The sequence below is a fragment of the Cellulosimicrobium cellulans genome (assembly GCF_006539945.1).
Classification (GTDB): Bacteria; Actinomycetota; Actinomycetes; order Actinomycetales; family Cellulomonadaceae; genus Cellulosimicrobium; species Cellulosimicrobium cellulans.
On record NZ_BJNZ01000020.1, the window covers coordinates 1 to 57277 of the forward strand.

A 57277-nucleotide genomic window follows, 5' to 3' on the forward strand; every position below is an offset into this window, starting at 1 on the left:
GGAGCCTGGGGGCCCTTCGCGGGCTCGGCCTTCGCCGGGGCGGGTGCCGCCGGCTGGGGCGCGGGCGCCTCCGCCTGGGGCGCGGCCGGAGCGGCCTTCACCTCGGGCTTCGGGGCCGGCTTGGGCGCGGCCGGACGCGCGGGGGCGGGTGCCGCCGCGGGCTTGCTCGCGCCGCCGCCCCCGGCGGGGAAGGCGTCGCGCAGCTTACGGACCACCGGTGGCTCGATGGTCGAGGATGCCGAGCGGACGAACTCACCGAGCTCCGTCAGCTTGCTCATGATGGTCTTGCTCTCCACCCCGAGCTCCTTCGCGAGCTCGTAGACGCGGACCTTTGCCACAACTCTCCTGTCTCGGCCCGCCCCGGACAGGGAGGACCGTCGTTAGTGCTGGGTGCTCATCGCTGGGTACTCATCGGGTGCCCATCGGCTTCTAACCCGCTTCCTTGTCGACGTGTCGTGCAGTGCGGCCCCCGGGAGGGGCCGTGAAGCATGGCTCAGACCTGCTCTCCCGGTGGCGCCTCGATCGCGGTGCGGACCGCGGCGAGGTCGAGAGGCCCGGCGACGCGCAGGGCCCGCGGGACGGCCCGCCGGCGTTCCGCCGTCTCGAGGCACCGGGTCGACGCGTGGAGCCACGCACCGCGACCCGGCAGCGACCGCCCGGCGTCCACCACGAGCCGGGGCTCGTCGGTGCTCGCACCGGACCGGTCGAGGACCAGACGGAGGAGAGCTGACCGCAGGTCGCGCTCCCGGCATCCGACGCACGTGCGGACAGGACCCGAGCCCGTGTCGACGGGGCGGGTCGTGGTGTCCGGGGGCATGGTCGAGGTGCGGGCGCGCGGCCCGGTCGAGGACAGTCTACCGCGCCGTCCCGTCATCCGTGACCGTCCCACTCCCGACGACTACCGGTCCCCGGTGCGGGGACCTGCGGCGGCGTCACGGTCGGAGCCCTCCGCGGGGGCGCCGCCCTCGTCGGAGCGGATGTCGATCCGCCACCCCGTGAGCTTCGCGGCCAGGCGGGCGTTCTGCCCCTCCTTGCCGATCGCGAGGGAGAGCTGGAAGTCCGGGACCACGACGCGCGCGGCCCGAGCCACCTCGTCGACGACCGTGACCGACGACACACGAGCCGGCGACAGCGCGTTGGCCACGAACTGCGCCGGGTCGTCGCTGTGGTCGACGATGTCGATCTTCTCGCCGTGCAGCTCCGCCATGACGGCGCGCACGCGCGAGCCCATCGGGCCGATGCACGCGCCCTTGGCCCCGAGGCCAGGGACCCGGGACCGCACCGCGACCTTGGTCCGGTGCCCGGCCTCGCGCGCGATGGCGGTGATCTCGACCGAGCCGTCCGCGACCTCAGGGACCTCGAGCTCGAACAGCTTGCGCACGAGGTTCGGGTGCGTCCGGCTCAACGTGATCTGCGCGCCCTTCATTCCCCGGGCGACCTCGAGCACGTACGCGCGCAGGCGCTCGCCGTGCACGTACTCCTCCGTCGGGACCTGCTCGTGCGGCGGGAGGACCGCCTCCGTGCCACCGACGTCGACCAGGACGACGCGCGGGTCGCGCCCCTGCTGGATGACGCCAGCGAGGACCTCGCCCTCCTTGCCGCGGAACGTGCCGAGGATCTGGTCGTCCTCCGCGTCGCGCAGGCGCTGGACGATGACCTGCCGCGCGGTCGACGTCGCGATCCGGCCGAAGTCGGCGGGTGTGTGGTCGAACTCCGGGCCGTACTCGACCGGGCCGCGCGGGGCGTCCTCGTCGTCGGTCTCCGGAGCCGGCAGCTCCTCGCGCGCCCACACCGTGACGTGCCCGGTCTTGCGGTCGAGCTCGACCCGAGCGCGTGTGTACGCGTCCGGGGTGCGGTGGTACGCCGAGAGCAGGGCCTGCTCGATCGCGGCGACCAGGACGTCGAGGCTGATGTCCCTCTCGCGCTCCAGCAGGCGCAGCGCGCTCATGTCCACGTCCATCGTCAGGCCTCCTCGTCGCGGGCGGTCGTGTCGTCGGTCGAGCCGTCGGTCTCCTCGAGCTCGGGCAGGTCCGCCTCGAGGGCGCGCTTGAGCTCCACCTGCACCTGCCCGCGGACCACGTCGGCCAGCGGCACGACGCGCTCCGTCACAGCACCGCGCGCGCCGGTCACGTCCAGGACGAGGTCGGGGTCGACCTCGGACCCGGCCCGGAGGCGCCCCTCGACCGTGCCGCCGTCGGCGAGCACGAGGCGCACCAGGCGACCACGGGCGCGCCGGAAGTGGCGCGGCTCGGTGAGCGGACGGTCGGTCCCGGGCGTCGAGACCTCGAGCGTGTACGCACCGTGGAGCGGGTCTACCGCGTCGAGGGCCGTGGAGATCGGGCGCGTCGCCTCCGCCACCGTGTCGAGGTCGAGGTTCCCCTCGACGTCGTCGGGAAGGTCCAGCACGACGCGCACCACGGACCGGGCGCCGGCGCGCGACACCGTGACGTCCTCGAGGTGGAGACCCGCGTCCACGACCACCGGCTCGATGGCCTCGCGCACGCTCTCGCGGAGCGCGTGCGTGGCCGCGTCGCCTCCGGGTGCCTTGCCGGGCTGACCGCCCGCCTGCCCTGCCATGACTCAGCTCCTGTCCGTGTCCCACGCCGGGTACGGATGACGACCGGTGTGTTGTTGTCTCGGGATCTCCCGACGATCCGCTCGTCGGGACGTTCGACCGGGGACCAGCCTAACGACTCACCGGCCCCGGACGTGACATCATCGCCCCCGATGAGTCCCCACGCGACCGCGGTGCCCGCCGCGACCCGTTCCCGCCCGCGCCGGACGCCCCGGCCCGGCGGGCGGCTGCTGGCGGCCGTGGCGGTGCTCGCGACCGGCGTCCTGGCGGCCGGGTGCGGCGTCCGGCTGGAGAACCCGCCCCCCGCCGAGCCCTCGCCCGACGCCGTCGAGGAGCTGCGCGCCGGCGCGGTGGACGACGCCCTCGCGGTCGCCGACCTCGTGGCGGACGTCACGCCGGGCGTGACCGACCCGGCCACGCTCGCGGCGCTCGAGGAGGCCGCCGCGTTCGCCGAGCAGCACGCGGACGCCCTCGGCGGCGTCTACGACTCCGGCCTGGACGACCTCGACCTCCCGGCCGGCGACCCCACGTCGACGGCCCCGGCGGGCGACACCGGCGAGCCCGCCGACGACGCAGCGGGCACCGAGGAGGGCGGCAGCGCAGCGGACCGCGCGGAGGAGGACGGCACGACGGACGGGCCCGGTGACGGCGCCGCCACGACCGACGACGTCGTCGTCGCGCTCGCCGAGGCGGCGCAGCGCACGGGCGCCTCGGCCGACGCGGCGACGGACGCCCCGCTCGCCCGGCTCCTCGCGTCCGTCGCCGCCTCGGAGCACGTCTCGGCGCAGCGCCTCGCCGCGCTCACCGGGTCGGCTGCGGCCGACGAGCTCGTGACGACGGCCCCGCCCGTCGAGGAGGCTCCGGCCGGGATCGGCGCCGCCGACCTCGCGACGCTCGTCGAGACGGAGGACGCCGCGGGTTACGCGTACGAGGTCCGCGCGGCGCAGTCCGAGGGCGACGCGCGGACCGCCGCGGTCGCGCGTGCGGCGGAGCACCGGGCCCGCGGCCAGGCCTGGGCGCTCGCGGCCGGGACGGACGGCACCGCCCAGGACCCCCGCCGCGTCGCCTACGTGCTGCCGGACGACGCGGACGTCGCCGCCCTCGCGCGCCAGGTCGAGTCGGGCCTCGCGCAGACGTACGCGAGCCTCGTCGCCGCCGCCGCGCCCACGTCCCGGGCGGAGGCGGTCGCCCTCCTCGTCGACTCGTGGGCGAGCGCGGTCGCGTGGGGCGAGGCCCCCGTCGCCTTCCCCGGCCTCCCCGAGCAGTCGGCCGGCTGAGCCGCCCCGATCCCCTGCCGGACGGGCTCGGCCCGCGGCCCCTGCTCCGGCCCGCGCGCGACCGCCGCTCTCCCTCCGAAGACCCCCGACGACGAGGCGCCCCCGGCCCATGATCCCGGACCGGGGGCGCCCCGACGCTGCGAGGTGTCAGCCGAGGAGCTCGGCCACCTGCGCGGCGACGTGCTCGACGGCGTCCGTGACCGCGACCGGGACCGCCTCGCCCGCACGCGGGCGGACCTCGACCACGCCGTCGGCGAGGCCGCGGCCCACGATGAGGAGCAGCGGGACCCCGAGGAGCTCGGCGTCCTTGAACTTCACACCGGGCGAGACCTTGGGGCGGTCGTCGTAGACCACCTCGACGCCCCGGGCCGCGAGCTCGGTCGCGAGGCGCTCGGCCTCGTCGAACACGCTCGCGTCCTTGCCCGTCGCGAGGACGTGGACGTGCGCGGGCGCGACGTGCGCGGGCCACGCGAGCCCGGCGTCGTCGTGGTTGGCCTCCGCGAGCGCGGCGAGGACGCGCGTCACGCCGATGCCGTACGACCCCATGGTCACCACGACCTGCTTGCCGTTCTCGTCGAGCACGGTGAGGCCGAGGGCCTGCGCGTACTTGCGGCCGAGCGCGAAGATGTGGCCGATCTCGATGCCGCGGGCCAGCTCGAGCGGGCCCGAGCCGTCGGGCGCGGGGTCGCCCGCGCGCACCTCGGCGGCCTCGACCGTGCCGTCGGCGGCGAAGTCCCGCTCGGCGACGAGGTCGAACACGTGCCGGCCCGGCTCGTTCGCCCCGGTGATCCAGCGCGTGCCCGCGACGACGCGCGGGTCGAGCAGGTAGCGCACGGAGTGCCGCTCGGGCACCTCGCCCTCGGCGACGTCCGCGGGCACGTCGCGGCGGACGTTCGGGCCGAGCGCCTGCGGGCCGATGTAGCCCTTGACGAGCTCGGGGTGCGCGGCGAAGTCCGCGTCCGTCGCCGGCTCGACCTCGGCCGGCTCGAACGCCGCGCCGACGCGCTTGAGGTCGACCTCGCGGTCGCCGGGCAGCCCGACGACGACGACCTCGCGGCGGCCGTCGGGGTGCGTGAGGGCGAGCACGACGTTCTTCAGCGTGTCCGCCGCCGTCCACGCGCGGTCCGGACGCGGGAAGCGCGCGTTGGAGAGGGCGACGAGCGAGTCGATCGTCGGGGTGTCCGGGGTGTCCTCGACGTGCGCCGCGGGCGCGTCGGCGTAGTCGACGTCGTCCGGGACGGGCGTGACGACCGCCTCGACGTTCGCCGCGTAGCCGCCGGGCGAGCGCACGAACGTGTCCTCGCCGATCGGCGTCGGGGTGAGGAACTCCTCGGAGCGGGAACCGCCCATCGCGCCCGAGGTCGCGGCCACGATGACGTACTCGAGCCCGAGCCGGTCGAAGATGCGCCGGTACGCTGCGCGCTGCGCCTCGTACGAGCGCTCGAGGCCCTCGTCCGTGGTGTCGAACGAGTAGGCGTCCTTCATGACGAACTCGCGCCCGCGGATGAGACCCGCACGCGGACGCGCCTCGTCGCGGTACTTGGTCTGGATCTGGTAGATCGTCAGCGGCAGGTCCTTGTACGACGAGTACAGGTCCTTGACGAGGAGCGTGAACATCTCCTCGTGGGTGGGCGCGAGGAGGTAGTCGCCGTCCTTGCGGTCCTTGAGGCGGAAGATGTTCGGCCCGTACTCCGTCCAGCGGCCCGTCGCCTCGTACGGCTCCTTGGGCAGCAGCGCCGGGAAGTGCACCTCCTGCGCGCCCGCGGCCGCCATCTCCTCGCGGACCACGTCCTCGACCTTGCGCAGCACGCGCAGCCCGAGCGGGAGCCAGGTGTAGATGCCGGGGGCGGCACGACGGATGTAGCCCGCTCGCACGAGGAGCTTGTGGCTCGCGACCTCGGCGTCGGCCGGGTCCTCGCGCAGCGTCCGGACGAAGAGGGTGGACAGGCGCAGGAGGTCGGCGCCCCGGACGCGGGTGGAGACCGCGGCGGGCGCGCCGGACGTGACGGAAGACATGCGGCCCACCCTACCGGCGGGGAGGATGTCCCCATGCCCGAGCTGCCCGAGGTCGAGGCGCTGGTCCGGTTCCTCGACGACCGCGCGACCGGCCGCACCGTCGTCGCCGCCGACGTCGCCCAGATTGCCGCGCTCAAGACGTTCGACCCGCCGGTCGGCGCCCTCGTCGGACGCGTCGTGACCGGCGCGCGACGGCACGGCAAGTGGCTCGACCTCGTCCTCGCGCAGCCCGTCGGCGGACCGCCCGCGCCCGGGCCCGACGACGAGGTCCACCTCGTCTTCCATCTCGCCCGGGCGGGGTGGCTGCGGTGGTCGGAGAAGGCGCCGACGACGCCCGTGCGGCCTCGGCTCGGCGGCAGCGGCGGCGGGAAGGCGGCGGTGCTCGCGCTCCGCGTGCGCCTGGACGACGGATCGGGGTTCGACGTCACCGAGGCCGGGACGCGCAAGCGGCTCGCGGTCCACGTCGTCCGGCACCCCGACGAGGTGCGCGCGATCGAGACGCTCGGGATCGAGCCGCTGGACCCGGCGTTCACTCCCGAAGCGCTCGCCGCCCTGATGGCCGCCCGCAACCAGCAGGTGAAAGGGCTCCTGCGCGACCAGTCGTCCATCGCCGGGATCGGCAACGCCTACTCCGACGACATCCTCCACGCTGCCCGCACGAGCCCGTTCAAGCTCACGCGCTCGTTCACGCCGGACGAGGTCGCCCGGGTGCACGCCGCCGTGGGCGAGGTCCTCGCCGAGGCCGTGGCGGCGTCGTCGGGCAAGCCCGCTGCGGAGCTCAAGGACGCCAAGCGCGCGGGGATGCGCGTGCACGGGCGCACCGGGCTGCCCTGCCCCGTGTGCGGGGACACCGTGCGCGAGGTGAGCTTCGCCGACCGCAGCCTGCAGTACTGCGCGACCTGCCAGACGGGCGGGCAGGTGCTCGCCGACCGCCGGATGTCGCGCCTGCTCAAGTAGCGCGCCGGTCGCGGGTCGTCAGAAGAGGACGGTCGCGTACGTGCCGACCTGCTCGAACCCGACGCGGCGGTACGTCGCGAGCGCGCGCGTGTTGTAGTCGTTGACGTACAGCGAGACCACGGGCGGCGTGGCGCGGCGGGCGGCCTCGGCCGGGGTGCCCTGGCGGGCGAGGTGCACGACGGCGGCCATCCCCGGCGCAGCCAGGCCCTGACCGCGGTACCGCGGGTCGACCCACACGCCCTGCACCTGCGCGACGAGCGGCGTCACGGCCCCGAGCTCGGCCTTGAAGACGACGTGCGGCCCGCCGTCGCCTCCCGCGAGCCGGACGAACGACCGTCCGGCGAGCACGAGCGACCGCACGCGCTCCTCGTACGCGCGCCCGCCGCCCTCGACCGGGGAGTAGCCCACCTCCTCGGTGAACATGCGCACGCACGCCGGCAGGACGACCGGCACCTCGGCCGGGACGGAGCGCCGGACCCCGGGGTCGGGCTCGACGTCGGGCTCGCGGTCGATCGCGAGCGAGGGCTGGTTCGCCCGGATCTCGCGCGGCGACGGCCAGTGCGGTGCGAGCAGCTCCCACAGCGCGAGGACCGCGTCGCGCTCGCCCACGACCGACGACGACCGTCGCCCCGCGTGCCGCGCGAGCTCGCCGAACGCCGTGACCGCCGCCCGCGCGCGCGACGCGTCGAGCGACGCGGGCACCACCGGGACGAGGTTCGCCCCCGCCCAGCACACCGCCTCGAGCGGGCCGACGGCCGGGAAGCCCCACGCCTGGCCGCCCGCCCTGTGCAGGCCGGCGTGCTGCGCGACCGCGAGCCGCGCGGCCGCGAGCGTCGACGCGACCGGGTCGCCCGCGCACACCGCCAGCGCCTCCGGGACGTCCGCGTCGACGAGCACGCGCGCCCGGGGCCGCCCGCCGTCGCCGGCCCCGCCCCGCGCCCGAGGCCGCAGGGCCGGGACGGACGGGCGCCAGCGGCTCACGAGGGCGTCAGCCGACCGTGACGACCGGCGGGCCGGCCTGCGCGTCGTTCTCCGGCGTCATGGTCTCCGCGATGCGCAGCGCCTCCTCGATGAGCGTCTCCACGATCAGCGACTCCGGCACCGTCTTGACGACCTCGCCCTTGACGAAGATCTGTCCCTTGCCGTTGCCCGACGCGACGCCGAGGTCCGCCTCGCGCGCCTCGCCCGGGCCGTTGACGACGCAGCCCATGACGGCGACGCGCAGCGGCACCTCCATGCCCTCCAGGCCGGCGGTGACCTTCTCCGCGAGCGTGTACACGTCGACCTGCGCACGACCGCACGACGGGCACGAGACGATCTCGAGCTTGCGCGGGCGCAGGTTGAGCGCCTGGAGGATCTGGTTGCCGACCTTGACCTCCTCGACGGGCGGCGCGGACAGCGAGACGCGGATCGTGTCGCCGATGCCCTTGCTCAGCAGCGCGCCGAACGCCGTCGCCGACTTGATCGTGCCCTGGAACGCGGGGCCGGCCTCGGTCACGCCGAGGTGCAGCGGCCAGTCCCCCGCCTCCGCGAGCAGCTCGTACGCCCGGACCATGACGACCGGGTCGTTGTGCTTCACGGAGATCTTGAAGTCGTGGAACCCGTGCTCCTCGAACAGCGACGCCTCCCACACGGCCGACTCGACCAGCGCCTCGGGCGTCGCCTTGCCGTACTTCGCGAGCAGGCGCGGGTCGAGCGATCCGGCGTTCACGCCGATGCGCAGCGACACGCCCGCGTCCGACGCCGCCTTCGCGATCTCCTTGACCTGGTCGTCGAACTTGCGGATGTTGCCCGGGTTCACGCGCACGGCGGCGCATCCCGCGTCGATCGCGGCGAACACGTACTTGGGCTGGAAGTGGATGTCCGCGATCACCGGGATCTGCGACTTCTTGGCGATCGCCGGTAGCGCGAGCGCATCGTCCGCGCTCGGCACCGCGACGCGCACGATGTCGCAGCCCGACGCCGTGAGCTCCGCGATCTGCTGGAGCGTCGCGTTGATGTCCGTCGTCGGCGTCGTCGTCATCGACTGGACGCTGATCGGGGCGTCGCCGCCGACGTCCACCTTGCCGACCTTGATCTTGCGGCTCTTGCGTCGCGGCGCGAGGACCGGCGGCGGGGCGGCAGGCATTCCGAGACTGATGGGTACGCTCACGCCCCTAGTATCCCCCGCCCGCCGTCCGACGCTGCACGTCGGACCTGTCCGGGTCGTCACCTTCCCGGCGGCTCCGGCACATCTTCGCGGCCCCTCCACGCGCCCCGGCCTCTTCCCCTTCGCGACGAGGCACGCCGGTCGCGTCCCGCCCGTCGGGCACCGTATCGCCGCCGAGAAGTGGGCTTCCGCCCCGGATCCGACCGCTTCCGGGGCGGAAGCCCACTTCTCGGCCCGCTCGGTCGCCGGACGAGCGCCGCGCACGCTGGTCCAGGCCGAGGACGGGCGCGCGACCGGGGCTACGTGAGGCGGACCGGGTCGATGATGTCGGCGAGGATGAGGAGAGCGCCGACACCGACGAGGACGACGAACATGACGTACGCGACGGGCATCATGCGGGCGAGGTCCGCCGGGCCAGGGCGCGGGAGGCCGCGGACGCGCGCGACCGTGCGCTTGGCCCCCTCGTAGAGCGCGTTGACCACGTGCCCGCCGTCGAGCGGCAGGAGCGGGATGAGGTTGAAGACGAACAGCGCGACGTTGAGCGCCGCGAGCAGCATGAGCATCGTGACGACCCGGTCGAGGACCGGGCTCTCGGCCCCGGCGACGTCCACGGCGACGCGGCCGACCCCGACGACGCTCATCACGGAGTCCTGACCGCGCGGCGCGTCGGTGAACGCGGCCTGGGCGGCCTCGTAGACCTTGACGGGCAGGGTGACGATGATCCCCGCGGTCCCGGACACCTGCTGCCACGTGGCCTCGGCAGCGACCCCTATCCCGGCGGGCTCCCGCTCGACCGTCGGGGTGAAGCCGACGAACCCGGCGGGCTCCGTCACCGGGTCTCCGGAGTCGTCCACGACGGGCGTCCCGTCCTCGGCGACGACCTGACGCTCCACGTCGACCGGCGTGATGGTGAGGTCGACCTGCTCGCCGTCGCGGTCGACGACGACGGGCGTCGCCTGCCCGGCCGAGCCGCGGATCATGCCGGAGAGCTGGTCCCAGGACGTGACCTCCTCGCCGTCGAACGACACGACCGTGTCGCCCGGCTCCAGGCCCGCGGCGGCCGCGGGCGACGGGTCGGCGGTGGCGGCGCACTCCTCCTGCTCCGACGCGACGACCGACGGGACGCACGCCGAGACGGAGCCCACGGTCGTCGTGATCGCGGGCAGGCCGATGCCGACGCACACGATCGCCATGAGCACGAACGCGATGAGGAGGTTCATGAAGGGGCCGCCGAGCATGACGACGACCTTCTTGGGGGCCGAGAGGTTGTAGAAGGCCCGGTGCTCCTCGCCGGGGCGGATCTCCTCCGTGCTGGCGTCGCGCGCGTCGGCGACGACCTGCGAGAAGAAGCCGTTGCCCCGCGGGCGCGCGCCGGCGGGAGCGGGCGGGTACATGCCGACGAGGCGGACGTAGCCACCGAGCGGGATCGCCTTGAACCCGTACTCGGTCTCGCCCTTGGTACGCGACCACAGGGTCGGGCCGAACCCGACCATGTACTGGCTCACCCGGACGCCGAACCTCTTCGCGGGCACCATGTGCCCGACCTCGTGCAGCGCGATCGAGACGACGATCCCGACCACGATCACGAGGATGCCGATCAGCGTCGCCATCGTTCCCTCTGCTCCTTCTCGGCCCGGGCGCTCGACGCACCCGGGCGGTTGCTCGTCACCGGCGGTCCAGGATCTCGTGCGCGCGGGCGCGGGCCCAGGCCTCTGCGTCCGCCACGTGGTCCAACGTCACGGCGTCCGCGGGGGTTCCGTCGTGCGCCGCGAGGACGCGCTCGACCGTCGTCACGATGTCACCGAAACCTGCGCGTCCGCTGAGGAACGCCGCGACGGCCTCCTCGTTGGCCGCGTTGTACACGGCCGGGTGGGTCGCGCTCGCCGCGACGGCCGCGCGCGCGAGGTTCACGGCCGGGAACGCGGCGTCGTCGAGCGGCTCGAACGTCCACGACGTCGCGGCCGTCCAGTCGCACGGCGGGGTCACCGGGTCGAGCCGGTCAGGCCATGACAGGCCCAGCGCGATGGGCAGGCGCATGTCCGGGGGCGACGCCTGCGCGATCGTCGAGCCGTCGACGAACTCGACCATCGAGTGCACCACCGACTGCGGGTGCACGACGACGGTGATGTCGTCGGCGGGGACGTCGAACAGCAGGTGCGCCTCGATGAGCTCGAGGCCCTTGTTCATGAGGCTCGCGGAGTTCACGGTCACGACCGGCCCCATGGCCCAGGTGGGGTGCGCGAGCGCCTGCTCGACCGTCGCGGCCTTGACCGCGTCGGCCTCCCAGCCGCGGAACGGCCCGCCCGACGCGGTGAGGATCAGGCGCCGCACCTCGGCGCGCGTCCCCGAGCGCAGGCACTGCGCGATCGCCGAGTGCTCGGAGTCCACGGGGACGATCTGGTCGGCGTGCTGCTGCGCCGCGCGCACCAGGGCGCCTCCGGCGACGAGCGACTCCTTGTTCGCGAGCGCGAGCGTGGACCCCGCGCGCAGCGCGGCGAGCGTCGGGCCGAGGCCGACCGAGCCGGTGACGCCGTTGAGGACGACGTCGCTCCCCCGCCCGGCGAGCTCGGCCGCCGCGTCGGGTCCGGCGAGCACCTCGGGGAGGTCCCCACGTCCGGCGAAGGCCTGCGCCAGCGCCTCGCCCAGGGCCGTCGCGCGCGACGCGTCGGCGACGCCGACCGCATGCACGCTCAGCGCCGCAGCCTGCCGCGCGAGCAGCTCCACGTCTCCCCCGCCCGCCGACAGCGCCTCGACCCGGAACCTCTCGGGGTGGGCCAGGACGACGTCGATCGCCTGCGTGCCGATCGACCCGGTCGAGCCGAGGATCGTCACGGTGCGGGGGGCGCGTGCGGGACTGTCGACCATGGCTCCCATCCTTCCAGGCCGCGGACGGTGCGCGGGCACCGAGGCGGTCGTGGCCCGGTCAGCGCGGAGCGGTCCACTCGAGCGTGTACCGGAAGAAGAGCCGACGGCGGACGCGCGCGCCGGGCAGGAGAATCCGGGCCGCGCGCACGACCTCGTCGACCGAGTGCCCCGGGTCCCGCACGGGCATGCCGGGAGCGTCCGGCCCGGGGTCGCCGGGCCGGGCTCGGCGGGGGTGCTTCACGAGGCCCACGAGCGGGTTGAGCAACGCGGACGCTCCGTCGACGGCGAGGTCGCGTGCCGACGCTGTGCGCGCGAGGCCGACGACGAGCAGCCGGCCACCCGGGGCGAGGAGATCCCGAGCGTGCCGGAGGGCCTCGTCGAGGTCCAGGTGGTGCAGCACCGCGACCATCGTCACCGCGTCGTAGCCCCCGCGTGCGGGCGCGCCGAGGCCCCCCGGGTGTCCCGGTGGGCGACCGGGCTCGGCGGGCGAGCGGACGTCGGCAGGAGAGCGGACGTCGTCGAACGTCAGCCGCCGCACGGTCACGGCGGGATCTGCGACGCGGCGCGCGACGGCTTGGGCGACCATGCCGGCGTCGGCGTCGATGCCATGGACCTCGGCGACCCGCCGGCGCAGCCGGCCGAGCAGCACGCCGGCCCCGCAGCCCACGTCGAGCACGACCCGGGCGCCGCGCGGCACCCGGCGCACGACCCAGCCGTGGAAGTGCTCGTTGTGGTTCCAGGGATGACGGCTGTTGACCGCCTCCAGCCACGACGTCGCACGCCCGACCAGCGGGTTGGCCGACGTCCGAGGGTCGAGGCTCACGCGCGCGAGGACGAGCGGGGCGTGATCACTCGACGCCGAGCAGGACCTCGATGGCGCGGGCGAAGAACGCGTCGACCGGCCCCTCCGCGTAGCCGTCGCGACCGCGTGCGCGGCCGAACGTCGCGGAGCGGATCTCCGCCGCGGTGATCGGCACCTGCCGGTCGAAGTAGGCGACGAGCCGGTCGCACAGGTCGTCCACGTCGTCGACGTCGTACGCGGGCTTGCCGCGCTCCGCGAGCGCGAACTTCTCGCCGTCCGGACGGCCCAGGCGGCCGTAGAGCGACCGGGCGCGCTCCGCGAGCGCGTTCATCCAGGCCTGCTGGCCGTGCGCGGCCACGTACTCCGCCCGCTGGCGCGCGATGAACGCACCCTCGAGACGGTCCAGCGCCGCGTCCACCTCGTGCGTGTCGTACCCACCGCGGACAAGGTCGAAGACCGACGCCTGGATCTCGGTGCTGGTCAGCCGGTCCGACACCCGGCCCTCGTACACGTCGCGCGCGTGCTCGAAGAAGTCGTCGACCTCCTCGGGGTCGTACCCGTTCCGGGTCTTGCCGACCGTGGTGAACAGCGAACTCACTCGTCCTCCTCTGCAGCGAGCTGCCCGCAGGCGCCGTCGATGTCGCTGCCGCGGGTGTCACGGATCGTCGTCGGGATCCCGTGCCCGCGCAATCGTGCCACGAACTCCGCCTCGACGGCAGGGTCGCTGGCCGTCCAGATCGAGCCCGGCGTCGGGTTGAGCGGGATCGGGTTGACGTGCACCCAGCCGCGGCCGCGGGCGTTGAGCTTCTCGCCGAGCAGGTCCGCGCGCCACGCGTGGTCGTTCATGTCCTTGATGAGCGCGTACTCGATGCTCACGCGGCGACCCGTGACCTCGAAGTAGTGCCGCGCCGCGTCGAGCGTCTCGTCGACGCTCCACCGCGTGTTGATCGGCACGAGCTCGCTGCGCAGGTCGTCGTCCGGAGCGTGCAGCGACAGCGCGAGCGTCACCGGGATCCCCTCGTCGGCGAGCTTGCGCATCGCCGGGACCAGCCCGACCGTCGAGACCGTGATGTTGCGCGCCGACATGCCGAGACCGTCCGGGGCCGGCGCGACGAGGCGGCGCACGGTGCCCATGACGGCCTTGTAGTTGGCGAGCGGCTCGCCCATGCCCATGAACACGAGGTTGTTGAGCCGGGTCGCGCCGCCGGGGATCTCCCCGTCCGCGAGCGAGCGGGCCGCGGAGCGCACCTGCTCGACGATCTCCGCGACAGAGAGGTTGCGCGTGAGGCCGAGCTGCCCGGTCGCGCAGAACGGGCACGCCATGCCGCAGCCCGCCTGGCTCGACACGCACAGCGTCGAACGCTGCGGGTAGCGCATGAGGACCGACTCCACCTTGGCGCCGTCGAAGAGGTGCCACAGCGTCTTGACGGTCGTGCCGCCGTCCGCCTCCATACGACGTGCGGCGGTGAGCAGCGGCGGGAAGAGCGCCTCGGTGAGGACGTCGCGGGTCGCCTTCGGCAGGTCCGTCATCGCCTCGGGGTCGCGCGTGAGGTGCGCGTAGTAGTGCGTCGCGAGCTGCTTGGCCCGGAACGGCTTCTCCCCCAGCTCGACGACGACGTCGCGCACCTCCTCGGGGGCGAGGTCGGCGAAGTGACGCGGCGGCTTGCCGCGCCTGGGCGCGGTCATGACGAGCGGGAGCGGCTTCGACTCCGCGGAGGGGCGGACGGAACGGACGGTCATGAGGAGGTCCAAGCGTGGGGGGTCGTGCGGACGGGTCGCACCGCGGTGCGGGCGGGTCGTCGGACGGCTGTCAGACGGCGAGCGCGAGGAGCACGTACACGAACGGGGCGGTGAGGAGCATGGAGTCGAGCCGGTCCAGGATGCCTCCGTGACCGGGCAGGAGCGACCCCATGTCCTTCAATTCTAGGTCGCGCTTGATCATCGACTCGGCGAGGTCGCCGATCGTGGCGGTGAGCGGGGCGAGGACGCCGAGCGCGACACCCAGGAGAGGGCTCGCACCGAGGCCCACCACGGCCCCGACCACGCCGACCGCCGTCGCGAGCACGAACGAGCCCGCCAGTCCCTCCCAGGACTTCTTGGGGCTCACCGAGGGAGCCAGCGGATGGCGCCCGAACAGGACGCCGGCGACGTACCCGCCGACGTCGTTCGCGACGGCGAGCAGGATGAAGATCAGGACCCGGACGCGCCCGTCGGGCGCCGCGAGCATGAGCATGACGAACCCCGCCATGAACGGCAGGTACGCCGCCGCGAACGTCGCCGCCGCGGCGTCGCGCACCGCCGCGGTCCCCGACCCGTCGATGACCCGCCACACGACGGCGCCCGCGACCGTGAGCATGAAGGAGACGAGCAGCGCCTCCGGGCCCGAGTAGAACGAGGACACGAGGATGCCCACCGTGCCCACGAGGAGCGGGAGGAGCGGGAGGTGCAGCTCGCGGCGCTTGAACGCCTGGGCGAGCTCCCACAGCGCGGCGCCGACCGCCACGGTCGCGAGCAGCACGAAGAACTCGGGCCGGAAGGCGAGGCTCGCCGCGACGAGCGCGAGCAGGCCGAGGCCCACCGCGATCGCCACGGGGAGGTTGCGGCCCGCCTTGGGGGCGCGCGCCGCGGAGGTGCTGTCGCCGGCGGCCGTCGAGGGAGTGTCGGTCATCGGTGCGTGGAGGAGCTCGCCGGACGAGGTGCTCAGACCTCGAGCAGCTCGCTCTCCTTGCCCGCGAGCAGCACGTCGACCTGGTCCACGTGCGCCTTGGTGAGGGACTCGAGCTCCTTCTCGGCGCGCCCGACCTCGTCCTCGCCGGCCTCGCCGTCACGCGCGATACGGTCCAGCTCCTCCTTGGCGCGACGGCGCACGTTGCGGATCGAGACGCGCGAGTCCTCGGCCTTCGACTTCGCGAGCTTCACGAAGTCACGGCGACGCTCCTCCGTGAGGGCGGGCAGCACGACGCGGATGACGTTGCCGTCGTTCGAGGGGTTCACGCCGAGGTCGGAGTCGCGCAGCGCCTTCTCCACCGCGGTCATCGAGCTCTTGTCGAACGGCGAGACGAGGATCGTGCGCGCCTCGGTCACCGTGAACGACGCGAGCTGCTGCAACGGCGTCGGGGCGCCGTAGTAGTCGATCGTGATCTTGTTGAACATCGCGGCGTTCGCACGGCCCGTGCGGATCGCGGCGAAGTCCTCCTTGGCCACCTCGACGGCCTTGTCCATCTTCTCCTCGGCCTCGAGGAGGGTCTCGTCGATCACCAGTGCTCCTTCGTCGTTCGTCGTGGGTCGGTCCGTGCGGTCGCGGCCGGGGTCACCGGCCTCGGTGCACCGATGTCAGTCGGTCGTGACCAGTGTGCCAATATTCTCGCCGACCAGGGCACGCGTGACGTTCCCCGGCTCGCCCATGCCGAAGACGCGCATGCGCACGTCGTTGTCGCGGCACAGGCTCAGCGCCGTCGCGTCCATGACACCGAGGTCGTTGACGAGCGCGTCGGTGTACGTGAGGTGGTCGAGCTTCGTCGCCGACGGGTCCTTGCGCGGGTCGGCGGTGTAGACGCCGTCCACGCCGTTCTTGCCCATGAGGACCTCCTGGCAGTGCGTCTCGAGGGCGCGCTGCACGGAGACCGTGTCGGTGGAGAAGTAGGGCATGCCGGCGCCGGCGCCGAAGATGACGACGCGGCCCTTCTCGAGGTGGCGGATGGCCCGCAGCGGGATGTACGGCTCGGCGACCTGGCCCATGGTGATGGCGGTCTGCACGCGCGTCTTCACCCCCGCCTGCTCGAGGAAGTCCTGGAGGGCGAGGCAGTTCATCACGGTGCCGAGCATGCCCATGTAGTCGGCGCGCGCGCGGTCCAGACCGCGCTGCGAGAGCTCGGCGCCGCGGAAGAAGTTCCCGCCGCCGACGACGATGGCGACCTGCACGCCCTGCGCGACCGCGTCCGCGATCTCCTGGGCGACGCGCTGGACGACGTCGGGCGCCAGACCGATCTGCCCGCCGCCGAACGTCTCGCCCGACAGCTTGAGGAGCACCCGCCGGTGCTCGGTCCCCTCGCGGGGCGCGGTCTGCTCGCCTGCCGTCACTGTCGACACCTGTCCTTCGTCCTGGCCCGGTGGGGGCGGGGTGGTCCTGCTCCGCCGTCGTCCCACCCGATGGTGCGGCACGACGCCGGTCGTCGCGCGCCCGGGGCCGGGTGCGCGGTCGGCCCGGTCCCACCGCCTCGCGGGCGACGGGACCGGGCCGACGGGGGCGTCAGGCGCCGACGCGGTACCGCACGAACTCGGTGATGGAGCCACCGGCCTCGGAGACGACCTGGCCGACCGTCTTCTTGGGGTCCTTCGCGAGCGGCTGGTCGACGAGGACGACGTCCTTGAAGAAGCCGTTCAGGCGACCCTCGATGATCTTCGGCAGCGCGGCCTCGGGCTTGCCCTCGTTGCGCGAGGTCTCCTCGGCGATGCGGCGCTCGTTCTCGACCGTCTCGGCCGGGACCTCGTCGCGCGACAGGTACGTCGGGGACATCGCGGCGACGTGCTGCGCGACGTCCTTCGCGACGGCCTCGCCCGCGGCGTCCGTGGCGACGACGACGCCGATCGACGGCGGCAGGTCGCGCGCGGTGCGGTGCAGGTACGCCGTGACGCGCTCGCCCGCGACGCGGGTCACGCGGCGCAGGACGATCTTCTCGCCGAGCGTCGCGGCCTGGTTGTCGATGACCTGCTGGACGGTCTCGCCGTCCGCGTCGGCCGCGAGCGCCGCGTCGGCGTCACGCGCGCCGGACTCGGCGGCAGCCTTGAGGACGCGGTCCGCGAGGGAGATGAACGTGTCGTTCTTGGCGACGAAGTCCGTCTCGGAGTTGAGCTCGATGAGCGTCGCGACCTGGCCACCCTCGGTGTCGCGGATGTCGACGGCGATGAGGCCCTCGGAGGTCGAGCGGCCCTCGCGCTTGGCGACGCCCTTCAGACCCTTGACGCGGATGATCTCGAGCGCCTTCTCCGCGTCGCCGTCCGCCTCGTCGAGAGCCTTCTTGACGTCGAGCATGCCGGCGCCGGTGCGCTCGCGCAGGGCCTTGATGTCAGCGGCGGTGTAGTTCGCCATGATGGTTCCTCACTCGTGGTTCGTCACGGGTTCTTCGTCACGTGGACGTGCTGGTGGCACCTCGTGCGGTGCCTGTGCGACGGTGGCACGGCTCGGGGTGCGCGGCGGTCGCCCGCCGCGCACCCCGGGTCGTCACTTGGTCTCGTCGGCCTCGGCGTCCGCGACCACGGCCTCCGCGTCGGCGACGACGGCAGCCTCGGCGGCGGCCTCCTCGACGACCTCGGCGGTGGCGTCGCCCGGCTCCTCGGCGGCGACCTCGGCAGCAGCCTCGGCCACACCCTCGGCCGCAGCGGCCTCGACGTTCGCCTCGGCGGCCTTCTCGTCGGCCTCGAGCTGCTTCTCGGCACCGGCGAGGAGCTCACGCTCCCACTCGGCGAGCGGCTCGGCCTCGGCGCCCGCCTCGGCCTCGGCACCCGAGCGGCCGGAGTGGCGCTGGAGCAGACCCTCCGCGGCAGCGTCCGCGATCACGCGGGTGAGCAGCGTCACCGAGCGGATGGCGTCGTCGTTGCCCGGGATCTTGTAGTCCACGACGTCGGGGTCGCAGTTGGTGTCGAGGATCGCGACGATCGGGATGTTGAGCTTGCGCGCCTCGTCGACCGCGAGGTGCTCCTTGTTCGTGTCGACGATCCACACGGCGGAGGGGACCTTCGCCATGTCGCGGATGCCGCCGAGCGTGCGGGCGAGCTTGTCCTTCTCGCGACGCAGGACGAGGAGCTCCTTCTTGGTCAGGCCGGAGCCCGCGACGTCGTCGAAGTCGATCTCCTCGAGCTCCTTGAGGCGCTGGAGACGCTTGTGCACCGTGGTGAAGTTGGTGAGCATGCCGCCGAGCCAGCGGTGGTTCACGTAGGGCATGCCGACGCGCGCGGCCTGCTCGGCCACGGGCTCCTGGGCCTGCTTCTTGGTGCCGACGAACAGGATGGAGCCGCCGTGCGCGACGGTCTCCTTGACGAACTCGTACGCGCGGTCGATGTACGACAGCGACTGCTGGAGGTCGACGATGTAGATGCCGTTGCGCTCGGTGAAGATGAAACGCTTCATCTTCGGGTTCCAACGGCGGGTCTGGTGCCCGAAGTGGACACCGCTCTCGAGGAGCTGGCGCATGGTCACGACGGCCATGACACGTCCTTTCGCCGTGCGGCCCGGGATCCACCCGGTGCGCGCACGCTTCTGGCGGCCCCTCCCGGAGGACGGACCGCGGTGCGGTTGTCGGTGACGACCCTGGTGGTCGCACCCCTGGCGCCACCCGTGCCGACGCCTGCGACGCACCGTTCGAGCAGGTGCGGGCAGGACCGACGTCGGACGCGGCCCCGCCCGGACCGGCAGAGCCGGGAGGACGGGCGAGGACGTGACGCGCGAAGTCGACCGGCTCCGTCCTCGGCCGAGGTGGTCACCTCGGGCCGGGCACGGCGAACGCGCCGGTCGCAGCGGCAAGTCTACCCGACCGCAGGGCCGACCACAGTCGCCGGTCCGGGTCGCCGCCAGGGCCCGTCGTCCACAGGCCGCAAGCCCCGGCTGCCCGACGCAGGCCCGCGTCGGGCACGCTGGCGCGATGGCTCACGACCGTGCCCCTGCGACGACCCGACCGCGTGCGGTCGCCCTCGTGCTGTCCGCGCTCCTGCTCGTCCTCCCCCCTGCCGCGTCCGCCACGACGGACGGGAGTGGTGAGGTCACCTCGGCCGCGTCCCCCGGCTGGGTGCCGCCGCTCGACCGCACGCTCGAGGCGCTCGGCGTGCTCGCGCCGTTCGACCCGCCGCTGCAGGACTGGCTGCCCGGTCATCGGGGCGTCGACCTCGCCGCTGCCGCCGGGGAGCCCGTCCTGGCCCCGGCGCCGGGGGTCGTCACGTTCACCGGTCCCGTCGCGGGGCGCGACGTGGTCGTCGTCACGCACGACGACGGCCTGCGCACGTCGCTCGAGCCGGTCACCGGCTCGGCACCTCGAGGAACGCGCGTCGCCGCGGGCGACGTCGTCGGGACCGTGCAGGGCTCCGACGGCGAGCCCGTCGCGAGCCACTGCGCGGCCACCTGCGTGCACTGGGGCGTGCGGCGGGGCCAGCGTTACGTCGACCCGCTCGCGCTGCTCGGCGAGCGTCCCCCGATCGTGCTGCTCCCGCTCGGGGAGCCGTGACCGGACGACGGCGGCCCGGGGCTCAGGCGCGCGGGAAGGCCTGCTCGAACGAGCTGCGCAGCCGCTCGGCCGTCACGTGGGTGTAGCGCTGCGTCGTCGCGAGCGACGAGTGCCCGAGGATCTCCTGCACGCTGCGCAGGTCGGACCCGCCGGCGAGGAGGTGCGTCGCGGCGCTGTGCCGCAGGTCGTGCGGGGCGACGTCGTCGACCCCGGCGGCGAGCGCGAGGCGGTGCACGACGTCGCGCACCTGCCGCTGCCCCCACCGACCGCCGCGGTCCCCGACGAGGAGGGCCGCGCCCGACCGCTCCGTGACGAGCGCCGGCCGCCCCGTGTCCAGCCAGCGGGTCACGGCCCGGGCCGCCGGGACGCCGAACGGCACGACCCGCTCCTTGTCCCCCTTGCCGAGCACCCGGACGACCCGCTGCGACAGGTCCACGTCGTCCACGTCGATCCCCGCGAGCTCCCCCACCCGGATCCCGGCCCCGTACAACAGCTCGGCGGCGGCCCACTCGCGCAGCCGGGCCGGCTCGCCCTCGCCCGCCGCCTCCCGGGCGGCGTCGAGGAGCCGTCCCGCGGCGTCGGCCGTGAGCACGGTCGGCAGGGTGCGCGGGACGCGCGGGCTCGCGAGGCGTGCGGCGGGGTCCGCCGTGACGCGTCCGGTCCGGCGCGCCCAGTCGAAGAACGCCCGTGCGGCGGCGCCGCGCCGCGCGAGCGTCGCCCGGGCGAGCCCGCGCTCCGACTGCTCCGTCAGCCAAGCACGCAGGGCCGCGAGGTCGACGTCCTGCGGCGACGTCGCGCCGTGCCGGGCGGCATGGCCCAGCAGCGCCTCGACGTCGCCCGTGTACGCGCGCACCGTGTGCGCGGACGAGCCCTGCGCGACCTCGAGATAGGTCCCGAAGTCCGCGAGCGCCGCGTCGAGCGCCGGCGGCAGGGCGTCGGGCCGGCCTTCGTCCGGTGCGTCGGCGGCTGCGTCAGGACGGGTCGGGCGGGTCATCCCCTCAGTCTCGCGCGCGGTACCGCAGGACTGCCGGAGGCGCTCCGGCCCGTCCCCCCTGCCCGCCGCCGTGACGCACCTGGCCGGCCTCCTCACCCCGCGCGCACGCGCCGCCACCCCCCGGGCGTCCGCTCGGCCAGGCCGCGGATCTCGAGACGCCCGAGGGCACCGACGACCTCCGAGACGGCAAGCCCGGCCGACCGGGCGACCGCGTCCGTCGGTGCGCCCGAGCGCAGCGGCAGGGCGTCCCACGTCCGGGTCTCGACGGCGTCGAGCCCGTCGTACGCGGCGTCGCGCGGCGCCCTGCGCGTCCCCGCGGCCGGGGCCGCCGGCGCCGCGTCCCGCGCCAGCGCCCCGGCCAGCTCCGCGACCTCGTCGGCGTCGGTGACGCACACGGCGGCACCGTCGCGCAGGAGCCGGTGGCAGCCGGTCGACGCCATGGAGGTCACGGGTCCGGGGACCGCGCCGACCGGTCGGGAGAGCTCGGCGGCGCGCACCGCCGTGCTCAGCGACCCGGAGCGCCAGGCCGCCTCCACGACCACGGTCGCACCCGCGAACGCCGCGATGAGCCGGTTGCGCAGGAGGAAGCGGACCCGGCTGGGCACGGAGCCCGGCGGGACCTCCGACACCACGGCGCCGCCGGTGCCCACGACGGCCCGGAGGAGCTCGGTGTTGCCGGCCGGGTAGAGCCGGTCCACCCCGCCCGCGAGGAACGCGACCGTCGGCGCGGACGACACCAGCGCGGCGCGGTGCGCCGCGGCGTCGATGCCGTACGCCCCTCCGGAGACGACCGTGAACCCGCGCGCCGCGAGTCCCGAGGCGATCTCCCCCGTCACGTGGCGCCCGTAGTCCGTGCAGGCGCGTGCCCCCACCACCGCCACGGACCGCGCCGCGAGCTCCGCCAGGCGGTCCGACCCACGGACCCACAGCGCGAGCGGACGGACCGCCCCGAGGTCGTCGATCGCCGTGGGCCACCCCGGGTCGCCCGGGACGACGAGCGAGCCGTCGAGCCGTTCCAGCACGTGGAGCTCGCGGCGCGGGTCGAGGCCGTCGAGCCGCGGCGCCCAGCGCGCGACGGCGCGCAGGAGCCGCGCGACGGGTCCGGCCCGTGCGCCGCGGACGGGGGCGCGCGGGTCGTCGGTCGGCACCGCACCGATCCCGGTCACCCCGAGCAGCCCGTCCAGCCCCTCTCGGTCGCCGTCGGCGCCGTCCGCGAGCCCGACGAGCTCCCGGCGGGCCCGGGCCGGGTCGTTCACCGCCCCGACGAGCCAGGCGAGCGCTGCCGAGGCCCCGAGCTGCTCGACGAGCGCGACCGCGACCTCGTCCCCCGGCTCCGCCAGGCGCGACCACGCCGCCCGGGCGAGCCGGTCGTCGGTGACGTCGAACGCCGGGCGCACGGGTGTCGTCGGACCCGCGTGGCGCTCAGCCACGGTAGCCCCGCGTCCGGAGGGCGAGCCCGGCACCGACGTCGGCGCGCGTGGGCGCGGCGTGCCCGGCGAGGTCGGCGACGGTCCAGGCGAGGCGCAGCACGCGGTCCGCTCCTCGCAGGCTCAGGGTGCCGCGGTCGAGCGCGGTGTCGACGTCCGTGAGCAGGCCCGGGTCGGGACCGAGCCGGTCGCGAAGCCAGGTGCCGGGCACCTCGGCGTTCGTCCGCCACGGGGTACCGACGAGTCGGGAGGCCGCCGTCTCCCTGGCGCCGGCGACGCGCCGCGCGACCGCGGCGCTCGGCTCCGGCCGCGCGGCGCCGGCCCGCTCGACCCGGGTGACGGGCCGGACCTCGACCTGGACGTCGACCCGGTCGAGGAGCGGGCCGGACAGCCGGCCGAAGTAGCGGCGCTGCGCGACGGGCGAGCACGTGCACTCGAGACCCTTGCCGACGCCCTTGCCGCACGGGCAGGGGTTCGCCGCGAGGACGAGCTGGAAGCGCGCGGGGTACCGCGCCGTCCCACCGGCCCGGTGGATGACGAGCTCGCCGTGCTCGAGCGGCTGGCGCAGGGTCTGGAGCACGCGCGCCCCGAACTCCGGCGCCTCGTCCAGGAAGAGGACCCCACGATGGGCGCGCGACGCGGCGCCAGGACGGGGCAGGCCGCTGCCGCCCCCGACGATCGCCGCCGGTGTGGCCGTGTGGTGCGGGTCCTCGTACGGCGGACGGCGTACGAGGCCGGTGCCGGGATCGAACACCCCGGCGACCGAGTGGACGGCCGTCACCTCGACGGCCTCGCCCTCCGTGAGGTCGGGCAGGATCCCGGGCAGCCGCGACGCGAGCATCGTCTTGCCCGCGCCCGGCGCCCCGACGAGCAGGAGGTGATGACCTCCCGCGGCCGCGACCTCGAGCGCGTGCCGTGCCTCGTCCTGACCCACGACGTCCGCGAGGTCCCCCGGCAGCGGGCGCACCGCGGCAGGTCGCGGCACCACGACCGGGGACGTGGCACCGCCCGGGTCGTCGAGCGACGCCCCGTGGAGCCGAGCGACGTCCGCCAGGGTCGTCGCCCCCACGACGCGCGCACCGGGGACCAGCCGGGCCTCCTCGACGTCGGCCGCAGGCACGACGACCTCCTGGAACCCGGCCGCGACGGCCGCCGCCACCGCGGGCAGGACGCCGCGCACGGGCTGGAGGCGGCCGTCGAGGCCCAGCTCGCCGAGGTGCACCACGTCCTCCACGGCGCGTACCGGGACGACCTGGGCGCCGGCGAGGAGCGCGACCGCGATCGCGAGGTCGAAGCCCGTGCCGGACTTGGGGAGCGCGGCGGGCGAGAGGTTGATCGTGATCTTCCGCTGCGGCCACGGGATGCCCGACGACGTGACGGCCGCACGCACGCGGTCCCTCGACTCGCTGAGCGCCGCGTCCGGGAGCCCGACGAGCACGAACCCGGGCACCGAGGCCGCGAGGTGCGCCTGCACCTCGACGACATGGCCCGAGAGCCCGATGAGCGCGACGGCCCGGGTCGTGCCGAGGCCCATCAGGCGCTCACCCCGACGAGGTGCTCCACCTGCGCGGCACCCGCCCGCGCCACGAGCACGGCGACGACGTCGATGCGGACCGACCGCGCGCGCACGTCGTGGGTCGCGAGCCACTCCCCCGTGAGCCGACGCAGGCGACCGAGCTTCGCGGGCGTCACGGCCTGGGCGGGGTGCCCGAAGCCGGTGCCACGACGCGTCTTCACCTCGACGGCGACCAGCACGTCCCCGTCGAGCGCGACGACGTCGAGCTCGCCGCGCGTCCCGCGCCAGTTGCGGTCGAGCAGGGTCCACCCCGCCTCGACCAGGTGGGCCGCGGCCACCCTCTCCCCGTACCGCCCGACGGCGTCCTTCGCTCCCATGGGCTCACCTCCGCCGCCCACCATGGGCGACGGGGAGGACGCGGCGCCAGGGACCGGCGACCGCCTGTGGACGGGGCCGTCAGGAAGCCGTCCTGTGGACGGCCAGGACCGTGGTCAGAGCTGGAGCTCTGCCTTCGCGAGCTCCTCGACGTTGACGTCCTTGAAGGTCACGACGCGCACCGACTTCACGAAACGTGCGGACCGGTACACGTCCCACACCCACGCGTCGGCGAGCCGCAGCTCGAAGTACACCTCGCCCGCGGCGGAACGCACCTGGAGGTCCACCTGGTTCGCCAGGTAGAAGCGACGTTCGGTCTCCACCACGTAGGAGAACAGGCCCACCACGTCGCGGTACTCGCGGTACAGCGCGAGCTCCATCTCGGTCTCGTAGTTCTCGAGGTCTTCGGCGCTCACGCCTCCATCATGGACCATCGAGCGCTCGGCGCCCGCCTCAGCTCGTGGGCAGGGCGGCGTCCGGGTCGAGCTCGAGGACGTCGACCGGCTCCCCGTACGCGGGGGTGTCGAGACCCTCGTCGCCCCGCTCGGGCAGCCGCCAGGAGCGGCGGTGCTGCGGCGTCGGGCCGTGCTCGCGCAGGGCCTCGACGTGCGCCGCTGCGCCGTAGCCCTTGTTCTGGTCCCACCCGAAGGCGGGGTACTGCCGTGCGAGGCTGGTCATGAGACCGTCGCGCTCCGTCTTCGCGAGGACGCTCGCCGCGGCGACCGAGGCGCACTGGAGGTCGGCCTTGACCAGCGTGCGCACCCGCGGGTCGACGAGCCGCTCGTCGTCGTGCGGGTCGAGGTCGAACGCCTCGAAGAGGTCCACCGCCGAGGGACGGCTCAACCAGTCGTGCTTGCCGTCCAGGAGGACGGCGTCGACGTCGCCGACCGTGCGGCGCACCTGGGCGAGCGCCCGGCGGCCCGCGAGGCGCAGCGCACCGACGATGCCGTGCGCGTCGATCTCGGCGGGACCGGCGTGGCCCACGGCCCAGGCGACGGACCATGCGCGCGCGAGCGGCACGAGGGCCTCCCGCGCGGCCGCGGTGAGCAGCTTGGAGTCGGTGAGGCCGGGCGGGCAGGGCTTCGTCGCGAGGTCGACGACAACGACGCCCACCGAGACCGGCCCGGCGAGCGCTCCGCGACCGACCTCGTCCATGCCGGCGACGAGCCGGGCGCCGTCGCGCAGCATCGCGCGCTCCTGCCGGAGGTCCGGGCGGCGCCGTGCAGGGGCACGACGCACGCGCGCCGGGGCGGCGGAGGGCGCGGCGGGCGCCGAGGCCGGCACCGGACCGGCGGGAGGAGCGACCGCGTCCAGCGTCACGGCTCCACCTCGGGCACGTCGGCGAACACGTCGCCGGGGTTGCGCAGCAGGCCCAGGTGGGACAGCGGCCAGACCTTGACGAACGCCGTCCCCACGACGTTGCCCATCGGCACGAACCCGCCCCCGGGCTTGCCCGTGTTGTACCGGGAGTCCGCCGAGTTCTGCCGGTTGTCACCCATGACGAACAGCATGTCCTCCGGCACCGTCCGATCGAACGGGTCCTGGCTGGGGATCGAGCCGGGCTTGATGTACGTCTCGTCGATCGACACCCCGTTGACGCTCACCCGACCCTCCGCGTCGCAGCACACCACGTGATCACCCGGCGTGCCGACCACCCGCTTGATGAGGTGCTCACCGGTGTCCTGCGGCAGCAGACCGACGAAGGTCAGCGCCGCGCGCACCGCCTCCGACACCGGGCTCTCCTCCTGCGGCACCGGCGGCGGCAACCACCCGCCCGGGTCCTTGAACACCACGACGTCACCCCGGTGCACGTCGAACGCACCCGGCACGAGCCGGGACACCATCACCCGGTCGCCCTCGACCAGCGTGTCCTCCATCGACGCGCTCGGGATGAAGAACGCCTGCACCAGGAACGTCTTGATGAGCAGCGAGAGCACCAGCGCGCTGACCACGATGATCGCCGTCTCGCGCAGCAGCGACGACTTCCGCGCCGGGCGCTCCGTCCGGGACGTGGCGAGGTGCTGCCCGTGCGGGGGCTCCCCGTCGTCCCGAGGGCCGAGCGCCTCACGCTCGGTGCCGGCGTCGGGATGCGGGCCGCGGGGCGGGGCGCTGTCGGTCACGCGTTCACAATGCCACCTCCTGCCGACTTCCGAGAAACGGACCGGCCGTCGGACCGTGCGCCCGGGGACGACGACGGCGGCCGCCCCGAGGGGACGGCCGCCGTCGTTCGAGCGGAGCGGCAGTGCCTGCCGACAGCCGATCAGCGAGCGGGCGCGGTGTCGCGCTTCTCCTTGATCTTCGCCTTCTTGCCGCGCAGCGCGCGGAGGTAGTACAGCTTGGCGCGACGCACGTCACCGCGCGTCACGACCTCGACCGAGTCGATGGACGGCGAGTGCACGGGGAACGTGCGCTCGACACCCACGCCGAAGCTGATCTTGCGGACCGTGAACGTCTCGCGGACGCCGCTGCCCTGACGAGCGATGACGACGCCCTGGAACGCCTGGACGCGGGAGCGGTTGCCCTCGACGACCTTGACGTTGACCTTGAGCGTGTCGCCGGGGCGGAACTCCGGGACGTCGCTGCGCAGCGATGCTGCGTCGACGCTGTCCAGCGTGTGCATGGTGCTTCTCCTCGTCCGCCACAGGTCGGACGCGTGCTCGTGGCCCGGGCACGCCGGGCCGTCGTCGTCTGTCGGTGGGGTGTGCCGTGCTGCGCGCGTACGGTCGACCACCTCGCGGTCGTCGACCCGTCGTGCCAGTCCGCCCGAGGATCCGGGCGCGGGCTCCCCTGTGGCAGAGGTTCCGGGGCGGCACACACCGATCGACCATTCTGCCACATGCCGGTGACCGGCGGCAGCCTCGACCCGGCGCCCGACCCGCGCGCACCGTCGAGGGTCAGGAGACGTCGTGCCCGGCGCGGTCGAGGCGGCCGTCGACGACGGACCACCCGGCCTCGGCGAGGACCTCCAGGTCGTGCCGGTCGAGCGTGCTGGCGTCGAGCGCTCGGACCATGTCCGGCCGCCGAGCGGCCGTCCGGCGCAGGGCCTGGTCGCGGCGCCAGCGGTGGACGCGCGCGTGGTGGCCCGAGAGCAGCACGTCCGGCACCTCGAGGTCGTCCCAGGCCGGCGGCTTCGTGTACACGGGGTACTCGAGCAGGCCCGCGGCGCCGTGCGACTCCTCGACGAGCGACTCGGGGTTGCCCACGACGCCCGGCAGCAGCCTCCCGACCGCCTCGACCATGACGAGCGCGGCGACCTCTCCCCCGTTGAGGACGTAGTCCCCGATCGACAGCTCGCTGACCCGCATCCCGGCCGAGCGGTAGTGCTCGGCGACGCGCGCGTCGATCCCCTCGTAGCGCCCGCAGGCGACGACGAGGTGCTCCTCGGTCGCGAGCGCCTCCGCCGTGCGCTGCGTGAAGGTCTCGCCCGACGGCGTCGGCACGACCAGGTGCACCGCGCTCGCCCCGTCCGGCGTCCCGGCCGAGAGGCCTGCCACGTCGTCGATCGCGCGGCCCCACACGTCGGGGCGCATGACCATGCCCGCCCCGCCGCCGAACGGCGTGTCGTCGACGGTGCGGTGCCGGTCCGTCGTCCAGTCCCGCAGGTCGTGGACGCGCAGGTCGAGGATCCCCGCGGTGCGCGCCTTGCCCACGAGCGACAGGTCCAGCGCGGCGAGGTAGTCGGGAAAGATCGTGACGACGTCGATGCGCACGGTCAGGCCTCGCCGTCGCGCGGCTCGCCCGGCTCGCTCGCGGCGGAGCCCGACGTGTCGCCGCCGTCCGGGGTCGCCACCTCGAGCCGGTCCGCGTCGGACGCGAGCAGCCCGCCCGGCGGGTCGAGCACGACCCGGCCGCCGGCCACGTCCACGAGCGGGACGATCTGCCGGACGAACGGGACGAGCGTGCGGGCGCCCCCGGTCTCGCGCAGCACGAGGACGTCGTGCGCGGGCAGGTGCTCGAGGCCGTCGATGCGTCCGAGCGTCCGGCCGTCCGTGTCCTCCGCGCGGAGCCCGACGAGCTCGTGCGGGTACCACGCGTCCTCCTCGTCGGACGCGTCGACCTCGACCACGAGCTCGACGCCGCGCAGGGCCTCCGCGGCGGTGCGGTCGCGGACGCCCTCGAAGCCGACGAGCCACCGCCCCTGGTGCACGCGCACCGTCCCGACCGTGAGCGGTCCCGCCGTCGCGGGGCGCGTCTCCAGGCGCTCGCCCACGGCCAGGCGCTCCTCGGGATCGTCGGTGCGCAGGTCGAGCGCGACCTCGCCACGCAGTCCGTGCGCCTTGCCGACGCGCGCGACGGTCAGCTCCATGGTCGTCACTCCTCCGGTGGTCCTGCTCGGGTGGTGCCGGATCGACACCTGGTCGGGCGGCGGGAACAGGAAGGCCCGGCCCGCCGGTCGGCGGGCCGGGCCTTGCCCGTGGCCCCTCGCGGGGCACGATGTGCGGGCCTCAGCGGCGGTCGACGTCCACGACGTCGACGCGGACCGGCCCGTCGGTCGCGAGCGCGCCGATCACCGTGCGCAGGGCACGGGCGGTGCGTCCGCCACGACCGATCACGCGGCCGAGGTCGTCCGGGTGCACCCGGACCTCGAGCAGGTCACCGCGACGCAGCGTCTTCGCGTTCACCCGGACGTCGTCCGGGTTGTCCACGATGCCGCGCACGAGGTGCTCGAGCGCCTCGGCGATCATCAGGCCTGCTCGTCGGCAGCGGCCTCGTCGGCCGTGTCGGCGGGCTCCTCGGCCGGAGCCTCGGTCTTCTTCTCGGCAGCCTTGGCCTTGACCTTCTCCGCGTCCGCGGCGGCGGCCTCGATCGCGGCGGTCGGGTCGACCTTCTCGCCCTTGACCTTGAGCGTGCCCTCGGCCCCGGGCAGGCCCTTGAACTTCTGCCAGTCGCCCGTGATCTTGAGGAGCGCGAGCACCTGCTCGGTCGGCTGCGCGCCGACGCCGAGCCAGTACTGGGCGCGGTCCGAGGTGATCTCGATGAACGAGGGCTCCTCGGTCGGGTGGTACTTGCCGATCTCCTCGATCACGCGACCGTCGCGCTTGGTGCGCGAGTCCGCGACGACGACACGGTAGTACGGCGCACGGATCTTGCCGAGACGCTTCAGACGAATCTTGACGGCCACAGTGGTGGTCTCTCCTGGTTCTGGTTCGGGCGAACCCGGACCCGTCCCGTGGGGACAGGACGAGGAAGGGGTTCAGGACACGGCACGCGCCGGAGAGAGGGGCCGGGGCACGCCGAGTACCGGGACATTGTGCCAGACCGGACCGGCCGGGACCAACCTGCGCGCGACCCCTCAGCCCGCGTGCGGGGCGACGATCTCGCCGCGGAGCACGATCGCCGTCGGCGCGCGCAGGACGCCGACGTCCTGGCGCGGGTCCTGCGGGTAGACGACGAAGTCGGCCGACGCGCCCTCGACGAGCGACGTGTAGCCGAGGTACTCCCGCCCCTGCCAGCTCGCCGCCGCCACGACCGCCGCGTCGGGGATGCCGGCGGCCACGAGCTCCGCGCACTCGTCCGCGAGGCGGCCGTGCCCGATCGTCCCGCCCGCGTCCGTCCCCACGAGGATCTGGATGCCCGCCTCGTACAGCGCCCGGGCCTGGTCGTACCGTCGCTCGTGGAGCCGTCGCATGCGCGCCGCGAACACCGGGTACTTCTCGTCGGCCTGCCGGGCGATCGCCTCGAACTGGCCGATCTGCAGCAGGGTGGGCGTGACCGCGACCCCGCGCTCGGAGATCTCGTACATCAGGTCGGGGTCGATCCCGGTGCCGTGCTCGATCCCGTCGACGCCCGCGGCGAGCAGGGACGGGATCACCTCCTCGGAGAAGGCGTGCACGGTGACGCGCGCGGCCTCGGCGTGCGCGGCGGCGACGGCCTCGGCGAGGACGTCGTCGGGCCACAACGGCCGCAGGTCGCCCTCGGCCCCGAGGTCGCGGTCGATCCAGTCGCCCACGATCTTCACCCAGCCGTCGCCCTGGCGCGCCTCACGCCGCACGGCCTCGGGGAGCTGCGCCACGTCGTCGAGCTCGAGCCCGTAGTGGCGCAGGTAGCGCTTGGGCCGGGCGAGGTGCCGACCGGCCCGCACGAGCCGCGGCAGGTCGCGCCGCCCGTGGACCCACCGCGTGTCGAGCGGCGAGCCCGCGTCGCGCACGAGGAGGACGCCGCTGTCGCGGTCCGTGACGGCCTGGTCCTGCGCCGTCGCCGCGTCGACCGCGCCCTGGGCACCCAGGCCGACGTGGCAGTGCACGTCGACGAGGCCCGGGAGCGCCCAGCCCTCGAGCTCGACCATGTTGGTGCCCTGCGCCGACGGCCGCGTGAGGCTGATCCGCCCGTCCTTGACCCACAGGTCGCCCACCTCGCGGTCGTCGCCGACGATGACGTGGCCGCGGACGTGCAGCGTGGGGCCTTCCAGCGCGGACATGCGGCTCCTGGGTGAGGACGGTCAGGACGGTCGGCCCGGTTCGCGGGCGCGGGGAGGCACCGGGCAGGTGCCACGGACATAACCTAGCGCCCGGGCGCACCCGGGACGCACCCGGGGCACGAGGCCGTGCCGCGGGCGGGCGTCGGCCCGGTCAGCGGCCGAGCAGCTTCTCGAACCCGGGCGGGAGCTGGAGGTCGTCCGACGACGGCTGTGCGGGCTCGTCGGCCCGGCCCACGCCGAACGCCGAGCCGGCGGGTGCCGCCGGACCCGTGACCTCTCCCGCCGCCCGCGCCGCGGCCGCGCGCTCCTGCGCGGCGCGCTTCGCCGGGTTGCCCGACTTGCCCTTGACCTTGCGCTGGGGCGCCTGGCGGCCCCGCGCCTTCTTGCCGCCCATGCCCGGGAGGCTGCCCATGCCCGGCATCCCCGGCATCCCGCCGCCGCGGCTCATCTGCCGCATCATCTTCTGCGCGCCGGCGAACCGCTCGAGGAGCTGGTTGACGTCGCTCGTCGTCACGCCGGAACCGCGCGCGATGCGCGCGCGGCGCGACCCGTTGATGATCTTCGGGTTGTCGCGCTCCGCGGGGGTCATCGAGCGGATGATGGCCTCGATGCGGTCGACCTCGCGCTCGTCGAAGTTCTCGATGGCCTCGCGCATCTGGCCCATGCCCGGCAGCATGCCGAGCATCTTCTTCATCGAGCCCATGTTCTTCATCTGCTGCATCTGCACCAGGAAGTCCGCGAGCGTGAAGTCCTGCCCCGTGGCGACCTTCTCGGCCATCTTCGCGGCCTGCTCGGCGTCGAACGCCTTCTCGGCCTGCTCGATGAGCGTGAGGACGTCACCCATGTCGAGGATGCGCGACGCCATGCGGTCCGGGTGGAACGCCTCGAAGTCGGTGAGCTTCTCGCCCGTGGAGGCGAAGAGGATCGGGCGGCCGGTGACCCCGCGGACCGACAGCGCGGCACCGCCGCGCGCGTCGCCGTCGAGCTTCGTGAGCACGACGCCCGTGAAGTCGACGCCCTCCTCGAAGGCCTTCGCGGTCGCGACGGCGTCCTGGCCGATCATCGCGTCGATGACGAACAGGACCTCGTCGGGCTGCACGGCGTCGCGGATGTCCGACGCCTGCTGCATGAGCACGGCGTCGAGGCCGAGGCGGCCCGCCGTGTCGACGATGACGACGTCGTGCTGGCGCTGCCGCGCCGTCTCGACGCCCTCGCGCGCGACGGCGACCGGGTCGCCGATCACGTCGTCGACCTCGACCCCGCTCTGGTTGCCCGGGTGCGGCGCGAACACGGGGACCCCGGCACGCTCGGCGACGACGGAGAGCTGGGTCACGGCGTTCGGGCGCTGCAGGTCGGCGGCGACGAGGAGCGGCGTGTGCCCCTGCTCGCGCAGGTGCAGGGCGAGCTTGCCCGCGAGCGTCGTCTTTCCGGCACCCTGGAGGCCCGCGAGCATGATGACCGTCGGCGGCGTCTTGGAGAACCGCAGCCCGCGGCTCTCGCCGCCGAGGATGCCGACGAGCTCCTCGTTGACGATCTTCACGACCTGCTGCGCCGGGTTGAGCGCACCCGAGACCTCGGACGAGAGCGCGCGTTCGCGCACGGTCGCGCTGAACTCGCGCACGACGGGGACCGCCACGTCGGCGTCGAGCAGCGCGCGCCGGATCTCCCGGATCGTCGCGTCGATGTCCGCCTCGGACAGCCGGCCCTTCGAACGCAGGTTCTTGAAGGTCGATGTCAGTCGGTCCGACAGCGTGTTGAACACCGCGTCATCCTCACCAGTCGTCGGAAGTCTCGTCCGCGTCGGCGCTCCCGCCTGCCGACGCCGGGGTCCTGGTCCGGGTCAGGGCTGGCAGAGGACGGGCCGTCCGCGAGGGACCAGCCTACCCGGCGGCGTCCGCGTCTCTCGGCACGTCTCTCGGCACGGCTGCTAGGACCCGCAGCGTCTCGCCGACGAGGTCGTCGACGAGCCGCGCCCGCCAGGCGGTCCACGCGCTCGGGCCGAGGGACGACGCGTCCGCCTCGGTGAGCGCGCGCAGCACCCGGAGGAGGTCCGGGCGGTGGTCGACGGCGTCGGCGAGCTCGGCGACCGTCGCCGGGTCGTCCGGGTCCTCGCTCACCGCGAGCCGCGACAGCGTCAGGTGGTGCCGAACCAGACGCTCCACGTCCGCCACGACCTCGGGCTCGAACCCCATGCGCCCGAGGATCGCGGGGACCAGCCGCGCGCCCTCGACCGAGTGGTCGACGGCGCCCGCACGCTTGCCGATGTCGTGCAGCACCGCGGACAGCAGGAGCAGGTCAGGTCGCTCGACGTCCTTGCGGTCCCGAGCGGCGCGCGCCACCACCTCCACCAGGTGCCGGTCGACGGTGTGCCGGTGCACGGCGGCACGCTGCGGGCGGTTGCGCACGCCCGCCCACTCCGGGATCCACGTGGTCACCACGCCGGCGAGGTCGAGCGCCTCCCACACGGCGACCTGGGCCTGCCCGGATCCCAGCAGCGAGAGGAACACCGCCCGCGCGGCCCGTGGCCACGGCTCCGGCAGGGGCGGGCACTGGGCGAGGCTCGCCACCGAGACCGGGGAGAGCGTGAGGCCCGTCCGCGCGGCGGTGGCGGCGGCGCGCAGCGACAGGAGCGGGTCGGACGCGGGGTGGGCGTCCACCGCGAGGACGAGCTCGCCGTCGTGCTCGACGAGCCCGTCGCCGACGGACCGCAGCCGCGGAGCCGTCCGGCGGCCCCGGACGAGGACGGGACGGCGGGCGATCGAGGGCCGTTGGAGCGCCTGCCGGGCGCGGCGGACCGTCGTGTCGAGCGCGTAGGAGACCTCGCGCCCGGCCGCGGCGAGGCTCGCGAGCAGCTCGTCGGGGTCGTCGAACCCGGACAGCGCGGCGACCTCGTCCAGGTCGGCCAGCAGGAGCCGGCTCGTGTGCCGGCCCGTGACGACCTGCAGGGTGTCGCGCACGTCCAGCAGGTGCGCGTGCGCGCGGTCGACCGACCCGTGCGGACGGTCCGTGAGCCACGTCGCGGCCAGGGCGGAGAGCACGACCGCATCCCGGATCCCGCCGCGCGACTCCTTGAGGTCGGGCTCGATGAGGTACGCGAGCTCCCCGGACCGCTCGGCACGCTCGCGCGTCGAGGAGAGCAGGTCGGGCAGGCGGCGGCGCGACGCGGAGCGCCAGTCGGTGAGGACCGCGGACGACGCCCTGTGCACGACGAGCGCGTCGCCGGCCACCGCGCGCACGTCGAGCCAGCCCACGGCCGCGGGGACGTCCTTGGACGCCACCTGACGGCACTGCGAGAGCGAGCGCACCGCGTGGTCGAGGTCGACCCCGGCGTCCCAGAGCGGGTACCACAGGCGCTCGGCGACCCGCGCGACGTCGTCGGCCGCGTGGCTGCGGCCGTCGTGGACGAGGACGAGGTCGAGGTCGCTCGCGGGTCCCATGTCGCCCCGGCCGAGGCTGCCCACCGCGGCCAGAGCGATCCCGTCGGGAGCGACGCCGTCGGTCGCGTCGCGCCACAGGTCCTGGAGGGACGACGTCACGAGGTCGACGACGGCGGCCCGGCGCGCGACCCCGCTGCGGCCGGGTCCGCTCATGGACCGCGCGACGTCGAGCATCCGCGCGCGGAGGTCCCGCACCCCCTCGGGGTGCGGGACCTCCGTGCTCTGCTCGCCCGGCTGCTGCCCGAGGCGCCCCGCCGATCCCCCTGCGACCCCGCCCGTGGTCGGGGTGTCGGCGTGGTCGGTCATCCGATGGTCCGTCGCCTCACAGGGCGCCGGGGCCGTGCTCGCCCGTGCGCACGCGGGCGACGTCGTCCACCGGGACCGTCCAGACCTTGCCGTCCCCGATCTTGCCGGTCTGCGCGGCCTTGACGATCACCTCGGTGACCACGGTCGCGTCGGCGTCGTCGACGAGGACCTCGATGCGGACCTTGGGCACCAGGTCGACCGTGTACTCCGCGCCGCGGTAGACCTCGGTGTGGCCCTTCTGGCGCCCGTAGCCGCTGGCCTCGCTGACCGTCATGCCCCGCACGCCCGCGGCCTCGAGCGCCGACTTCACGTCGTCGAGACGGTGCGGCTGGATGATTCCCGTGACGAGCTTCATGCCCGCACCTCCTTGATGACGCTGCCCTGCTGGATGGACTCGTACGCCGTCTCGCCGTGGACCGCGAGGTCGATCCCGCCGACCTCGGCGTCCTCGCTGACCCGCCAGCCCATCGTGGCCTTGAGGATCAGACCGATGACGAGCGTGGTGGCTGCGGAGAACACGATGGCGACGAGCGCGATGAGGATCTGGACGACGAGCTGCTGGACGCCGCCGCCGAAGAAGAGGCCCGTGTCGGTGGCGAGGAAGCCGATCGCGACGGTACCCCAGAGGCCGGAGACCAGGTGGACGCCGACGACGTCGAGGGAGTCGTCGTAGCCGAACCGATACTTGAGGCCGACCGCGAGGGCGGAGAGCGCACCGGCGACGAGGCCCAGGACGATCGACGTGACCGGGTTGAGGGCCCCTGCGGCCGGGGTGATCGCGACGAGGCCCGCCACGACGCCGGAGGCCGCACCGAGCGACGTCGCGTGGCCGTCGCGGATCTTCTCCGTGAGGAGCCAGCCGATGATGCCCGCCGCGGTGGCGCTCGTCGTGTTGACCCAGGCGAGGCCTGCGGTCTCGTTCGCCCCGAAGGCCGAGCCCGCGTTGAACCCGAACCAGCCGAACCACAGGAGGGCCGCGCCGAGCATGACGAACGGCAGGTTGTGCGGGCGCATCGGCTCCTTGCCGAAGCCCTTGCGCTTGCCGATGAGGATCGCGAGCACGAGGGCCGCGACACCGGCGTTGATGTGGACCACGGTGCCGCCTGCGAAGTCGATCGGCGCGACCGTGGCGGCGCCGTCGGTCACCCCGAAGACCCTCGCCGCGAGGCCGTTCTCGTTGCCCGAGAGGAAGCCGCCGCCCCAGACCATGTGGGCGAGCGGGAAGTACGTGACGGTGACCCAGATCGCCGTGAAGGTGAGCCAGGTGCCGAACTTCACGCGGTCGGCCAGCGCACCGGAGATGAGCGCGACCGTGATGATCGCGAACGTCACCTGGAACGCGATGTCCACCACGTTCGGGTAGTTGCCGAGCGTGCTCGCCACGGCGCTGCCGTCGGCGTCGGTGATCGCGCCCGAGAGGCCGAACTGCGCGAACGGGCTGGCGACGAGGCCACCCGTCCCGGCCTCGCCGTAGGACATCGACCAGCCCCACAGCACGTAGACGACGCCCACGACGGCCATCGCGCCGAACGACATCATCATCATGTTCAGCACGGACTTGGCGCGGACCATGCCGCCGTAGAAGAACGCCAGTCCGGGCGTCATCAGGAGCACGAGGGATGCTGAGGTCAGCATCCACGCGGTTGCCCCGGTGTCCCACTCCATCGGATCATCTCCCCTCGCCAGCCGGGCGGCCGGTCGGGGACTACGGTGGTGCGGGCGGGTTTCCCCCGCGGTGTCACCGTGTTACGCGGGTGTGACAAGCGTCGCTCGGACGTAAACGTTCCGTTTCACCCCCGTGAGGGTGCCGCCGGGAGTCCGGATCGCGACACGCTCGTGATCACAGCGTGACACGATCGTGACCCGGGCGACGCGCCCGTCAGTCGCCGAGGAGGCCGTCGACGAACTGCTCCGGGTCGAACGGCGCGAGGTCGTCAGGACCCTCCCCCAGCCCGACGAGCTTGACGGGGACGCCCAGCTCGCGCTGGACCGCGACGACGATGCCGCCGCGCGCGGTGCCGTCGAGCTTCGTCAGGACGATGCCCGTCACGCCGGCGACCTCGCCGAACACGCGCGCCTGGTTGAGGCCGTTCTGCCCCGTGGTCGCGTCGAGGACGAGGAGGACCTCGGAGAGCGGCGCCTCCTTGGTGATGACGCGCCGGATCTTGCCCAGCTCGTCCATGAGGCCCTGCTTGTTCTGGAGCCGCCCGGCGGTGTCGACGAGCACGACGTCCACGCACTCGGTGCGGCCGCGGCGCACGGCGTCGAACGCCACCGCGGCGGGGTCGGCGCCGTCGCGGTCCGAGCGCACGGTCGGCACGCCCACGCGGGAGCCCCACGTCTCGAGCTGGTCCGCCGCCGCGGCGCGGAACGTGTCCGCCGCGCCGAGGACGACGCTGCGGTCCTCCGCGACGAGCACGCGCGCCAGCTTGCCCACGGTGGTCGTCTTGCCCGTGCCGTTGACGCCGACGACGAGCACGACCGCCGGGACCGCGGAGCCGTCCTCCCCCGTCGTGGGCGACGTCGCGAGCGAGCGGTCGAGCGACGGGTCGACGAGCGCGACGAGCTCGGTGCGCAGCAGGTCCCGCACGCTCGCGGCGTCGCGGACGCCGAGCACGCGGACCTTGGTGCGCAGCGCGTCGATGAGCTCTCCCGCGGGCCCGGCACCGACGTCGGCGAGCAGGAGGGTCTCCTCGAGCTCGTCCCAGTCGTCCTCCGAGAGGTGGTCGCGCGAGAGCACCGAGAGCAGGCGGGCGCCCAGGGGGGAGCCGGAGCGGGCGAGCCGCTCGCGCAGCCGGACGAGCCGGCCGCCGACGGGCTCGGGTCGCTCGATCGCGGGAGCGGTCGCGGCTGCCGTCGGCTCCTCGACCTCGGGCGGGGCCTCGACGGACGCCGTCCCGGGCGGAGCCGTGCCGGTGGCGGGCGTCGTCGGAGGCGCGGTGGGCGCAGCGGGCGGCGGCTCGACGACGTCGCGGCGAGCGCGCCGACGGACCGCCACGGTCCCGACGGTGGCGAGGGCGACGAGGAGGACGACGCCGAGGACGATCCAGAGCGGGAGGAGGTCGTTCACCCCGGAAGTCTCTCAGACGAGGGCGGAGGTCACGCGGTGGCGACGCGGCGGCTACGCCTGGGGAGGACGCTCTCCCGGGTGCAGCGGCCGCACGCGCTCGCGCGCGCGGTGCAGGACGTCGGTCAGCTCCTCCGCGTCGACGTACGCGTTCGACGTCACCTCTGTCGCGGTGAAGAAGTCGTCGATGCTCGTGTCGACCGGCCGGGGCATGCGCACGGTCCCGACGTGGTGCGCGTCGAGGCTCCCGCGCCGACGCCGCCGACGCAGCCCCGACCGGAAGTCGCGCCAGAACGCGCGCATCCCTTGGTCTCCGGACCGGTCCCCCTGCGCGGCCGACGACTGGGCCTCCGAGCGCGCGACGACGCTCGCGAACAGGAACACGACGGCGGCGACGCCGAGCGTGAGCCCCAGCCACACGAACATCCAGACCATGAGGTCCAGTATCCGGGTCGAGGCACGCGCCGCGACCGGTGCCACGCCGTGCCGTCCGATCAGCACTACATCTTCACAAAGCCCGGAATTCCAACGATTCTGAGGCATCGACGCAGGTCGGCGGGGTGCTCGCGCACCGTGTGGGTCCCCTCACACCGGGACGTCCTCGCGCACCTCGTTCATCCGCTGGCTGATGACGGTCGTCACACCGTCGCCGCGCATCGTCACCCCGTAGAGCGCGTCGGCGATCTCCATCGTGCGCTTCTGGTGCGTGATGACGATGAGCTGCGAGTCCTCCTGGAGCTCCCGGAAGATCTCGAGGAGACGACCCAGGTTGACGTCGTCCAGCGCCGCCTCGACCTCGTCCATGACGTAGAACGGCGAGGGGCGGGCCTTGAAGATCGCCACGAGCAGCGCGACCGCCGTGAGCGAGCGCTCGCCGCCGGACAGCAGCGAGAGCCGCTTGACCTTCTTGCCCGCCGGTCGCGCCTCGACCTCGATCCCGGTCGTGAGCATGTCGTCCGGGTCCGTGAGCACGAGCCGTCCCTCGCCGCCGGGGAACATGCGTGCGAACACCCGCTCGAACTGCTCGGCGGTGTCGCGGTACGCGTCCGCGAACACCCGCTCGACGCGCTCGTCGATCTCCTTGACGATCTCCAGGAGGTCGGCGCGCGACTTCTTGAGGTCGGCGAGCTGGTCCGCGAGGAACTTGTGGCGCTCCTCGAGCGCCGCGAACTCCTCGAGCGCGAGCGGGTTCACCTTGCCGAGGCGGCCCAGGTCGCGCTCGGCGGCGCGCAGCCGCTTCTCCTGGGTCGCGCGGTCGTAGGGCACCGTGCGCGGCTCGTCGTCGTCGGACGCGACCGGGACGCCACGGTGCGGCCCGAGCTCCTCGACGAGGACGGCCGGGTCGAGGCCGAGCTCGTCGACGCTGCGCGCCTGGAGCTGCTCGATCCGCAGCTGCTGCTGCGCACGCGCGACCTCGTCGCGGTGCGCGACGTCGGTCAGCTCACGGAGCCGGGAGGCCAGGTCGTCGACCTCGCGCCGCGCCGCGGTCACCGCGGCGTCGCGCTCGGCACGCGCGGCCTCGGCGGCCTCTCGCTCGGCCCCCGCACGCGCGAGCGAGCCGTCGACCGCGCTCAGGGCACGCGCGGCGCCGTCGCGCACCGCCGAGGCTCGCTCGGCCTGCCGCACCCGCGCGGCCTCCCGCCGCGCCGCCCGGTCGCGCGCCTCGCGCTCCGTCGCGGCGGCCCGGGCCAGCGACTGCGCGCGGCCGGCCACGGCCCGCGCGCGCTCCTCGCTCGTCCGCAGCGCGAGGCGCGCCTCCGTCTCCGTGGTGCGCGCCGCCGAGGCGAGGGCGAGGAGGCGGTCGCGCTCCGCCGACGCCTCGGCGACGGCCTCCTCCGACTGCTCCGGCGCCGCCTCCGCGGCGTCGAGCCGCTCCACGAGACCCACGAGCGCCTCGCGCGCGTCGTCGGCACCCTGCGACGCGCGCTCGAGCGAGGCGCGGACACGCTCGGCCTCGGCGGCCGCCGAGCGCGCCGTCGCCCCCAGGTGCCCGAGCTGCTCCGCGACCGCGGCGAGCTGGGCGTCCGACTCGTTGAGCCGGTCGAGCGTGTCCTCGTAGCGCGCCCGGGCCTCCTGTGCGGCCTCGCGCGCGCCCACGAGGGCGAACCGGGCGCGCTCGGCACGGCCGGTCACGTCGGCGTGCGCGGTGCGCGCCTCGTCGAGCGCCGACTGCAGGTGCAGCACGCTCGGCGCCGACGCCGACCCGCCCCACGCGCGCGTCGCCGCCAGGAGGTCGCCCCCGCGCGTCACGACCGCGACGCCGGGGTGCCGGGCCACCAGGGCGCGCGCCTGCGCGAGGTCGTCGACGACGGCGACGTCCGTGAGCAGGGCGCGCACGGCGTGACCCACGCCCCCGCCCGCCGTCACGACATCGACGGCCCAGCGCGCGCCGTCCGGCAGGGCGACCGCGTCGCGCCCGCCCCCCTGTGCCGAGTCGACCGCGACGACGAGCCCGGCCCGGCCGGCGTCCTCGGTGCGCAGGTAGCGCAGGGCGTCGACGGCGGCGTCGACCGACTCCACGGCGACGGCGTCCGCGGCCGGCCCCAGCGCCGCGGCGACCGCGTCCTCGTACCCGGCCTCGACGCCCAGCAGCGCCGCGAGCGACCCCACCACGCCGACGGAGTCGGCGGCGAGGAGCGCACCGGCCCCGTCCTTGCGGTCGAGGCTCAGCTCGAGCGCCTCGATCCGCGCGCTCCACGTCGCGCGCTCCTGGTCCGCGGCGGAGGCCTCGTCCTCCAGCTCCCGCACGACGGTCGTCGTCCGCTCGACCTCGTCGGCGGCGGCCTCGTGCTCGGCGTCGAGGCCTTCCTCGCCCTCCTCGGCGCCGACCACCTGGGTCTCCAGCACCGCGAAGTCCGTGCGCGCCTGGGTGCCCCGGTGCTCGGCCTCCGCGAGCGACTCGCGGAGCCGCCCGATCTCCGCCTCCGCTGCCTCGACGCGGGTGCGCTGTGCGGCGACCTGGCCCGCGAGGCGCGCGAGGCCCTCCCGGCGGTCCGCGGCGCCGCGGAGCAGGGTCGCGACCGCGCGCTCGGCCTCGCCCGCCGACCGCTCGACGTCCTCACGGTCCGCGACGGCCGTCGCGAGCGCGTCCCGTGCACGTCCGACCTCGGCCTCGAGCTCGGCCTCGGTCGCGCGCACACGCTCCGCCTGGGCCTCGAGCTCGTCGGGGTCCTGGCCGCGCTGGGCGGGCTCCGGGCGGCCGAGCAGGCGCACACGCTCCTCCGCGAGCGTCTGCGTGCCGCGGAGGCGCTCGCGCAGGGAGGAGAGCCGGAACCACACGTCCGTCGCCGCACCGAGCGCGGGCGCAGCCTCGGCCGCCTCGCGCTCGAGCCGGCCGAGCCCGTCACGCGCCGTGGCGAGCGCCCGCTCGACCTCCGCCTGCTGCGTGCGCAGCGCCGCCTCGTCGGCGATCTCCTGCTCCAGGGTGGCCGTGAGCTGGGCGAGGTCGTCCGCGAGCAGGCGGGCCTTCGCGTCGCGCAGGTCGGCCTGGATCGTCGCGGCCCTGCGGGCGATCTCGGCCTGGCGGCCCAGCGGGCCGAGCTGGCGCCGGATCTCGGCGGTGAGGTCCGCGAGGCGCGTGAGGTTGGCCTGCATCGCGTCGAGCTTGCGGAGCGCCTTCTCCTTGCGCTTGCGGTGCTTGAGGACGCCCGCGGCCTCCTCGACGAAGCCGCGCCGGTCCTCGGGCGTCGCGCGCAGGACCGCGTCGAGCTGCCCCTGGCCGACGATCACGTGCATCTCCCGGCCGAGGCCGGAGTCCGACAGAAGGTCCTGGATGTCGAGCAGGCGGCACGCGGAGCCGTTGATCGCGTACTCGGAGCCGCCGCTGCGGAACAGCGTGCGGGAGATCGTCACCTCGGTGTAGTCGATCGGCAGCACGCCGTCGGTGTTGTCGATCGTCAGGGAGACCTCGGCACGGCCGAGCGGGGGGCGCCCCGCCGTCCCGGCGAAGATGACGTCCTCCATCTTGCCGCCGCGCAGGGTCTTGGCGCCCTGCTCCCCCATGACCCACGCGAGCGCGTCGACGACGTTGGACTTGCCCGAGCCGTTCGGCCCGACGACGCATGTGACACCGGGCTCGAAGCTCAGCGTCGTCGCGGACGCGAACGACTTGAAGCCGCGCAGCGTCAGGGTCTTGAGGTGCACGCACCCGAGCCTAGTGGCGGCCCCCGACGAACCCGCGGATCTGCGCCCCGCGCGGCCGGGCGCCGTCGCCGGAGGTGCCGCGACGCGCGACGCCCCGCCTCGGCCGGTGCGGCCGAGACGGGGCGTGGTGCTGCGTGCCGGTGCGTCAGCCGAGCTCGGGGAACCAGAGCGCGATCTCGCGCGCGGCGGACTCGGGCGAGTCGGAGCCGTGGACGAGGTTCTGCTGGACCTTGAGACCCCAGTCGCGGCCGAGGTCGCCGCGGATGGTGCCGGGGAGCGCCTCGGTCGGGTTCGTCGCGCCCGCGAGGGAGCGGAAGCCGGGGACGACGCCCTGACCCTCGGCGACGACCGCGAGCACCTTGCCCGACAGCATGAAGTCGACGAGCGGCTGGTAGAACGGCTTGCCCTCGTGCTCGGCGTAGTGCGCCGCGAGCAGCTCGGGCGTCGCGTCGAGCAGACGCACGGCGGCGAGCGTGTAGCCCTTGGCCTCGACGCGGCGCAGGACCTCGCCGGACAGGCCGCGGCGGACGCCGTCGGGCTTGACGAGGATGAGGGTGCGCTCGATGGTCTCGGTCAGTGCGGGTGCGACGTCGGTCATGGTCGCCGAGCCTACCGGCCGCACCGGCGTGCGGGACGCCGTGACCACCCGCGCGGGGGCGCGGGCACGCGTCGCCTCAGTCGGCGTTGGGCGCGGTCTCGGGATGCTCGGCGTCGTACGCCGCGCGCTCGCGGTCGATGCGCCCGCCGAGCCGGATCGAGACGACCCACAGCACGACGAAGAGGCCGCCGACCACGAACATCATCGGCACCACGAGCCCGAAGGCCAGGACCGGCACCTGGACGACCGACCCGGCGACGTAGCCCCCGGGTGTGCCGACCATGCGGGAGAGGACCACGAGCACGACGGCGAGGACGCCGCCCACGAGCCAGATCGACGTCGCGCTCGGCAGCTCGAGCGGCCCGCGCGAGTAGGGCACGTCCCGCAGCCCGTAGGCGACGAGCGTGGCGAACACGACGAGGAAGGCCTCGAGCAGCAGCGTGGTCGACGCGAACTGGGCCTTCGCGGGCTTCTTCGGCTTGATGCGGTCGCCCGGGGACGGGCGCACCGGGCCCGCCGCGCGGCCGTGGCGGGACGGCTGCGCGGCGGGCTGCGACGGCGAGGTGCTCACCCGGTCAGGATACCGGCGCGCCGTCGCGCCCCCGGCCCTCCGGCCGGTCGTCGCCGGCGCCGGCGCCGCCCGCGGCCACGACGACCGCGCCGTCCTCCACGCTGTCCGCGGCCTGCGCCGGGGCGTCCTCGACGAGGTCGCCGTGGTCCGCGACGGCCTCGCCGCGCGCGACCATCCCGGCCACGTCGGAGAGCGTGACCTCGCGCAGGAAGAGCGCGAGGACGAACCCGACGAGCACGAGCGGGACGAGGTACCAGAAGGCGGGGGCGAGCGCGTCGGTGAACGCGTCGACGACGCCCGTGTGGATCGGCTCGGGGAGCTGCTGCACCATCTCCGGCGTGAGCGACGACCCCTCGGCCCCGGCGGGGGCGGAGCCCGCGGGCAGGCCCGCGAAGACGCCGTCGAGGTTGTCGGCGAGGCGCGACGTGAAGATGGTGCTGAACAGCGCCGTGCCGACGGCCGCGCCGATCTCGCGGAAGAAGTTGTTCGCGCTCGTCGCCGTCCCGATCTCGTGCGGGTCGACCGAGTTCTGCACCGCGAGGACGATCGTCTGCATGACGAGGCCCATGCCGGCGCCCATGACGAAGATCATGGCGCCGAAGAGCCACATCGACATGTCGCCCGTGATGCGCGTGAGCCACATCATGCCGGCCGCGGTGATCGCGAGGCCCAGCACCGGGTAGATCTTGTAGCGGCCGGTCTTCGTGATCGCGACACCCGAACCGATCGCCGTGATCATGACGCCGACCATCATCGGCAGCATGAGGAACCCGGACTCGGTGACCCCCGCGCCGGTGGACATCTGGAGGAACGTCGGCAGGAAGGCGAGCGCCGAGAACATGCCCATGCCGAGCACGAGGCCGATGAGGGTCGCGATCGTGAACGTCCGGTTCTTGAACAGGTGCAGCGGGAGCAGCGGCTCCTCGGCGCGGTTCTCCACCACGACGAACGCGGCGACCGAGACGACCACGGCGGCCACGAGGCCCAGGAGCCACGGGTCCGACCAGTCGTAGCCGCGCGAGCTGGTCAGCGACTCCCAGCTCGTGACGAGCACGATGCCGGACGTGGCCACGACGAGGAAGAAGATGCCGGCGACGTCGATCTTGCGGCCGGAGCGGTGCGACGGGAGCTTGAGCGCGACCCACGCGACCACGAACGCCGCGACGCCGATCGGGACGTTGATCCAGAACGCCCAGCGCCAGCCGGGCCCCTCGGTGAACCAGCCGCCGAGGAGCGGTCCGATCACGGCCGCGATGCCGAACAGGGCGCCCATGGGGCCCATGTACTTGCCACGGTCCTTGGCAGGCACGATGTCGGCGATGATCGCCTGCGACAGGATCATGAGACCGCCGCCGCCGAGGCCCTGCACGCCGCGCCACGCGACGAGCTCGGGGAACGACTGCGCGAACCCGGCACCGGCCGACGCGATCGTGAAGAGCCCGATCGCGACGAGGAACGGCCACCGACGACCCCAGAGGTCGCCGAACTTGCCGTAGAGGGGCATGACGATCGCGATCGCCAGGATGTAGGCCGTGATGACCCAGCCCTGGTGCTCGACGCCGTGGAGCTCGCCCACGATCGTCGGCATCGCGGTGCCCACGATCGACTGGTCGAGCGAGGACAGGAACATCGACGCCATGAGCGCGCCGAAGATCACCCACACGGTGCGCGGGGTGAGCACGACGAGCGGCTTGCCGCCGTCGACGGGCGGTGCAGCGGTGGAGGAGGCCATGAGGATCCGGTTCGGTCAGGACGGGCGAGGACGCGCCGACGGGCGCGGCCCGTCGTCGGGTGGTGGGGGGGGAGATGGAGGGGTGCGGCTAGCGGGCCGCGGGATCGGGGGCGCGCGAGTCCTGGAGGAGCGCCCGGAGCTGCCCGACGACGCTCGGCAGGTGGTCCACCGGCTCGCCCTCCCGGTCGTGCTGCTGCCACTCGAGCGTGCTCGCGCGCAGGAGGCTCATGACCACGAGGGCCAGGAGCTCGGGATCGGGGACGAAGGGCCGCACGGCGCGGCGCGCGAGGAACATGTCGACGAGCTCGGCGCGGTGTCCCTCGACCCAGGCGACGTGCCGCGTGACGAGGTGCGGCTCGCGCTGGACGAGCTCGAGCGTGCGGGCCATGCGCTCGGGCGTGACGACCTGCTGCGCGAGCACGTCGGCCACGACGACCTCGAGGTCGTCGAGCAGCGCCCCTGTGGGACCGCCCCCGATGAAGGTCGCCACGATCTCGGGTCGCACGGCGAGGTCCTCGAGGCTGAGCACGGCGTCGTCCTTCGACGGGAAGTAGTTGAAGAACGTGCGCGGAGAGACCCCGACCTCGGCGCAGATGTCCTCGACCGTCACCGCGTCGAAGCCGCGCTCCAGCACGAGCGACTGCGCCGCCTCGACGAGCGCCTCGCGCCGGGCGCGCTTCTTGCGCTCCCGCAGACCGTCGGGAGACGGCGCCAGGCATGCCGCGGCCCGCTCGGCCGACGAAGGGCGAGCGGGCACGTCAGGGAGAGTCGTGGGCACGAGGACCATTCTTGCATCCTGTGCAATTTTGCATCAACTGCAATACCGCGTGACCACCGTCACACGGGCATCGGTCAGACCTCGCCGAACCCACCTTCCACGGCGTCCACGACCGCGGCCACGGCGTCGGCGGCCTGGGGCCCCTCCCCCGTCACGGTGAGCTCCTGGCCGCCCGTCGCGCCGAGCTTCATGAGCTCGAGCACGCTCGCCCCGTTGACGCCGTCGATCGCGATGCTCGCGTCGAAGCCCGCGACGAGGCGGGCCAGCACCGCCGCGGGGCGCGCATGGAGCCCGAGCGGGTTGCGCAGCGTGACGACGGCGCGCGCGGCCCCGTCCGCGGAGGTTGCGGCCTCGGCGGACGGCTCGTCGCCCTCGGGCCCTCCGGCCGAGACCGCGAACGTGCCGCCCGCGTGCTCGGCGGACGCGAGCACCTCGGAGACGTCCCCGCCGCCGTGGGCGGTCACCGCCGCGGCGACGGCACCCTCGACGAACGGGGCATCGGCGAGCCGGACCCTCCCGTCGTACCCGTCCTCCATGTCGAGCACGGACTCGACGGTCATGACGGCCGAGCCGAGGTCGGCGAGGACGACCGCGCCGTCCGCGACGCCGAGCGCCTCCTCGAGCGCCCCGGACACGCGGTCGTAGCTGGTGCCGAGCCCGCCGTCGTCGGTCCCCCCGGCCGCGAGCAGCAACACTCCGGGAGCCATCTGCGCGGACAGCTCGACGGCGCCCTCCGCGAGCCGCTGCGAGTGCGAGACGAGGACCAGCGCGACGCGCGCCCGCGCCCCGACCGTGCCGCTCACGCGGTCGCCGCGTCGCGCGCGGCCTCGAGCAGGATCGCCGTCGACGTGGCCCCCGGGTCCTGGTGACCCGCGCTGCGCTCCCCGAGATAGCTCGCGCGGCCCTTGGTGGCGACGAGCGGGATCGTCGCCTCGGCGCCCGCGCGCGCCGCCGTCGCGGCCGCGGCGAGGACGTCGGCGGTCGACGCGCCACCGTCGGCGGCACCCTCCGCCGCGTCCACGGCGGGCTGCCAGGCGTCCACCATCGTCTTCTCGCCGAGCTGGGCCTTGCCGCGCGCGGTGATGCCCTCGAGCGCGCCCTCGAGGAGCGCGACGACGCCGTGCGCGTCGAGCTCGGCGAGCCCGGTCACCTTCGCGGCCCGGAGGTACGCCGTCCCGTACAGGGGGCCCGAGGCGCCGCCGACGGACGACATGAGCGTCGTGGCCACCAGCTTGAGCACGTCGCCGATCTGGCCCGGCGGCTGGTCGCCGGCGGCCGCCCCGTCGAGCTTGGCGACCACGGCGCGGAACCCCCGGTCGAGGTTCTCCCCGTGGTCGCCGTCACCGATCTGGCGGTCCAGCTCGGTCAGCTCGTCCCGTGCCGCCGCGATGCGCTCCGCGCTCAGCCGCGTCCACCGGTCCGCCCAGGCCACGTCCAGCGTCATGCCCCACCTCTCCTCGCCGTCGAGCCGGCGGTCCGCCGGCTCTCGGAGACTGCACGAAAGGGCACCGCCTCACCAGCGCAGCGCAGCCGTGTGGACGGGAGCGTCCCACAGGGCGGTGAGCTCGTCGTCCAGGCGCAGCACGGTGACCGACGCACCCTGCATCTCCAGCGACGTGACGTAGTTGCCGACGAGCGAGCGCGTCACCCGTACGCCGCGCCCCTCGAGCAGCCTCCTCGCCTGACGATAGACGACGTACAGCTCGGACAGCGGCGTACCGCCCATTCCGTTAACGAACAGCAACACGTCCTCGCCCTCGGCGAGGCGCAGGTCGTCCGCCACCGGGTCGACGAGCCGCTGCGTGATCTCGTCGGCCGACGCGAGCGGGATGCGGTGGCGTCCGGGCTCGCCGTGGATGCCGATCCCGATCTCGACCTCGTCGTCGCCCAGGTCGAAGCTCGGCTTGCCGACGTGCGGGACCGTGCAGGCGGTGAGCGCGACGCCCATCGAGCGCACGTTCGCGACGACGCGTCCCGCGATCTCCGTCACCGCACCCAGGTCGTCGCCCCGCTCGGCGGCGGCACCGGCGATCTTCTCGACCGCGACCGTGCCCGCGACGCCGCGGCGGCCGGCGGTGTAGAGCGAGTCCTCGACCGCGACGTCGTCGTTGACGAGGATGCTCGTCACCTGGGTGCCCTCCGCCTCGACGAGCTCGACCGCCGTCTCGAAGTTCAGCACGTCACCCGTGTAGTTCTTCACGATCGCGAGGACGCCCGCACCGGAGTCGGCGCCGAGGATCGCCGGCACGATCTGGTCCGGCGTCGGCGAGGTGAAGACCGCGCCGGGGACCGCGGCGTCGAGCATGCCCAGGCCGACGAAGCCGGCGTGCAGCGGCTCGTGCCCCGAGCCGCCGCCTGAGACCAGCCCGACCTTCCCGGGGACGGCGCCCCCGGCACGCGAGACGTAGGGCGGCGCGACATGCACCTCCACGAGGTCGGCGTGCGCCTGGCCGAACCCCTCCAGGGACTCCGACACCGCGTCCTGGGGATCGTTGAGCAGCTTCTTCACCGGTCATCCCTCCATCGGTCCGTGCGCCCGGTGCTCCGGACGCTGACGACCCCCGCCCGGCGTGCCCGTCGCCGTCGTCTCCTCCATCAAACACCCGGGCGCGGCAGGTCGCGAGGCGTCCCCCACGCACGAGGCACGCCACCGGGTGGAGCGCCTCGTGCACGCAGGGACACCTCGCGCGGGCGGGAGCGTCAGCCGCGACCGAGGAGGACGCGGGCGTCGGCGACCGTCACCACCGAGCCCGTGACGAGCACGCCCGAGCCCGTCCCGACGCCCACCGCGTCGTCCCGCTCCGCGAGGTCGACCGCGACCTGGAGCGCCTCGTCGAGCCGCTCGGTGCTGTGCACGCGGTCCTCGCCGAACACGTCCGCGGCGAGCTCGGCGAGGTCGGTCGGGTCGGCCGAGCGCTCCGAGCTGTTGCGCGTCACGACCACCTCGGACAGCACCGGCTCGAGCGCCGCGAGGAGCGGCTCGGCGTCCTTGTCCGCCATGATCGCGACGACCCCGACGAGGTGGCGCAGGTCGAACGCCTCGCCGAGCGCGACCGCGAGCGCCTCCGCGCCCGCGGCGTTGTGCGCCGCGTCGACGAGGACGGTCGGGCTGGACCGCACGACCTCGAGCCGGCCGGGCGACGTGACGTCCGCGAACGCGGTCTCGACCAGCTGCCCGTCGAGCGCGCGGCCGCCGAGGAACGCCTCCACCGCCGCCAGCGCGAGCAGCGCGTTGTGCGCCTGGTGCTCGCCGTGCAGCGGCAGGAACACCTCGGTGTAGAGCGCGGCGGGCGTGCGCAGGTCCAGGAGCTGCCCCCCGACCGCGACCTGGCGTGCCGCCACGTCGAGGTCCACGCCCTCGCGCAGGAGGCGCGCGCCCACGCGCTCGGCGCGGGCGCGCAGCACCTCCTCGACCTCCGGGCGCTGCGCCGCGGAGACGACGGTCGCGCCGTCCTTGACGATGCCCGACTTGACCGTCGCGATCTCCTCGAGCGTGCTGCCGAGCCACCGCTCGTGGTCGAGCGCGACGGGGGTCACGACCGCTACCTCGGCGTCGACCACGTTGGTCGAGTCCCATTCCCCACCCATGCCGACCTCGACGATCGCGACGTCGACGGGCGTGTCGGCGAACGCGGCGAACGCCACGCCCGTGAGCACCTCGAAGAAGCTGAGCTGCGACTGCCCGGCCTCGGCGAGCTCGGCGTCGACGACCTGGACGTACGGGTAGACGTCGTCCCACACCTCGACGAAGCGGCGCGGCGAGAGGGGCTCGCCGTCGACGACGATCCGCTCCGTGACGCTCGTCAGGTGCGGGCTCGTGAACATCCCGGTGCGCAGCCCGTGCTCGCGCACGAGGCGCTCGGCGACGCGCGCGGTGCTCGTCTTGCCGTTCGTCCCGGTCAGGTGGATCGTCCGGAACGCGTGCTGCGGGTCTCCCAGCAGCTCGAACAGGCGCCGGACCCGGTCGATCGTCGGGTCGAAGTCGTGCTCGGGAGCACGCGACACGATGTGCTGGTAGACGCGTTCCAGGTCCGCCTGGGCGGCGGCGTCCTCCGCCGCCGCGCGGGCGTCCTTCGCGCTCTGCCGGCGTGCGGCGCCGGGGTCCTTGCGGGCGGCGCTCACCGGCTCGCCCCCTCGACGGCGGCGGCGTCGGGCACGGAGCCGTCGACCTTCTCGACGCGCACCGCGCGCGCGTCGGTCGGCGACGTCTCGAGGACGACCTCGACCGCGAGCGTCTCGCGCGCGACGAGGTCGCGGTGCTCCTCGACCGCGACGAGCCACTCGCCCGGCACGTCGAGCGACAGCCGGATGCGGTCGGCGACGTCGAGGCCGGCGGCCTTGCGCGCGTCCTGCACGTCGCGGATCACGTCGCGGGCGTAGCCCTCGGCGAGCAGCGCGTCGTCGAGCACGAGGTCGAGGACCACGAACCCGCCGCCCGCGAGCACCGCGGCGGCGACGCTCGGTGCCTCCCCCTCGGCGACGCCGCGGTCGGCGACCACGGTCGTCAGCTCGTACTCCGCGGCCAGGAGCGCGACGTCGCCGTCGTCCGTCGTCACGACGACGTCCCCGGCCTCGTCCACGCGCCACGCCCCGGCCTTCGAGGCCTTGATGACGGCCTGGACCCCGCGACCCAGGCGCGGGCCTGCGGCACGGGCGTTCACGGCGAGACGCTGGGTGATGCCGAACCGGTCCGCGGCGTCGGAGTCGGTCGACTCGAGGTCGACCGCCTTGACGTTGAGCTCGCGGGCGAGCAGGTCGGTGTACGGGGCGAGCGCCTCGGGTTCGTCCACGACGACCGTGAGGCGCGCGAGCGGCTGGCGCACCCGGAGCTGGTGCGCCTTGCGCAGGCCGAGCGCGGCCGACGCGACGGCGCGCACCTCGTCCATCGCGGCGACGAGCGCCGGGTCGGCGACGAGGGACGCGTCCGGGACGTGCCGCACGGCCACGGCGGACGAGCCGTCCTCCCCGACGAGCCGCTCACCGACCTCCTCGGTCGACGCCGGCCAGTCGGTGAGGTGGACGGAGCGCCCGCCGGTCAGGCCGCGCCACACCTCCTCCGCGAGCAGCGGGGCGAGCGGCGCCATGACGCGCGTGAGCGTCTCGAGCGCCGTGTACAGCGTGTCGAACGCGTCCGCGTCCTCGGACCAGAACCGGTCGCGCTGGGTGCGCACGTACCAGTTCGTCAGGACGTCGAGGTGCTCGCGCACGGTCTCGCACGCGCCCGCGATGTCGTACGCGTCGAGCTGCCCCGTGACGCGCACCACGAGGTCGTGGGTCCGTGCGAGCAGGTAGCGGTCGAGCGCCGGGAGCCCGGCCACGCGCTCGGGCGTGACGCGCTGCGCGACGTAGCCCGCGGGTTCGCCGGGCTCGCCCGCCCGCGCCTGCGCCTTCGAGGTGTTCGCGTACAGGGTGAAGAAGTAGTACGTGCTCCACAGCGGCAGCAGCACCTGGCGCACCGCGTCGCGGATACCGTCCTCGGTGACGACGAGGTTGCCGCCGCGCAGGATCGGCGAGCTCATGAGGAACCAGCGCATCGCGTCGGAGCCGTCGCGGTCGAAGACCTCGTTGACGTCCGGGTAGTTGCGCAGCGACTTGCTCATCTTGCGGCCGTCGGAGCCCAGCACGATGCCGTGCGAGACGGCCGAGCGGAACGCCGGGCGGTCGAACAGCGCGGTCGCGAGGACGTGCAGCGTGTAGAACCAGCCGCGCGTCTGGCCGATGTACTCGACGATGAAGTCGCCGGGGTTGTGGTGCTCGAACCAGTCGGTGTTCTCGAACGGGTAGTGCACCTGCGCGTAGGGCATCGACCCCGAGTCGAACCAGACGTCCATGACGTCCTCGACGCGGCGCATGGTCGAGCGGCCCGTCGGGTCGTCCGGGTTCGGCCGCGTGAGACGGTCGACGAACGGGCGGTGCAGGTCCGGCTCCCCCTTCTCGTTGCGCGGGAGCGTGCCGAAGTCGCGCTCGAGCTCGGCGAACGAGCCGTACACGTCGACGCGCGGGTGCTGCGGGTCGTCCGAGCGCCACACCGGGACGGGGCTGCCCCAGAACCGGTTGCGCGTGATCGACCAGTCGCGCGCGTTCTCGAGCCACTTGCCGAACTGGCCGTGCTGGATGTGCTCGGGCGTCCAGGAGATCTGCTCGTTGAGCTCGACCATGCGGTCCTTGAACTTCGACACCGCGACGAACCACGACGACACGCCCATGTAGATGAGCGGCTGCCGGCAGCGCCAGCAGTGCGGGTAGGAGTGCGCGTACGACTCGCGGCGCAGCAGCACCGTGCCCGGGCTCGTCGCACCGAGCGCGAGGTCCGGCGCCGCCTCCCCCTGCGCGGCCGCGGCGTCGTGCCGCGTCCGACCCTTGAGGTGGTCGATGATGAGCGCGTTCGCGTCGAAGACCTGGAGGCTCTCGTAGTCGACGACGGGGAACACGAACTTGCCGTCGGACGCGACCGGCAGCACCGGCTCGACGCCCTCGCGGTCGGAGACGACCTTGTCCTCCTCGCCGAACGCGCCGGCGTTGTGCACGAGCCCGGTGCCGTCCGTGGTCGTGACGAAGTCCGCCTCGACGACGCGGTGCGCGCCGGCGTGGCCGGAGAAGTACGAGAAGGGCGGCGTGTAGGAGCGCCCGACGAGGTCGGCGCCCGTGAGCCGCTCCACGACCTGCGTCGTCACGTCCTCGACGCCCTCGTCGGCGAGCTCGCGCGCGTACGCCGCGAGCCGCTCCGCCGCGATCACGTAGCGCTCCTTGACGCCCGTGAACGACGACTCCACGACGACGTACTCGACGTCCGGGCCGACCATGACGAACAGGTTGGACGGCAGCGTCCAGGGCGTCGTCGTCCAGATGAGCGCGAGCTCGCCCGTCTCGAGCCGGAAGCCGACGGTGACCGCGGGGTCCTGGCGGACCTGGTACACGTCCTCGTCCATGCGCAGCTCGTGGTTGGACAGCGGCGTCTGGTCGTTCCAGCAGTACGGCAGCACGCGGAAGCCCTCGTAGACGAGACCCTTGTCGTAGAGCTGCTTGAACGCCCACAGGACCGACTCCATGAACGTCGGGTCGAGCGTCTTGTAGTCGTGCTCGAAGTCGACCCAGCGCGCCTGGCGGGTCACGTAGTCCTGCCACTCGCTCGTGTACTTGAGCACCGACGCGCGGCACGCGTCGTTGAACCGCTCGATCCCTAGCTCGAGGATCTCCTCCTTGGTCTTGATCCCGAGCTGGTCCATCGCCTCGAGCTCGGCGGGCAGCCCGTGCGTGTCCCACCCGAAGCGGCGCTCGACGTGCTTGCCCCGCATGGTCTGGTAGCGCGGGACGACGTCCTTCGCGTACCCCGTGAGCAGGTGCCCGTAGTGGGGCAGGCCGTTCGCGAACGGCGGGCCGTCGTAGAAGACGAACTCGTTGCTGCCGTTCTCGCCGGCGGGGTTGCGCTCGACCGAGGCGCGGAACGTGTCGTCCGCGTCCCAGTACGCGAGCACGTCGCGCTCGATGGCGGGCAGGTCCGGGGAGGCGGGGACGCCGAACGCGGCGCCGGGGTGCGCGCCAGGGGCGGAGGGGTCGGACGAGGGTGCGCGGTGCAGCGGGTAGGCCATGGTCTCGAGGACTCCGGTGGGTAGCGGCCGGCGGGGGTCCGCCGTGGTGGTACGGGTCGGTCGTGCTCTCCTGCGAGGACGACTCCCCCACCCAGGGGCGGGCTCGCCGCGGTACCACCTCGCTTGCCGGCGCCGTCCCCGCAGGTGCCCGACGTCGTCGGGCACCACGGGCGGTCGCCGACCGCTCGTCGCAGGCTGTGACGGGCCCACCCGTCCGGTTCTAGTGAGGACCTGGCCGCGGGCCGTCAGGCCTGCCCGGCGGCGCGGGTCCCGTTCTTCCGGAGGCTCACCGGTGATGGCCGGGTCGACGCCTGTGCGTCCATGGTAGCCGCCGCCCGGCGGCGCGCGGTGTAGGCGTCGATGTCCCGCGCGACGAGCCACTCGAGCGTGAGCGGCGGGCGGGCGTCGTGCCCGACGGCGAGCGGCGCCGCGGACGGGCGGGCGGCGTCGCGCGACGGCGCGGCGAGAGGCGTCGTCCGGCGGTAGCGGGGAAGGCTCGGGGGAACGTACATGGTGGTCTCGCGTCCTGTGCTCGGCGGGCGTCCGGAGGTGCAGACCCGGGCGTCGCGCGGGACTCATCGATGAGCCCGTGGCACGAGACCGGCGACCGTCACCGCCCCTTTCGTCAGGAGGGAGGGGCGGGAGGCTGCTCGCGGACACCAGGTCGAGGCTGCGCAGGGCGCCGCGAGCCCTCAACAACAGGTGGCGGAGGGGACCTGCGGGCGCGCGAGGACGAGCGAGCTGCTCGTGGTGCGCGGGGAGGTCACGCGGACATGGTGCCAGGGCGGGCCCGGGGCGGACAACCCCGGGTCCACGGGCCGGACGCCGGTCCCGTCAGTCGACGCGGACGGTGACCTCGTGCCACCCGGACGCGCCGTCGGGCGCGGGCGGGGCGACGTCGGCGGTCTGCGTGCGACCGTCGGCGTCGGTCGCGCGGACCGTCAGGCGGTGCTCCCCCGGGGTGGCGTCCCACGCGTACGACCACTGCCGCCAGGTGTCCGGTCCCACGGTGTCGGCAAGCGTCGCGCTGCGCCACGTGCCGTCGTCGACCCGGACCTCCACGCCCGCGATGCCGGTGTGCTGCGCCCAGGCGACGCCCGCGACGGTCACGACGCCGGCCGGGACCGGCGTGCCCGCGCGCGGCGTGTCGACGCGCGACGCGAGCTTGATCGGGCCGCGCTCCGACCAGCCGCGCGTGGACCAGTACGCGACGTCGCCGGCGAACGTGGTGACCTTCAGCTCGGTGACCCACTTGGTCGCGGACACGTAGCCGTAGAGCCCCGGGACGACGAGCCGCGCGGGGAACCCGTGCTCCGCGGGCAGCGGCTCGCCGTTCATCCCGACCGCGAGCAGGCACGCCCGGTCGGGGTCGGTGAGCACGTCGAGCGGCGTGCTCGCCGTCCAGCCGTCGGCGCTCGTGGACAGGACCATGTCGGCGCCGTCGCGGACCCCGGCGCGCGCGAGCAGCTCGCGCACGGGGTACCCGAGCCAGCGCGCGTTGCCCACGAGGTCGCCGCCGACCTCGTTCGACACGCACGTGAGCGTCACGTGGTGCTCGGTGAGCGGGAGCGCGAGCAGCTCGTCGAGCGTGAGCTCGAACGGCTCGTCGACCAGCCCGGTCACACGCAGCGTCCACGAGACCGGGTCGACCTGCGGCACGCGCAGCGCGGTGTCGATCCGGTAGAAGTCGCCGTTCGGCGTCACGTACGGCGCGAGGCCCGGGACGCCCAGGTCCGCCCCGGCAGGCACGGCCGGGGCAGGCGTCGCCGGTGGCGGCAGCCGCAGCGCCTCGCGCGCGGCCGTGACGGCGCGCGACCCGGCGGAGACCGCGCGGGACGTCGCGAGCGCGACGACGCCCGCCGCGGCGGCCAGGCCGGTGACGAGGAGGAAGCGACGACGGTCCATCGGGCCACGGATGCCGGCGCCTGCCCGGCCGTCGTCGGCGACTCCCGCCTCGAGGTCCCGGGCATCCGCCGGCCCACGCAGCGGCGCGAGCGACGCACGGAGCAGCAGGATCGCGACCCCGACCCCGACGAGCGAGGGCAGCGCCCACGCGACGCTCGCGCCCGGCCGCGCCGCGGCCACGACGGCACCGACGGCTCCCACCACGCCCAGCAGCACGGACCCCCACGGCGGGCGGCGCAGCTCGAGCCAGCCTGCGAGCGCCGCGCCCGCCGCCAGGACGACCGCCATGCCGCCGAGCAGGACGGCCTTGTCCGCCGTGCCGAACGTCGCCACGGCCCACTCCTTGACCGGCCCGGGCACGGCGTCGACCACCCCGGCGCCGGCGGCGAACAGCGGGCTCGACCCCGGCCCGACGAGCGCCGCGACGAGCTCGGCGACCGCGAACCCGACGGCCGCGCACACGACCCCCGCGAGCGCCGCCCACGCCCCGGCATGCTCACGCTGCCGCACGCTGCCCGTCATCTGCCGCCCTCCCGTCGCTCCCAGTCAACGCCCGTCGCGGCCTTCGCGCCACGGTCCCGGCCACCGGACCGAGCTCGTTCGACGCTCAGGCAGGGTCGACGCCCTTGGGCACGAGCGGGGCGCGCCACAGGGAGTACGTCGACGCCTGGGCGACGGGACGCAGGACCAGCGAGTCGATGTTGACGTGGTGCGGGCGCGTGACGGCGAAGGTCACGACGTCGGCGACGTCGTCCGCGGTGAGCGGGTCCACGACCCCGGCGTAGACCGCGTCGGCCCCTGCCTGGTCCCCGTGGTAGCGGTTGAGCGAGAACTCCGGCGTGTGCACGAGGCCCGGAGCGATCTCGATGACGCGGATCGGCTCGCCCACCAGCTCCAGCCGGAGCGTCTTGGCGACGCCGAGCAGCGCGTGCTTGGACGCGACGTAGCCGGACCCGCCGACGTACGTGTCGTGTCCCGCGGTCGACGTCATGAGGACGATGTCGCCGCGCCGTGACGCACGCAGGAGCGGGAGGAACGCCTTCGTCACGCGCACGGTGCCGAGCACGTTCGTCTCGTACATCGCGCGCCACTCGTCGATCTTCGCCTCGTCGACGTGGTCGACGCCGAGGCCGAACCCGGCGATGTTGAGCAGCGCGTGCACCGGCCCGCGCGCACCCGCCTCCGCGACGAGGCGCGCGACGTCGTCGTCCGACGTGACGTCCCCGACGACCGGGTGGGCGCCCGTGCGCTCCGCGACCTCGGCGAGCCGGTCCGCGCGCCGCGCGAACGCGACGACGTCCCAGCCTCGGGCGCGCAGGTACCGCACGCACGCCTCGCCGATGCCCGACGACGCGCCGGTCACCACCGCGCGCAGCGGTGCGGTCGAAGGGCTCTGGGCAGGCAGGTCCGATGGCTCCGTCACGACGGACACTCTGCCACGACGGACCGCGGGAAGGACTAGGCTGACGGAGGACCACGGGCCGCGCACTGGCCCGTCCGGGCGGCACGGATCTGTGCCGCGGGTCCGCGCGACGCGAGATGACGCGTCGGTCCCGGCCGGCGCTCGCCGGCCGGCATCGAGAACGCACCGCCGCAGCGGCGTGCCCGCCGAGAGCCGCCGCACCGCGCCCGACCCCCGGAGACCTCGCCCGTGCCCTCTTCCCGCACCGTGCACCGCCAGCCCGTCCGCCGCGCCGTCCTCGCGCTCCCGACCGCGACGCTCGCCGTGCTGCTCGCCGCCTGCTCGGCGGGCACCACGCCGGGTGACGACCCGACCGCGGGCGGCGACGCCGCGCCGTCGGGCGGTGCACCGGTGCAGACGACCTACCCGCTCACGCTCGACGACTGCGGGTTCGAGGTGACGTTCGACGCGGCGCCGGAGCGCGTCGTGACGATCAAGTCGAGCACCACCGAGATGCTGCTCGCGCTCGGGCTGGGCGACCGGATCGTCGCGAGCGCCTTCGCCGACGGACCGGTCCCCGAGTCCCTGGCGGATGCCGCGGCGGAGGTCCCCGCGGTCGCGGAGCCGCTGTCGGACCAGGTCCCCGGGGCCGAGGCGGTCCTGGAGACCGAGCCCGACCTCGTCTACGCGGGCTGGGAGTCCAACCTCACGGCCGACGGCGCGGGCGACCGGGAGACCCTCGCACGGCTCGGTGTCGCGACGTACGTCTCCCCCGCTGCGTGCAAGGCTCCGGAGTACATGCCCGACCCGCTGACGTTCGACGACGTGTTCGCCGAGATCACCGAGGTCGGCACGATCTTCGACGTCCAGGACGCGGCCGCCGACCTCGTCGCGGAGCAGCGCGCGACGCTCGACGGCGTCGCCCGGGACGAGCGCGGGCTCACGGCCCTGTGGTACTCGTCGGGCGACGACATCCCGTACGTCGGCGCGGGCATCGGCGCGCCGCAGATGATCATGGACGCCGTCGGGCTGGAGAACGTCGCGGGCGACGTGCACGACACCTGGACCGCGTTCGCGTGGGAGGAGGCGATCGCCGCCGATCCCGACGTCCTCGTCCTCGTCGACGCCGCGTGGAACACGGCCGAGGCGAAGATCGAGCGGCTC

53 protein-coding genes (1 of these 53 cut by a window edge) are annotated in these 57277 nt (G+C 74.3%); 4 read left to right on the plus strand and 49 right to left on the minus strand.

Annotation, left to right across the window (positions count from 1 at the left end):
- The 4 genes from CCE02nite_RS14310 to rimP form a co-directional block, all read right to left on the minus strand.
- A partial coding sequence (locus CCE02nite_RS14310) for a translation initiation factor IF-2 N-terminal domain-containing protein (RefSeq protein WP_174774919.1) occupies positions 1-338 on the minus strand: 338 nt, incomplete at its 3' end.
- A 155-nt stretch (positions 339-493) separates the two neighbouring features.
- Positions 494-874, minus strand: a complete 381-nt coding sequence (locus CCE02nite_RS14320) for a YlxR family protein (RefSeq protein WP_082141169.1) — start codon at positions 872-874, stop codon at positions 494-496.
- Positions 875-898: 24 nt separating this feature from the next.
- Positions 899-1960, minus strand: a complete 1062-nt coding sequence (nusA, locus tag CCE02nite_RS14325; RefSeq protein ID WP_141390296.1) for a transcription termination factor NusA — start codon at positions 1958-1960, stop codon at positions 899-901.
- Positions 1961-1962: 2 nt separating this feature from the next.
- Positions 1963-2577: a ribosome maturation factor RimP gene (gene rimP / locus CCE02nite_RS14330; RefSeq protein WP_141390297.1), complete on the minus strand. Its 615-nt coding sequence runs from the start codon at positions 2575-2577 to the stop codon at positions 1963-1965.
- Positions 2578-2727: 150 nt separating this feature from the next.
- On the opposite strand from rimP, the gene CCE02nite_RS14335 reads away from it, so the two are divergent.
- Positions 2728-3852 carry a DUF4439 domain-containing protein gene (locus CCE02nite_RS14335; protein ID WP_141390298.1) on the plus strand — a complete coding sequence of 375 codons (1125 nt, stop codon included), beginning with the start codon at positions 2728-2730 and terminating at the stop codon, positions 3850-3852.
- A 147-nt stretch (positions 3853-3999) separates the two neighbouring features.
- Here CCE02nite_RS14335 and CCE02nite_RS14340 read toward each other — a convergent pair whose 3' ends face one another.
- A complete protein-coding gene (locus CCE02nite_RS14340) occupies positions 4000-5868 on the minus strand; it encodes a proline--tRNA ligase (protein ID WP_141390299.1) in 1869 nt (622 codons plus the stop codon).
- A 33-nt stretch (positions 5869-5901) separates the two neighbouring features.
- Between CCE02nite_RS14340 and CCE02nite_RS14345 the strand changes: the two genes are divergently transcribed.
- Complete coding sequence (locus tag CCE02nite_RS14345; protein WP_141390300.1) at positions 5902-6825, plus strand: Fpg/Nei family DNA glycosylase; 924 nt, start codon at positions 5902-5904, stop codon at positions 6823-6825.
- 18 nt (positions 6826-6843) lie between these two features.
- On the opposite strand, the gene CCE02nite_RS14350 is transcribed toward CCE02nite_RS14345, so the two are convergent.
- From CCE02nite_RS14350 to rpsB, 12 genes are all read right to left on the minus strand, one after another.
- A complete protein-coding gene (locus CCE02nite_RS14350) occupies positions 6844-7806 on the minus strand; it encodes a GNAT family N-acetyltransferase (RefSeq protein WP_141390301.1) in 963 nt (320 codons plus the stop codon).
- A gap of 7 nt (positions 7807-7813) precedes the next feature.
- Complete coding sequence (ispG, locus tag CCE02nite_RS14355; RefSeq protein ID WP_021482273.1) at positions 7814-8953, minus strand: flavodoxin-dependent (E)-4-hydroxy-3-methylbut-2-enyl-diphosphate synthase; 1140 nt, start codon at positions 8951-8953, stop codon at positions 7814-7816.
- A gap of 320 nt (positions 8954-9273) precedes the next feature.
- The gene (locus tag CCE02nite_RS14360; protein ID WP_141390302.1) at positions 9274-10584 is read right to left on the minus strand and encodes a M50 family metallopeptidase; all 1311 of its coding nucleotides are present in this window, start codon (positions 10582-10584) and stop codon (positions 9274-9276) included.
- Between the two features lie 55 nt (positions 10585-10639).
- The gene (dxr, locus tag CCE02nite_RS14365; RefSeq protein ID WP_141390303.1) at positions 10640-11839 is read right to left on the minus strand and encodes a 1-deoxy-D-xylulose-5-phosphate reductoisomerase; all 1200 of its coding nucleotides are present in this window, start codon (positions 11837-11839) and stop codon (positions 10640-10642) included.
- A gap of 58 nt (positions 11840-11897) precedes the next feature.
- The gene (locus CCE02nite_RS14370; RefSeq protein ID WP_218027122.1) at positions 11898-12662 is read right to left on the minus strand and encodes a class I SAM-dependent methyltransferase; all 765 of its coding nucleotides are present in this window, start codon (positions 12660-12662) and stop codon (positions 11898-11900) included.
- 25 nt (positions 12663-12687) lie between these two features.
- Complete coding sequence (locus CCE02nite_RS14375) at positions 12688-13239, minus strand: DivIVA domain-containing protein (RefSeq protein ID WP_141390304.1); 552 nt, start codon at positions 13237-13239, stop codon at positions 12688-12690.
- Positions 13236-14327, minus strand: a complete 1092-nt coding sequence (gene rlmN, locus CCE02nite_RS14380) for a dual-specificity RNA methyltransferase RlmN (protein WP_218027125.1) — start codon at positions 14325-14327, stop codon at positions 13236-13238. The genes CCE02nite_RS14375 and rlmN overlap by 4 nt, the downstream gene beginning before the upstream one ends.
- Before the next feature lie 124 nt (positions 14328-14451).
- Complete coding sequence (locus CCE02nite_RS14385) at positions 14452-15309, minus strand: phosphatidate cytidylyltransferase (protein ID WP_141390306.1); 858 nt, start codon at positions 15307-15309, stop codon at positions 14452-14454.
- A 32-nt stretch (positions 15310-15341) separates the two neighbouring features.
- Positions 15342-15899, minus strand: a complete 558-nt coding sequence (frr, locus tag CCE02nite_RS14390) for a ribosome recycling factor (protein WP_141390307.1) — start codon at positions 15897-15899, stop codon at positions 15342-15344.
- A 75-nt stretch (positions 15900-15974) separates the two neighbouring features.
- The gene (pyrH, locus tag CCE02nite_RS14395) at positions 15975-16730 is read right to left on the minus strand and encodes a UMP kinase (RefSeq protein WP_255318877.1); all 756 of its coding nucleotides are present in this window, start codon (positions 16728-16730) and stop codon (positions 15975-15977) included.
- Positions 16731-16890: 160 nt separating this feature from the next.
- The gene (gene tsf / locus CCE02nite_RS14400; RefSeq protein ID WP_141390308.1) at positions 16891-17730 is read right to left on the minus strand and encodes a translation elongation factor Ts; all 840 of its coding nucleotides are present in this window, start codon (positions 17728-17730) and stop codon (positions 16891-16893) included.
- Between the two features lie 132 nt (positions 17731-17862).
- Positions 17863-18846, minus strand: coding sequence for a 30S ribosomal protein S2 (rpsB, locus tag CCE02nite_RS14405; RefSeq protein WP_141390309.1), 984 nt, complete (start codon positions 18844-18846; stop codon positions 17863-17865).
- A gap of 433 nt (positions 18847-19279) precedes the next feature.
- Between rpsB and CCE02nite_RS14410 the strand changes: the two genes are divergently transcribed.
- Positions 19280-19855, plus strand: a complete 576-nt coding sequence (locus CCE02nite_RS14410) for a M23 family metallopeptidase (protein ID WP_141390310.1) — start codon at positions 19280-19282, stop codon at positions 19853-19855.
- Positions 19856-19877: 22 nt separating this feature from the next.
- On the opposite strand, the gene CCE02nite_RS14415 is transcribed toward CCE02nite_RS14410, so the two are convergent.
- The 32 genes from CCE02nite_RS14415 to CCE02nite_RS14570 form a co-directional block, all read right to left on the minus strand.
- A complete protein-coding gene (locus tag CCE02nite_RS14415; protein ID WP_141390311.1) occupies positions 19878-20849 on the minus strand; it encodes a tyrosine recombinase XerC in 972 nt (323 codons plus the stop codon).
- A gap of 92 nt (positions 20850-20941) precedes the next feature.
- A complete protein-coding gene (dprA, locus tag CCE02nite_RS14420; protein ID WP_255318878.1) occupies positions 20942-22279 on the minus strand; it encodes a DNA-processing protein DprA in 1338 nt (445 codons plus the stop codon).
- A complete protein-coding gene (locus CCE02nite_RS14425) occupies positions 22272-23810 on the minus strand; it encodes a YifB family Mg chelatase-like AAA ATPase (protein WP_141390312.1) in 1539 nt (512 codons plus the stop codon). Before CCE02nite_RS14425 ends, dprA begins: the two co-directional genes overlap by 8 nt.
- Positions 23810-24169 carry a YraN family protein gene (locus CCE02nite_RS14430; protein ID WP_047232652.1) on the minus strand — a complete coding sequence of 120 codons (360 nt, stop codon included), beginning with the start codon at positions 24167-24169 and terminating at the stop codon, positions 23810-23812. The genes CCE02nite_RS14425 and CCE02nite_RS14430 overlap by 1 nt, the downstream gene beginning before the upstream one ends.
- Before the next feature lie 114 nt (positions 24170-24283).
- Complete coding sequence (locus tag CCE02nite_RS14435) at positions 24284-24583, minus strand: DUF2469 domain-containing protein (RefSeq protein WP_024840525.1); 300 nt, start codon at positions 24581-24583, stop codon at positions 24284-24286.
- A gap of 37 nt (positions 24584-24620) precedes the next feature.
- Positions 24621-25355 carry a ribonuclease HII gene (gene rnhB / locus CCE02nite_RS14440; protein ID WP_141390355.1) on the minus strand — a complete coding sequence of 245 codons (735 nt, stop codon included), beginning with the start codon at positions 25353-25355 and terminating at the stop codon, positions 24621-24623.
- A 128-nt stretch (positions 25356-25483) separates the two neighbouring features.
- Positions 25484-26287, minus strand: coding sequence for a signal peptidase I (gene lepB / locus CCE02nite_RS14445; protein ID WP_255318879.1), 804 nt, complete (start codon positions 26285-26287; stop codon positions 25484-25486).
- Positions 26288-26427: 140 nt separating this feature from the next.
- Entirely contained in the window at positions 26428-26787 is a 360-nt protein-coding gene (rplS, locus tag CCE02nite_RS14450) for a 50S ribosomal protein L19 (RefSeq protein ID WP_047232651.1), read from the minus strand.
- Positions 26788-27061: 274 nt separating this feature from the next.
- Positions 27062-27877 carry a tRNA (guanosine(37)-N1)-methyltransferase TrmD gene (gene trmD / locus CCE02nite_RS14455; RefSeq protein WP_141390313.1) on the minus strand — a complete coding sequence of 272 codons (816 nt, stop codon included), beginning with the start codon at positions 27875-27877 and terminating at the stop codon, positions 27062-27064.
- Between the two features lie 2 nt (positions 27878-27879).
- Entirely contained in the window at positions 27880-28473 is a 594-nt protein-coding gene (rimM, locus tag CCE02nite_RS14460; protein WP_141390314.1) for a ribosome maturation factor RimM, read from the minus strand.
- A 139-nt stretch (positions 28474-28612) separates the two neighbouring features.
- Positions 28613-28852: an RNA-binding protein gene (locus CCE02nite_RS14465; RefSeq protein WP_024840519.1), complete on the minus strand. Its 240-nt coding sequence runs from the start codon at positions 28850-28852 to the stop codon at positions 28613-28615.
- A complete protein-coding gene (gene rpsP / locus CCE02nite_RS14470; protein ID WP_141390315.1) occupies positions 28852-29289 on the minus strand; it encodes a 30S ribosomal protein S16 in 438 nt (145 codons plus the stop codon). The genes CCE02nite_RS14465 and rpsP overlap by 1 nt, the downstream gene beginning before the upstream one ends.
- A gap of 171 nt (positions 29290-29460) precedes the next feature.
- Positions 29461-30585 carry an amidohydrolase family protein gene (locus tag CCE02nite_RS14475; protein ID WP_141390316.1) on the minus strand — a complete coding sequence of 375 codons (1125 nt, stop codon included), beginning with the start codon at positions 30583-30585 and terminating at the stop codon, positions 29461-29463.
- 151 nt (positions 30586-30736) lie between these two features.
- Positions 30737-32347: a signal recognition particle protein gene (ffh, locus tag CCE02nite_RS14480; protein WP_141390317.1), complete on the minus strand. Its 1611-nt coding sequence runs from the start codon at positions 32345-32347 to the stop codon at positions 30737-30739.
- A 118-nt stretch (positions 32348-32465) separates the two neighbouring features.
- Positions 32466-34328, minus strand: a complete 1863-nt coding sequence (locus CCE02nite_RS14485) for a [protein-PII] uridylyltransferase (RefSeq protein WP_141390318.1) — start codon at positions 34326-34328, stop codon at positions 32466-32468.
- 16 nt (positions 34329-34344) lie between these two features.
- A complete protein-coding gene (locus CCE02nite_RS14490) occupies positions 34345-34683 on the minus strand; it encodes a P-II family nitrogen regulator (RefSeq protein WP_047232645.1) in 339 nt (112 codons plus the stop codon).
- Entirely contained in the window at positions 34680-35993 is a 1314-nt protein-coding gene (locus CCE02nite_RS14495) for an ammonium transporter (RefSeq protein ID WP_141390319.1), read from the minus strand. Before CCE02nite_RS14495 ends, CCE02nite_RS14490 begins: the two co-directional genes overlap by 4 nt.
- 214 nt (positions 35994-36207) lie before the next feature.
- Positions 36208-37398: a signal recognition particle-docking protein FtsY gene (ftsY, locus tag CCE02nite_RS14500; RefSeq protein ID WP_141390320.1), complete on the minus strand. Its 1191-nt coding sequence runs from the start codon at positions 37396-37398 to the stop codon at positions 36208-36210.
- Positions 37399-37449: 51 nt separating this feature from the next.
- Positions 37450-37830 carry a hypothetical protein gene (locus CCE02nite_RS14505; RefSeq protein ID WP_141390321.1) on the minus strand — a complete coding sequence of 127 codons (381 nt, stop codon included), beginning with the start codon at positions 37828-37830 and terminating at the stop codon, positions 37450-37452.
- Positions 37831-37980: 150 nt separating this feature from the next.
- Complete coding sequence (smc, locus tag CCE02nite_RS14510) at positions 37981-41538, minus strand: chromosome segregation protein SMC (RefSeq protein ID WP_174774920.1); 3558 nt, start codon at positions 41536-41538, stop codon at positions 37981-37983.
- Between the two features lie 145 nt (positions 41539-41683).
- Positions 41684-42136, minus strand: a complete 453-nt coding sequence (gene ndk / locus CCE02nite_RS14515; RefSeq protein WP_141390322.1) for a nucleoside-diphosphate kinase — start codon at positions 42134-42136, stop codon at positions 41684-41686.
- Positions 42137-42212: 76 nt separating this feature from the next.
- Positions 42213-42707 (minus strand): DUF4233 domain-containing protein, encoded by a 495-nt coding sequence (locus CCE02nite_RS14520; protein WP_308463699.1) that lies wholly within the window; start codon positions 42705-42707, stop codon positions 42213-42215.
- Between the two features lie 4 nt (positions 42708-42711).
- Positions 42712-44439, minus strand: coding sequence for an MDR family MFS transporter (locus tag CCE02nite_RS14525; protein WP_141390323.1), 1728 nt, complete (start codon positions 44437-44439; stop codon positions 42712-42714).
- 88 nt (positions 44440-44527) lie between these two features.
- On the minus strand, positions 44528-45217 hold the full coding sequence (locus CCE02nite_RS14530; RefSeq protein ID WP_255318880.1) for a TetR/AcrR family transcriptional regulator: 690 nt from the start codon (positions 45215-45217) through the stop codon (positions 44528-44530).
- Positions 45218-45291: 74 nt separating this feature from the next.
- Complete coding sequence (gene dhaM / locus CCE02nite_RS14535) at positions 45292-46020, minus strand: dihydroxyacetone kinase phosphoryl donor subunit DhaM (RefSeq protein ID WP_255318881.1); 729 nt, start codon at positions 46018-46020, stop codon at positions 45292-45294.
- Positions 46017-46661, minus strand: a complete 645-nt coding sequence (gene dhaL / locus CCE02nite_RS14540) for a dihydroxyacetone kinase subunit DhaL (protein ID WP_141390325.1) — start codon at positions 46659-46661, stop codon at positions 46017-46019. Before dhaL ends, dhaM begins: the two co-directional genes overlap by 4 nt.
- 69 nt (positions 46662-46730) lie before the next feature.
- Positions 46731-47726, minus strand: a complete 996-nt coding sequence (dhaK, locus tag CCE02nite_RS14545; RefSeq protein ID WP_141390326.1) for a dihydroxyacetone kinase subunit DhaK — start codon at positions 47724-47726, stop codon at positions 46731-46733.
- 191 nt (positions 47727-47917) lie between these two features.
- Positions 47918-49339: a bifunctional folylpolyglutamate synthase/dihydrofolate synthase gene (locus CCE02nite_RS14550; RefSeq protein ID WP_141390327.1), complete on the minus strand. Its 1422-nt coding sequence runs from the start codon at positions 49337-49339 to the stop codon at positions 47918-47920.
- Positions 49336-52806 (minus strand): isoleucine--tRNA ligase, encoded by a 3471-nt coding sequence (gene ileS, locus CCE02nite_RS14555; protein WP_141390328.1) that lies wholly within the window; start codon positions 52804-52806, stop codon positions 49336-49338. Before ileS ends, CCE02nite_RS14550 begins: the two co-directional genes overlap by 4 nt.
- Positions 52807-53051: 245 nt before the next feature.
- Positions 53052-53318, minus strand: a complete 267-nt coding sequence (locus tag CCE02nite_RS14560) for a hypothetical protein (protein WP_141390329.1) — start codon at positions 53316-53318, stop codon at positions 53052-53054.
- A 322-nt stretch (positions 53319-53640) separates the two neighbouring features.
- The gene (locus tag CCE02nite_RS14565; RefSeq protein WP_141390330.1) at positions 53641-55233 is read right to left on the minus strand and encodes a molybdopterin-dependent oxidoreductase; all 1593 of its coding nucleotides are present in this window, start codon (positions 55231-55233) and stop codon (positions 53641-53643) included.
- 85 nt (positions 55234-55318) lie between these two features.
- Positions 55319-56134, minus strand: coding sequence for an SDR family oxidoreductase (locus tag CCE02nite_RS14570; RefSeq protein ID WP_141390331.1), 816 nt, complete (start codon positions 56132-56134; stop codon positions 55319-55321).
- Positions 56135-56362: 228 nt separating this feature from the next.
- On the opposite strand from CCE02nite_RS14570, the gene CCE02nite_RS14575 reads away from it, so the two are divergent.
- Positions 56363-57277, plus strand: partial view of a putative F420-0 ABC transporter substrate-binding protein gene (locus tag CCE02nite_RS14575; RefSeq protein ID WP_255318882.1) — the 5' portion only. Its footprint extends 144 nt past the window's final position; 915 of the gene's 1059 nt are visible here — the first part of the coding sequence; its start codon is at positions 56363-56365; its stop codon lies off the right edge, out of view.

Bases quoted from the DNA above. Each gene is read 5' to 3' on its own strand.
- CCE02nite_RS14430 (WP_047232652.1), bottom strand. From the start codon at position 24,169: ATGGGAGCGAAGGACGCCGTCGGGCGGTACGGGGAGAGGGTGGCCGCG.
- CCE02nite_RS14360 (WP_141390302.1), bottom strand. From the start codon at position 10,584: ATGGCGACGCTGATCGGCATCCTCGTGATCGTGGTCGGGATCGTCGTC.
- CCE02nite_RS14410 (WP_141390310.1), top strand. From the start codon at position 19,280: ATGGCTCACGACCGTGCCCCTGCGACGACCCGACCGCGTGCGGTCGCC.
- CCE02nite_RS14485 (WP_141390318.1), bottom strand. From the start codon at position 34,328: ATGACCGACCACGCCGACACCCCGACCACGGGCGGGGTCGCAGGGGGA.
- CCE02nite_RS14425 (WP_141390312.1), bottom strand. From the start codon at position 23,810: ATGGGCCTCGGCACGACCCGGGCCGTCGCGCTCATCGGGCTCTCGGGC.
- CCE02nite_RS14505 (WP_141390321.1), bottom strand. From the start codon at position 37,830: ATGGTCTGGATGTTCGTGTGGCTGGGGCTCACGCTCGGCGTCGCCGCC.
- CCE02nite_RS14475 (WP_141390316.1), bottom strand. From the start codon at position 30,585: ATGTCCGCGCTGGAAGGCCCCACGCTGCACGTCCGCGGCCACGTCATC.
- CCE02nite_RS14490 (WP_047232645.1), bottom strand. From the start codon at position 34,683: ATGAAGCTCGTCACGGGAATCATCCAGCCGCACCGTCTCGACGACGTG.
- ileS (WP_141390328.1), bottom strand. From the start codon at position 52,806: ATGGCCTACCCGCTGCACCGCGCACCCTCGTCCGACCCCTCCGCCCCT.
- CCE02nite_RS14415 (WP_141390311.1), bottom strand. From the start codon at position 20,849: ATGACCCGCCCGACCCGTCCTGACGCAGCCGCCGACGCACCGGACGAA.
- dxr (WP_141390303.1), bottom strand. From the start codon at position 11,839: ATGGTCGACAGTCCCGCACGCGCCCCCCGCACCGTGACGATCCTCGGC.
- CCE02nite_RS14560 (WP_141390329.1), bottom strand. From the start codon at position 53,318: ATGTACGTTCCCCCGAGCCTTCCCCGCTACCGCCGGACGACGCCTCTC.
- CCE02nite_RS14340 (WP_141390299.1), bottom strand. From the start codon at position 5,868: ATGTCTTCCGTCACGTCCGGCGCGCCCGCCGCGGTCTCCACCCGCGTC.
- rlmN (WP_218027125.1), bottom strand. From the start codon at position 14,327: ATGACCGCGCCCAGGCGCGGCAAGCCGCCGCGTCACTTCGCCGACCTC.
- CCE02nite_RS14465 (WP_024840519.1), bottom strand. From the start codon at position 28,852: ATGATCGCCGAGGCGCTCGAGCACCTCGTGCGCGGCATCGTGGACAAC.
- CCE02nite_RS14525 (WP_141390323.1), bottom strand. From the start codon at position 44,439: ATGGCCTCCTCCACCGCTGCACCGCCCGTCGACGGCGGCAAGCCGCTC.
- ndk (WP_141390322.1), bottom strand. From the start codon at position 42,136: ATGACCGACGTCGCACCCGCACTGACCGAGACCATCGAGCGCACCCTC.
- nusA (WP_141390296.1), bottom strand. From the start codon at position 1,960: ATGGACGTGGACATGAGCGCGCTGCGCCTGCTGGAGCGCGAGAGGGAC.
- rnhB (WP_141390355.1), bottom strand. From the start codon at position 25,355: ATGCTGCGCGACGGCGCCCGGCTCGTCGCCGGCATGGACGAGGTCGGT.
- CCE02nite_RS14385 (WP_141390306.1), bottom strand. From the start codon at position 15,309: ATGACCGACACTCCCTCGACGGCCGCCGGCGACAGCACCTCCGCGGCG.
- CCE02nite_RS14335 (WP_141390298.1), top strand. From the start codon at position 2,728: ATGAGTCCCCACGCGACCGCGGTGCCCGCCGCGACCCGTTCCCGCCCG.
- CCE02nite_RS14320 (WP_082141169.1), bottom strand. From the start codon at position 874: ATGACGGGACGGCGCGGTAGACTGTCCTCGACCGGGCCGCGCGCCCGC.
- rplS (WP_047232651.1), bottom strand. From the start codon at position 26,787: ATGCACACGCTGGACAGCGTCGACGCAGCATCGCTGCGCAGCGACGTC.
- rimM (WP_141390314.1), bottom strand. From the start codon at position 28,473: ATGGAGCTGACCGTCGCGCGCGTCGGCAAGGCGCACGGACTGCGTGGC.
- rpsB (WP_141390309.1), bottom strand. From the start codon at position 18,846: ATGGCCGTCGTGACCATGCGCCAGCTCCTCGAGAGCGGTGTCCACTTC.
- CCE02nite_RS14565 (WP_141390330.1), bottom strand. From the start codon at position 55,233: ATGACGGGCAGCGTGCGGCAGCGTGAGCATGCCGGGGCGTGGGCGGCG.
- dhaL (WP_141390325.1), bottom strand. From the start codon at position 46,661: ATGACGCTGGACGTGGCCTGGGCGGACCGGTGGACGCGGCTGAGCGCG.
- tsf (WP_141390308.1), bottom strand. From the start codon at position 17,730: ATGGCGAACTACACCGCCGCTGACATCAAGGCCCTGCGCGAGCGCACC.
- CCE02nite_RS14345 (WP_141390300.1), top strand. From the start codon at position 5,902: ATGCCCGAGCTGCCCGAGGTCGAGGCGCTGGTCCGGTTCCTCGACGAC.
- rimP (WP_141390297.1), bottom strand. From the start codon at position 2,577: ATGGCAGGGCAGGCGGGCGGTCAGCCCGGCAAGGCACCCGGAGGCGAC.
- ispG (WP_021482273.1), bottom strand. From the start codon at position 8,953: ATGCCTGCCGCCCCGCCGCCGGTCCTCGCGCCGCGACGCAAGAGCCGC.
- CCE02nite_RS14495 (WP_141390319.1), bottom strand. From the start codon at position 35,993: ATGGAGTGGGACACCGGGGCAACCGCGTGGATGCTGACCTCAGCATCC.